Origin of the sequence: Tropicimonas sp. IMCC34043 (assembly GCF_003390845.1) — a bacterium.
GTDB lineage: Bacteria > Pseudomonadota > Alphaproteobacteria > Rhodobacterales > Rhodobacteraceae > Tropicimonas.
The window spans coordinates 115,344-170,665 of sequence record NZ_QMEK01000002.1; the positions used below are offsets into that span (position 1 = coordinate 115,344).

Annotated in this window: 58 protein-coding genes and 2 tRNA genes (2 of these 60 cut by a window edge); 26 read left to right on the forward strand and 34 right to left on the reverse strand. The window is 65.5% G+C overall.

Features of this window, described 5'->3' with window-relative positions; all coding sequences use genetic code 11:
- The 3 genes in view from DQG17_RS10250 to DQG17_RS10260 are tightly spaced (at most 60 nt apart) and all read right to left on the reverse strand, a layout consistent with a single transcriptional unit that may run on beyond the window.
- Positions 1-156 carry the beginning of an MmgE/PrpD family protein gene (locus tag DQG17_RS10250; RefSeq protein WP_116132754.1) on the reverse strand. Its footprint begins 1,200 nt before the window's first position, so 156 of the gene's 1,356 nt are visible here — the first part of the coding sequence; the start codon lies at positions 154-156; the stop codon falls past the left edge of the window.
- A gap of 14 nt (positions 157-170) precedes the next feature.
- Entirely contained in the window at positions 171-1,529 is a 1,359-nt protein-coding gene (locus tag DQG17_RS10255) for an MmgE/PrpD family protein (protein WP_116132755.1), read from the reverse strand.
- 60 nt (positions 1,530-1,589) lie between these two features.
- Positions 1,590-2,288, reverse strand: coding sequence for a dienelactone hydrolase family protein (locus tag DQG17_RS10260; protein ID WP_157973576.1), 699 nt, complete (start codon positions 2,286-2,288; stop codon positions 1,590-1,592).
- A gap of 167 nt (positions 2,289-2,455) precedes the next feature.
- Here DQG17_RS10260 and DQG17_RS10265 point away from each other — a divergent pair, with 167 nt between their 5' ends.
- The 4 genes from DQG17_RS10265 to DQG17_RS10280 all read left to right on the forward strand — a co-directional run bounded on the left by DQG17_RS10265 (position 2,456) and on the right by DQG17_RS10280 (position 6,240).
- Positions 2,456-2,995 (forward strand): TRAP transporter small permease, encoded by a 540-nt coding sequence (locus tag DQG17_RS10265; RefSeq protein ID WP_157973577.1) that lies wholly within the window; start codon positions 2,456-2,458, stop codon positions 2,993-2,995.
- Positions 2,992-4,317, forward strand: a complete 1,326-nt coding sequence (locus DQG17_RS10270; protein ID WP_116132758.1) for a TRAP transporter large permease — start codon at positions 2,992-2,994, stop codon at positions 4,315-4,317. Before DQG17_RS10265 ends, DQG17_RS10270 begins: the two co-directional genes overlap by 4 nt.
- Positions 4,318-4,363: 46 nt before the next feature.
- Positions 4,364-5,371: a TRAP transporter substrate-binding protein gene (locus tag DQG17_RS10275; protein ID WP_116132759.1), complete on the forward strand. Its 1,008-nt coding sequence runs from the start codon at positions 4,364-4,366 to the stop codon at positions 5,369-5,371.
- Positions 5,372-5,601: 230 nt separating this feature from the next.
- Entirely contained in the window at positions 5,602-6,240 is a 639-nt protein-coding gene (locus tag DQG17_RS10280; RefSeq protein ID WP_116132760.1) for a GntR family transcriptional regulator, read from the forward strand.
- Between the two features lie 530 nt (positions 6,241-6,770).
- On the opposite strand, the gene DQG17_RS10285 is transcribed toward DQG17_RS10280, so the two are convergent.
- Together DQG17_RS10285 and DQG17_RS10290 are read right to left on the reverse strand one after the other, a co-directional pair.
- Positions 6,771-6,846 (reverse strand) — tRNA-Lys (locus DQG17_RS10285).
- A gap of 68 nt (positions 6,847-6,914) precedes the next feature.
- A tRNA-Lys gene (locus tag DQG17_RS10290) sits at positions 6,915-6,990 on the reverse strand.
- Positions 6,991-7,090: 100 nt separating this feature from the next.
- On the opposite strand from DQG17_RS10290, the gene dapF reads away from it, so the two are divergent.
- The 6 genes from dapF (at position 7,091) to DQG17_RS10320 (ending at position 11,534) form a co-directional block, all read left to right on the forward strand.
- Positions 7,091-7,927, forward strand: a complete 837-nt coding sequence (dapF, locus tag DQG17_RS10295; RefSeq protein WP_116132761.1) for a diaminopimelate epimerase — start codon at positions 7,091-7,093, stop codon at positions 7,925-7,927.
- Entirely contained in the window at positions 7,927-9,201 is a 1,275-nt protein-coding gene (mtaB, locus tag DQG17_RS10300) for a tRNA (N(6)-L-threonylcarbamoyladenosine(37)-C(2))-methylthiotransferase MtaB (RefSeq protein ID WP_116132762.1), read from the forward strand. Before dapF ends, mtaB begins: the two co-directional genes overlap by 1 nt.
- A gap of 161 nt (positions 9,202-9,362) precedes the next feature.
- On the forward strand, positions 9,363-9,650 hold the full coding sequence (locus DQG17_RS10305; RefSeq protein ID WP_116132763.1) for a hypothetical protein: 288 nt from the start codon (positions 9,363-9,365) through the stop codon (positions 9,648-9,650).
- 166 nt (positions 9,651-9,816) lie between these two features.
- Positions 9,817-10,104 (forward strand): hypothetical protein, encoded by a 288-nt coding sequence (locus DQG17_RS10310; RefSeq protein WP_116132764.1) that lies wholly within the window; start codon positions 9,817-9,819, stop codon positions 10,102-10,104.
- A gap of 202 nt (positions 10,105-10,306) precedes the next feature.
- A complete protein-coding gene (locus tag DQG17_RS10315; RefSeq protein WP_157973578.1) occupies positions 10,307-10,849 on the forward strand; it encodes a hypothetical protein in 543 nt (180 codons plus the stop codon).
- Positions 10,850-10,931: 82 nt separating this feature from the next.
- Positions 10,932-11,534 carry a glutathione S-transferase gene (locus DQG17_RS10320; protein ID WP_116132766.1) on the forward strand — a complete coding sequence of 201 codons (603 nt, stop codon included), beginning with the start codon at positions 10,932-10,934 and terminating at the stop codon, positions 11,532-11,534.
- Positions 11,535-11,709: 175 nt separating this feature from the next.
- Here the strand turns inward: DQG17_RS10320 and DQG17_RS10325 are convergent, their stop codons facing one another.
- Both DQG17_RS10325 and DQG17_RS10330 read right to left on the reverse strand, forming a co-directional pair.
- Positions 11,710-11,922 carry a hypothetical protein gene (locus DQG17_RS10325; RefSeq protein WP_116132767.1) on the reverse strand — a complete coding sequence of 71 codons (213 nt, stop codon included), beginning with the start codon at positions 11,920-11,922 and terminating at the stop codon, positions 11,710-11,712.
- A 149-nt stretch (positions 11,923-12,071) separates the two neighbouring features.
- Positions 12,072-12,722: an outer membrane protein gene (locus DQG17_RS10330; protein WP_116132768.1), complete on the reverse strand. Its 651-nt coding sequence runs from the start codon at positions 12,720-12,722 to the stop codon at positions 12,072-12,074.
- Between the two features lie 307 nt (positions 12,723-13,029).
- On the opposite strand from DQG17_RS10330, the gene petA reads away from it, so the two are divergent.
- The 7 genes from petA to DQG17_RS10365 all read left to right on the forward strand — a co-directional run bounded on the left by petA (position 13,030) and on the right by DQG17_RS10365 (position 19,342).
- Entirely contained in the window at positions 13,030-13,605 is a 576-nt protein-coding gene (gene petA, locus DQG17_RS10335) for a ubiquinol-cytochrome c reductase iron-sulfur subunit (RefSeq protein ID WP_116132769.1), read from the forward strand.
- 12 nt (positions 13,606-13,617) lie between these two features.
- Positions 13,618-14,970: a cytochrome b N-terminal domain-containing protein gene (locus DQG17_RS10340; protein ID WP_116132770.1), complete on the forward strand. Its 1,353-nt coding sequence runs from the start codon at positions 13,618-13,620 to the stop codon at positions 14,968-14,970.
- 18 nt (positions 14,971-14,988) lie between these two features.
- On the forward strand, positions 14,989-15,780 hold the full coding sequence (locus tag DQG17_RS10345) for a cytochrome c1 (protein ID WP_116132771.1): 792 nt from the start codon (positions 14,989-14,991) through the stop codon (positions 15,778-15,780).
- A gap of 189 nt (positions 15,781-15,969) precedes the next feature.
- The gene (locus DQG17_RS10350; protein WP_116132772.1) at positions 15,970-16,716 is read left to right on the forward strand and encodes a hypothetical protein; all 747 of its coding nucleotides are present in this window, start codon (positions 15,970-15,972) and stop codon (positions 16,714-16,716) included.
- Between the two features lie 90 nt (positions 16,717-16,806).
- Positions 16,807-17,457, forward strand: coding sequence for a GDSL-type esterase/lipase family protein (locus DQG17_RS10355; protein WP_116132773.1), 651 nt, complete (start codon positions 16,807-16,809; stop codon positions 17,455-17,457).
- A gap of 77 nt (positions 17,458-17,534) precedes the next feature.
- Positions 17,535-18,638, forward strand: a complete 1,104-nt coding sequence (gene aroC / locus DQG17_RS10360) for a chorismate synthase (RefSeq protein WP_116132774.1) — start codon at positions 17,535-17,537, stop codon at positions 18,636-18,638.
- Positions 18,639-18,739: 101 nt separating this feature from the next.
- A complete protein-coding gene (locus DQG17_RS10365) occupies positions 18,740-19,342 on the forward strand; it encodes a glutathione S-transferase family protein (RefSeq protein ID WP_116133154.1) in 603 nt (200 codons plus the stop codon).
- 9 nt (positions 19,343-19,351) lie between these two features.
- Here DQG17_RS10365 and DQG17_RS10370 read toward each other — a convergent pair whose 3' ends face one another.
- The 6 genes from DQG17_RS10370 to DQG17_RS10395 form a co-directional block, all read right to left on the reverse strand.
- Positions 19,352-20,227 (reverse strand): DMT family transporter, encoded by an 876-nt coding sequence (locus tag DQG17_RS10370; protein WP_116132775.1) that lies wholly within the window; start codon positions 20,225-20,227, stop codon positions 19,352-19,354.
- A 68-nt stretch (positions 20,228-20,295) separates the two neighbouring features.
- On the reverse strand, positions 20,296-20,751 hold the full coding sequence (locus DQG17_RS10375; protein ID WP_116132776.1) for a GNAT family N-acetyltransferase: 456 nt from the start codon (positions 20,749-20,751) through the stop codon (positions 20,296-20,298).
- A gap of 72 nt (positions 20,752-20,823) precedes the next feature.
- Entirely contained in the window at positions 20,824-21,114 is a 291-nt protein-coding gene (locus tag DQG17_RS10380) for an HU family DNA-binding protein (RefSeq protein WP_116132777.1), read from the reverse strand.
- A gap of 131 nt (positions 21,115-21,245) precedes the next feature.
- On the reverse strand, positions 21,246-22,712 hold the full coding sequence (locus DQG17_RS10385; protein WP_198666100.1) for an AMP nucleosidase: 1,467 nt from the start codon (positions 22,710-22,712) through the stop codon (positions 21,246-21,248).
- 11 nt (positions 22,713-22,723) lie between these two features.
- On the reverse strand, positions 22,724-24,529 hold the full coding sequence (gene ade / locus DQG17_RS10390; protein WP_116132779.1) for an adenine deaminase: 1,806 nt from the start codon (positions 24,527-24,529) through the stop codon (positions 22,724-22,726).
- Positions 24,530-24,646: 117 nt separating this feature from the next.
- The gene (locus DQG17_RS10395) at positions 24,647-25,468 is read right to left on the reverse strand and encodes a shikimate 5-dehydrogenase (protein ID WP_116132780.1); all 822 of its coding nucleotides are present in this window, start codon (positions 25,466-25,468) and stop codon (positions 24,647-24,649) included.
- 148 nt (positions 25,469-25,616) lie between these two features.
- Here DQG17_RS10395 and DQG17_RS10400 point away from each other — a divergent pair, with 148 nt between their 5' ends.
- The 3 genes from DQG17_RS10400 to DQG17_RS10410 all read left to right on the forward strand — a co-directional run bounded on the left by DQG17_RS10400 (position 25,617) and on the right by DQG17_RS10410 (position 29,401).
- Positions 25,617-26,048, forward strand: a complete 432-nt coding sequence (locus DQG17_RS10400) for a DUF1810 domain-containing protein (RefSeq protein WP_116132781.1) — start codon at positions 25,617-25,619, stop codon at positions 26,046-26,048.
- Positions 26,049-26,151: 103 nt separating this feature from the next.
- On the forward strand, positions 26,152-27,009 hold the full coding sequence (locus DQG17_RS10405; RefSeq protein ID WP_116132782.1) for an SDR family oxidoreductase: 858 nt from the start codon (positions 26,152-26,154) through the stop codon (positions 27,007-27,009).
- A gap of 106 nt (positions 27,010-27,115) precedes the next feature.
- Complete coding sequence (locus DQG17_RS10410) at positions 27,116-29,401, forward strand: response regulator (RefSeq protein ID WP_116132783.1); 2,286 nt, start codon at positions 27,116-27,118, stop codon at positions 29,399-29,401.
- Positions 29,402-29,495: 94 nt separating this feature from the next.
- On the opposite strand, the gene yaaA is transcribed toward DQG17_RS10410, so the two are convergent.
- The 3 genes from yaaA to DQG17_RS10425 all read right to left on the reverse strand — a co-directional run bounded on the left by yaaA (position 29,496) and on the right by DQG17_RS10425 (position 32,896).
- The gene (gene yaaA / locus DQG17_RS10415; protein WP_116132784.1) at positions 29,496-30,284 is read right to left on the reverse strand and encodes a peroxide stress protein YaaA; all 789 of its coding nucleotides are present in this window, start codon (positions 30,282-30,284) and stop codon (positions 29,496-29,498) included.
- Between the two features lie 73 nt (positions 30,285-30,357).
- Entirely contained in the window at positions 30,358-32,412 is a 2,055-nt protein-coding gene (recQ, locus tag DQG17_RS10420) for a DNA helicase RecQ (RefSeq protein WP_116132785.1), read from the reverse strand.
- A 202-nt stretch (positions 32,413-32,614) separates the two neighbouring features.
- On the reverse strand, positions 32,615-32,896 hold the full coding sequence (locus tag DQG17_RS10425; RefSeq protein ID WP_116133155.1) for a YggT family protein: 282 nt from the start codon (positions 32,894-32,896) through the stop codon (positions 32,615-32,617).
- Between the two features lie 134 nt (positions 32,897-33,030).
- Here DQG17_RS10425 and DQG17_RS10430 point away from each other — a divergent pair, with 134 nt between their 5' ends.
- From DQG17_RS10430 to DQG17_RS10440, 3 genes are all read left to right on the forward strand, one after another.
- Positions 33,031-33,558, forward strand: a complete 528-nt coding sequence (locus DQG17_RS10430) for an acyl-CoA thioesterase (protein WP_116132786.1) — start codon at positions 33,031-33,033, stop codon at positions 33,556-33,558.
- A gap of 63 nt (positions 33,559-33,621) precedes the next feature.
- Positions 33,622-34,767, forward strand: a complete 1,146-nt coding sequence (gene dapE, locus DQG17_RS10435; protein WP_116133156.1) for a succinyl-diaminopimelate desuccinylase — start codon at positions 33,622-33,624, stop codon at positions 34,765-34,767.
- Entirely contained in the window at positions 34,764-35,336 is a 573-nt protein-coding gene (locus DQG17_RS10440; RefSeq protein ID WP_116132787.1) for a TIGR04282 family arsenosugar biosynthesis glycosyltransferase, read from the forward strand. The genes dapE and DQG17_RS10440 overlap by 4 nt, the downstream gene beginning before the upstream one ends.
- An 85-nt stretch (positions 35,337-35,421) precedes the next feature.
- On the opposite strand, the gene DQG17_RS10445 is transcribed toward DQG17_RS10440, so the two are convergent.
- The 7 genes from DQG17_RS10445 to DQG17_RS10475 all read right to left on the reverse strand — a co-directional run bounded on the left by DQG17_RS10445 (position 35,422) and on the right by DQG17_RS10475 (position 41,163).
- A complete protein-coding gene (locus DQG17_RS10445; protein ID WP_157973579.1) occupies positions 35,422-35,631 on the reverse strand; it encodes a DUF1127 domain-containing protein in 210 nt (69 codons plus the stop codon).
- A gap of 169 nt (positions 35,632-35,800) precedes the next feature.
- Positions 35,801-37,729 carry a 1-deoxy-D-xylulose-5-phosphate synthase gene (gene dxs, locus DQG17_RS10450; RefSeq protein ID WP_116132789.1) on the reverse strand — a complete coding sequence of 643 codons (1,929 nt, stop codon included), beginning with the start codon at positions 37,727-37,729 and terminating at the stop codon, positions 35,801-35,803.
- A 56-nt stretch (positions 37,730-37,785) separates the two neighbouring features.
- Positions 37,786-38,658, reverse strand: coding sequence for a polyprenyl synthetase family protein (locus DQG17_RS10455; protein WP_116132790.1), 873 nt, complete (start codon positions 38,656-38,658; stop codon positions 37,786-37,788).
- Positions 38,655-38,897 carry an exodeoxyribonuclease VII small subunit gene (locus tag DQG17_RS10460; RefSeq protein WP_116132791.1) on the reverse strand — a complete coding sequence of 81 codons (243 nt, stop codon included), beginning with the start codon at positions 38,895-38,897 and terminating at the stop codon, positions 38,655-38,657. Before DQG17_RS10460 ends, DQG17_RS10455 begins: the two co-directional genes overlap by 4 nt.
- Positions 38,894-39,829, reverse strand: a complete 936-nt coding sequence (locus tag DQG17_RS10465) for a histone deacetylase family protein (RefSeq protein WP_116132792.1) — start codon at positions 39,827-39,829, stop codon at positions 38,894-38,896. Before DQG17_RS10465 ends, DQG17_RS10460 begins: the two co-directional genes overlap by 4 nt.
- 105 nt (positions 39,830-39,934) lie before the next feature.
- Positions 39,935-40,654 (reverse strand): response regulator, encoded by a 720-nt coding sequence (locus DQG17_RS10470; RefSeq protein WP_116132793.1) that lies wholly within the window; start codon positions 40,652-40,654, stop codon positions 39,935-39,937.
- Complete coding sequence (locus tag DQG17_RS10475) at positions 40,651-41,163, reverse strand: MarR family winged helix-turn-helix transcriptional regulator (RefSeq protein WP_116132794.1); 513 nt, start codon at positions 41,161-41,163, stop codon at positions 40,651-40,653. Before DQG17_RS10475 ends, DQG17_RS10470 begins: the two co-directional genes overlap by 4 nt.
- Before the next feature lie 170 nt (positions 41,164-41,333).
- On the opposite strand from DQG17_RS10475, the gene DQG17_RS10480 reads away from it, so the two are divergent.
- Positions 41,334-42,203: a branched-chain amino acid aminotransferase gene (locus DQG17_RS10480; RefSeq protein WP_116132795.1), complete on the forward strand. Its 870-nt coding sequence runs from the start codon at positions 41,334-41,336 to the stop codon at positions 42,201-42,203.
- Positions 42,204-42,256: 53 nt separating this feature from the next.
- Complete coding sequence (locus DQG17_RS10485; protein WP_116132796.1) at positions 42,257-42,724, forward strand: hypothetical protein; 468 nt, start codon at positions 42,257-42,259, stop codon at positions 42,722-42,724.
- 52 nt (positions 42,725-42,776) lie between these two features.
- Here the strand turns inward: DQG17_RS10485 and DQG17_RS10490 are convergent, their stop codons facing one another.
- The 10 genes from DQG17_RS10490 to DQG17_RS21980 form a co-directional block, all read right to left on the reverse strand.
- The gene (locus DQG17_RS10490) at positions 42,777-42,980 is read right to left on the reverse strand and encodes a hypothetical protein (protein ID WP_116132797.1); all 204 of its coding nucleotides are present in this window, start codon (positions 42,978-42,980) and stop codon (positions 42,777-42,779) included.
- A gap of 33 nt (positions 42,981-43,013) precedes the next feature.
- A complete protein-coding gene (gene queG, locus DQG17_RS10495) occupies positions 43,014-44,075 on the reverse strand; it encodes a tRNA epoxyqueuosine(34) reductase QueG (protein ID WP_116132798.1) in 1,062 nt (353 codons plus the stop codon).
- 96 nt (positions 44,076-44,171) lie between these two features.
- Positions 44,172-44,837, reverse strand: a complete 666-nt coding sequence (locus DQG17_RS10500) for a glutathione S-transferase family protein (protein ID WP_116132799.1) — start codon at positions 44,835-44,837, stop codon at positions 44,172-44,174.
- Between the two features lie 54 nt (positions 44,838-44,891).
- The gene (gene mtgA / locus DQG17_RS10505) at positions 44,892-45,635 is read right to left on the reverse strand and encodes a monofunctional biosynthetic peptidoglycan transglycosylase (protein ID WP_369908013.1); all 744 of its coding nucleotides are present in this window, start codon (positions 45,633-45,635) and stop codon (positions 44,892-44,894) included.
- Between the two features lie 103 nt (positions 45,636-45,738).
- Positions 45,739-46,245 carry a DUF1269 domain-containing protein gene (locus DQG17_RS10510; RefSeq protein WP_116132801.1) on the reverse strand — a complete coding sequence of 169 codons (507 nt, stop codon included), beginning with the start codon at positions 46,243-46,245 and terminating at the stop codon, positions 45,739-45,741.
- 188 nt (positions 46,246-46,433) lie between these two features.
- Entirely contained in the window at positions 46,434-50,972 is a 4,539-nt protein-coding gene (gene gltB / locus DQG17_RS10515) for a glutamate synthase large subunit (protein ID WP_116132802.1), read from the reverse strand.
- A complete protein-coding gene (locus tag DQG17_RS10520; protein ID WP_232829402.1) occupies positions 50,969-51,418 on the reverse strand; it encodes a GFA family protein in 450 nt (149 codons plus the stop codon). The genes gltB and DQG17_RS10520 overlap by 4 nt, the downstream gene beginning before the upstream one ends.
- Positions 51,415-52,158: a hypothetical protein gene (locus DQG17_RS10525; RefSeq protein ID WP_157973580.1), complete on the reverse strand. Its 744-nt coding sequence runs from the start codon at positions 52,156-52,158 to the stop codon at positions 51,415-51,417. The genes DQG17_RS10520 and DQG17_RS10525 overlap by 4 nt, the downstream gene beginning before the upstream one ends.
- Before the next feature lie 197 nt (positions 52,159-52,355).
- Complete coding sequence (locus tag DQG17_RS10530) at positions 52,356-53,792, reverse strand: NAD(P)-dependent oxidoreductase (protein ID WP_116132804.1); 1,437 nt, start codon at positions 53,790-53,792, stop codon at positions 52,356-52,358.
- A 170-nt stretch (positions 53,793-53,962) separates the two neighbouring features.
- Complete coding sequence (locus tag DQG17_RS21980; RefSeq protein WP_232829430.1) at positions 53,963-54,151, reverse strand: hypothetical protein; 189 nt, start codon at positions 54,149-54,151, stop codon at positions 53,963-53,965.
- On the opposite strand from DQG17_RS21980, the gene DQG17_RS10535 reads away from it, so the two are divergent.
- The gene (locus DQG17_RS10535) at positions 54,068-54,811 is read left to right on the forward strand and encodes an undecaprenyl-diphosphate phosphatase (RefSeq protein WP_232829421.1); all 744 of its coding nucleotides are present in this window, start codon (positions 54,068-54,070) and stop codon (positions 54,809-54,811) included. The genes DQG17_RS21980 and DQG17_RS10535 overlap by 84 nt on opposite strands.
- A gap of 47 nt (positions 54,812-54,858) precedes the next feature.
- Here DQG17_RS10535 and DQG17_RS10540 read toward each other — a convergent pair whose 3' ends face one another.
- A protein-coding gene (locus DQG17_RS10540) for a complex I NDUFA9 subunit family protein (protein WP_116132806.1) crosses the window boundary here: on the reverse strand, positions 54,859-55,322 show its 3' portion. 517 nt of this gene lie beyond the right edge of the window; only the last 464 of its 981 coding nucleotides appear in the window; its start codon lies beyond the right edge, outside the window — the gene reads right to left on this strand; its stop codon occupies positions 54,859-54,861.

The following is a 55,322-nucleotide window of genomic DNA, read 5'->3' on the forward strand; positions in this document are numbered from 1 at the left end:
GGCCAGAACCGCAGCCGTGGTGTCTGTTCTTGCGCCGAGCAGCGCGCAGCCCACGGTATCGGCGATAGCCTCGCGCGCCCATTTCCTGGCGTCCGACGGGAAATCGCGATAGTCGAGGTCAGTGGCGCGTTGCGCCAGTTGGAGGGCGAGTGTCATCTGTTCTCCTGCTGTCAATGTCCACCACGGGCGGCCAGAAGGCAGGTCATCCCAGTGACGGCGGATTGGGTCTCTAGGGCCATGAGGCCGTCGTAGAGCATTGCGGCATCGGCGGGCGTCATCAGGGCCGTGCAGCAATCGTCGAACTTGCGGCGGAATTCGTCCTCGCTCAGCGGATTGTCGCGCCCGCGGCCCATGGCAATGCTGGCGGAGGCCTCGTGACGTGCCCCGCCGGGCAGGGTCACGGCGATCCGGCCCAAATTCAGATCGCCGCAGTCGTGCGTCGCCAGGTCGATCCGGCGCATCACCTCCTGCGTCTGACCGTCGCCCAGGGCATCGGGCTGAAAATCGTTCAGCCCGACGGTGCCATGCAGCAGCGCGCGCGCGACGAGGTACTGGGTGCTGAACCGCGCGTCGAGCTCGTCGCAGGGAGTGGGCCGGTCGATGTTGCGCAGACGGCGGGGATGCAGCCGCACCGTGATCGTTTCGGGAATTGCGCCTGACGGCATCTCGCCACGCAATGCGGTGGCCGCGTCGATGGCGCTATGGATGAAGGCGCAGCACGGGTATTGTTTGATCGCAATCCCCGGCGATAGGAACGCCTCTCCGGGCGCCGGCGGTTCCAAGGCCGCGCGGTCGATCTCACCCGCCGTTCTGCCGTTGAACGCTTGCAGATATCCCAGCTTGTGTTCGAACGCCGTAGTGTTGGCGGTCATCCCGGCCTCGGCAAGAAGGACAGCCTGAAGGCCGTTCCGATTCGCCATGCCGGCATGAAGCGGCTTGGTCATCGTACCGGAATTCGCCCGCACCCCGGCAGCGGCAGAGGCCGCGACGGCCAGCGCCCGGGCGGTGGTTTCCGGGTCGAGACGCAAAAGCCGGCAGCCGGCCGCGGCGCAACCGACGACACCGAAGGTTACGGTGGGGTGCCATCCCCGATTCACGTGTTCCGGATTGGACATCCGAGCAAGCCAGATTTCGGTGGTTACGCCGGCCATATAGGCCGCGAGCAGATCGGCGCCGGTCGCGCCGCGCGCCTCCGCCAGCGCAAAAAGAGCCGGAACCACCGAGACGGAGGGATGCCCGTCCATCAGCAGGTTGCAATCGTCGAAATCGAGCGCATGCGCCGCGACCCCATTGACCTGCGCGGCATCGAGCGCCGAGCGCCCCGTCGCTGTGCCCACGACGGTCGAGGGTCCGCCGGCCAGCGGCAGCGTGCCGAGCAGCAGGCGAACCACCGGTTCGGCATGGCCCGCGGCCATGCAGGCGATCACGTCGGCCACTGACCGGCGCGCCCATTTCACCGCTTCGGCGGGCTGGTCATCAAGCGAGAACCCGCTGGCAACACGGGCCATCTCCATCGTGACAGGGATCACGGCGCTATCCTTTCTTTCGGGTCATAACCGCCGGTGCCACGCGAGGCCGGGACCGCCCGCTCATCTCAGGCAGCGTGCGAACAAATCGAGCGTGCGTTGTTCCGCCAGCGCCGCATGCTCCTCTCGGTGCGGCGGATAGCCGAACCGTCCGAAGCCGTGCGGCGCATCGGCGTAGACATGGACGGTCACGTCGCTTCGGTCAGCGGTCAGCCTGTCGATCTCATGGCCGGCGGAGACCGGGATACCCTGATCCGCCTCACCGAAGTGCAGGATCGTCGGACATTTCAGCTCGGTCGCTTTTTCCGTCATCTCTTGCAGTCGCGTCCCGTAATACACCGAGCAGGCGTCGGGATCGGCCGTGGCCGAGTAGAGATAGGCAAGCTGCCCCCCCAAGCAGAACCCCATGATTCCGACCTTGCCGTTGCTGCCTGACAGCCCGCGCAGGTGGGCGGCGCAGACATCGAGGTCGTGCAAGGCCTGAGCGGTGTCCAGGTTGAGGGCGAGCTTGCGGCCCTTCTGCTGGTTTTCCGGCGTATAGGCCATGCGCAGCCCCGGTTCCTGGCGCCAGAACAGGTCGGGAGCCAACACATTGTAGCCGGCAGCGGCATATCGTTCCGCCACGTCCTGCACCCAGTGGTTCACATTGTAGATTTCCGCCAGAAGCAGGACCCCGCCGCCGCAGCCGCCCGCGGGCTGCGCCAGGTAGGCCTCGAACTCCCCATCATCGCATTGAACGGAAATGAATTCCCCAACAGCCATCCCGAAACGCCCCCCTATATCTGTGTACACCATTCGCTCGATGTATATTAATGTATACAGCAGTGTGCAAGCTTGTTATTTTGCCCGAGATCGAGCGCGCCGGCACACGAAAAGACCCCGCAAGGGCCTTTCGCCGGGCGTTTGAGCCAAAGGGATGGAGAGAGAGTTTGCGCAGATTTCTGAAGCGAATAGACAGGTTGCTCTACAACGCCGAGAGTGTGCTGATCGGTGTTTTTTCGGTCGCGGCCCTGATGGTGGGGACCGGGCAGGTCGTCCTGCGCTACGTCTTCAACACCGGCTTCGAATGGTCCGAAGCGGTGTTCATGCTGCTGACCATTTGCGGCGTGCTGGCGGGGGCGATCCGGGCTGTCCGCAACGATCTTCACGTGCGCATGGACCTTGTCGCCCAGTCGGTCGGCCCCGGTCTGCGCCGCCTGCTGAACGGGATCGGCTGCGTCATCTCGCTGGCGCTCTGTGCCTTTTACGCCTTCTCCGGAGTGATCTTCGTCGGCTTCCTGAAACAGATGGGCACGGTGAATGTCGAAACCGGCATTCCTGACTGGGCCATCTTTTCGATCATGCCGGTCGTCATGGCCTGCTTCGTGATCCGCTACGTCATCCGGATCGCGTCGATCATCGAGGGTGACGAGACCGGCGCCCCGCCCTTCTCCGACGCAAAGCATCCTTTGGCCAGGGGCGTGAAATGACCGCGATTGTCCTGGTTTTCATATTCTTCTGTCTCATCCTCATCGGTGTCCCGATCGCCGTAGCCCTTGGCGGGTCGGCTTTGGCGACCTCGCTGCTGCTGAGCCCGCTGCCCCCGGCAATCATCGGGCAGAAGATCTTCGGCAATCTGGAACACCTCACGCTGATGGCGGTGCCATTCTTCTTCTTCGCCTCGGCCCTGATGGAGTCGGGCGGGCTGGTCAAACGGCTCATCGCCCTGTCGAATTCGCTGGTCGGTCATTGGCGCGGCGGTCTCGGCATCACGACGGTTCTGACCTGCGTGTTCTTCGCCGCGCTCTCGGGGTCCAGCCCCGCCACCGTCGCCGCAGTCGGCCGCATCATGTATCCCGCGCTTCTAAACGCCGGCTACTCGACCCGCTACGCGCTCGGGGCACTGACGACGGCGGGCTCGATCGGCATCCTTATCCCGCCCAGCATTCCGATGCTGATCTACGCCTTCGTCACCGAAACCTCGGTCACACGGCTGTTCCTGGCCGGCGTCGTGCCCGGCATCATCTATGCCGCGGGCATGGTGGTCGCGGCACGTTTCCTGGCCCTGAAAGAAGACATCGCCCCGCAGGAGCGGATGAGCTGGCCCGGCCGCGGGCAGGCGTTACTCAACGCCGGTCCGGCACTCATGCTGCCGTTGATGATCATCGTCGGCATCTATGGCTTCCCGGATTTCTCCATAGGCGGGCTGGAGGTGTCGGGCGGCGCCCTGTTCACACCGACCGAAGCCGCCGTTCTCGCCACGTTTCTCGCCTTCCTGATCGGCTGGCTGGTCTATCGCGAGCTGACCGTCCGCACTGCCATACAGAGGGTGATCGATACGGCGCCGAGCGTGGGGATGATTTTCTTCATCACCACGAACGCGCTTTTCTTCGCCTTCTTCATCACCCAACTGGGCATCCCGCAATGGGTGACCGAGACGCTGGTCGCGCTGGATATGCCGCTCTGGATGTTCCTGCTGATGATAAACATCCTGCTGGTGATCGTCGGCTTCTTCCTCGAAGGCGTGCCGACGATCCTGATGTTCGTGCCGGTCCTTTTCCCCGCCGCACGGGAAATGGGTATCGACCCCGTGCACTTCGCGATCATCGTCATCGTGAACATTGAGCTGGGCCTGGTGACCCCCCCGGTCGGGCTGAACCTCTTCGTCGGATCCGCCATCTCCAACCAGCCCGCCACCGTCGTGCTGAGAGGCACCCTTCCCTGGATGGTCGTTACCGTAGCTGTCCTGATCCTCGTCACATACGTGCCTGGAATTTCGCTGTGGCTGCCGAACTACGTGTTCGGCGACTGAGCCTTCGCGACCCAATGACCAAACCTGAAAACAAACGGAGGAGACCATGCGTAGACAATTCATCAAACTTGCGATGGCGTTTGCCGCAGCCCTGGCAGCATCGGCGGCACCAGCGTTGGCGCAAACGAAAATCGTGCTGAACAACGACGGCAGTTCGCTCAGCATCAAGGGCCAGGCGATGCAGATCTGGAAAGACGAGATCGAGGCGCGGCTGGGCGACGATGTCACGGTGGAACTGCACCATGCCGGATCGCTCTTCGACCAGAAGTCTCAAATTCAGGGTGTGCAGCTTGGCATGGTCCAGATCATCGCCCCAGCCATCGGGATCTACACGTCGAATGCACCGAACATTTCCGTTCTCAGCCTGCCCTATCTGCTGGAAACGCCGACGCAGGTTCAGGCCGCCATCGAGGATCCGATCGTCGCGGCCGCATTCGAGGGCGATCTGGAATCCCGCAACATCAAGCTTCTGGACGTCTGGCCCAATGGCCCGAAGGATTTCTTCTACAAAGGTGACCGTCCGATTCTGGTTCCCGAGGACATGCGAGGCTTCAAGTTCCGCGTCCAGGCGGTGCCAGCCGATCTGGAGACTATGAGGGTTCTTGGCGCCAATGGCATCTCGATGACCTGGACAAAAGTCCCGACCGCCCTTCAGCAAGGCGTGATCGATGCGATCGAACCCTCGGCCAACGCGGTCGTAAGCGCCGGGATGGTCGAAACCATCGACCAGATGACGCGGGTGGGCTACCAGTACAGCTTCTTCGTCGTCGGCGTGAACAAGGGTTGGTGGGACACCATGCCCGAGGATCAGCGCGCAGCAATCTCCGAGGCGCTCGACGTAGCGACCGACTGGATCACGCAAAACGCGAAGGAAGCCAACGCCGAGGCCTATGCCCTCATGGCCGAAAAGGGTGTTGTGATCCACGACATCACGCCCGAGCAGCGCCAGCTCTGGATCGACGCGGTGGCCCCCGTCTGGGAAAGCTACGGCGTGAACCTGGCAGGCGAAAAGGTGATGAACCGCCTCAAGGAAATCGCTGCGACGGTCGAATAACACGCAAGTCATCCGGCGGCCGCGAACCGGCCGCCGGACCCTGGCACGGGAGCTGCCATTTGCGCCGCTCCGCTTCGGCGGCTATGATTTGGCTGCGACGCTCTGCCTACCAAGTGCCGGTCGGTCCGCAGCGAGCCCTGGGGCTGGCCTTTCCGATCGTGCACTGCCGTTCCGACAAGCCTTAGCAAACTAGACAAACGCACCGCCAACCAGCCTACGAGCGACGAACAATGCACCCAGCCGATATCAAGAACACCACGCCCTTTGATCGCCTGGTCGCGGCCATTGAAGTAGGCGAGCTGCCACCGGGCTCCCGTCTGCTTGAAACAGAGCTCGCCAAACGTCTTGGTATCAGCCGCACCCCCGTGCGCGAGGCGCTGCACCGGCTTCAGGCGCTCGGCCTCGCACAACAGGGCGCGCAGCGCGGCCTTGTCGTGGCGGAGCTTAACTATCAGAAACTCAGACAGCTTTTCGCGGTGCGCGAGGGCATCGAGGGTCTTTGCGCCCGCCTTGCGGCGCAGAACGCGACGGCGGAAGAGCATGAAATGCTCCAGGATCTGATCGATATGGACCGGAACGAGACCGACCCCGAGATCCTGAGTGCGCGCAATGCGGTGCTGCACCGCCACATTTCCTATGCGACCCATAACACATACATGATGGAAACGGTGGACAGCCTGAGACTACATCTCGTCCTGCTTCCGGGTTCGACCTATACTTTTCCAAAACGACTTAAAGAAGCCCAAGAAGAACACGAGAAGATTGTCCAGGCCATCGTCGACGGCGACGCGGATGCCGCCGAGAAGGCCGCGCGAGAACACATCGCGCATGGGTTCCGGGTCCGGATCATGATGATGTCCACGAGCTGACGAGCTGCCCGAAATCAGGCCAATGAGCGGTCAGTAGTCCTTCCCAAGACAGGCAGGACGAAAAACGCAGATCTTCAGATGAACAGATCATAGCAATGATCAGAGAACATGAGACGGGCGTGAAGGCCCAGGAGCTGAGCCCGAAGCACGGCATCGGCCACGACAGTTTCGAGAAGGTACAAACCCGGGTTTGACTGGCCCCCCTGGTTTCGTGGACGCCTTCTTCGCTCATCTTGAGGCAAGGCGGCCATGACGGGCACAGGCACTTTCACGGACGAGTGAAAGCGCGATGCGATGCGGCAGGCAAAATCCTGGCTTCATCAACGAGCGCGGGAGATGAACGACCGCGCCGCGCTACCCCATGAGGCCGCCGCGTACGCCGCTCCGTGCAATTGCGGGCGCCGCGCCATGGCCGCGCCATAGGAACTTGGCGGGGACAGCGCGCAGCCGAAGCAGCGCCTGGTGGTCGCCCGGCCGTTACAAGAAACGCCAAAGGGCCCAGGCGTTTCCGCCTGAGCCCTTGGAGATAATGGTGAGCCGTGTAGGGTTCGAACCTACGACCCGCTGATTAAGAGTCAGCTGCTCTACCAACTGAGCTAACGGCCCGCAATGCCGGTCGCTTGCCCGTGTAAACGGGAGCTCCGGTGTAATTTTCCCGGATGACCGGGCGTCAGTGGTGAGCCGTACAGGATTCGAACCTGTGACCCGCTGATTAAAAGTCAGCTGCTCTACCAACTGAGCTAACGGCCCATCCGAGTGCCGGTTCCTAGGAAACATGCCCAGCGGGGTCAAGCGTAAAAATCGAAGGCCCTTCAAATTGGCTACGGGCACGGGTATAGCGGCGCGCAGGATGGCAGACGAAAACCCCTCTTCCGCCCGGCGCTTTTTCAAGATGCACGGGCTCGGCAACGACTTTGTCGTGCTTGACCGGCGCGCTGGCGGCAGCCTGCCCGGGACCGATCTGGTGCGCGCCCTGGGCGATCGCCACCGCGGCGTCGGGTTCGACCAGCTTGCGGTGATCCTGCCCGATGCCGAAGCCGAGGCGCGGCTAATGTTCTACAATGCCGACGGCTCGCCGTCGGCGACCTGCGGCAACGCCACCCGCTGTATCGCCCGCTATCTGATGGACGAAACCGGCGCAGACCGGCTGAGCCTGCGCACCGAGCGCGGGCGGCTCGACTGTGCCGATGCCGGCGGCGGGTTGACCGGTGTCAACATGGGACAACCCCTGACCGGCTGGGCCGAGATCCCGCTTGCCCGCGCCATGGATACGCTGGAGCTGCCGATTGCGGGCGCGCCGACGGCGACCGGCATGGGCAACCCGCATTGCACCTTCTTCGTTCCGGATGTGGCGGCGGTCGATCTGGCGGTCTTCGGCCCCGAACACGAACACCATCCGCTGTTCCCCGAGCGCACCAATGTCCAGATCGCCCAGGTGATCGGCCCCGACCACCTGCGCATGCGGGTGTGGGAGCGCGGGACAGGCATAACGCTCGCCTCCGGGTCATCGTCCTGCGCCACGGCCGTCGCCGCTGCGCGGCGCGGGCTGACGGGGCGGCAGGTCACGATCGAGCTCGACGGCGGCACGATCGGAATCGACTGGCGCGAGGACGGTGTCCACATGACCGGACCGACCGCCTTTGTCTTTGCCGGCGAGTTGACCGACGCTTTCCTGGGCAGCCTGTGATGGACGGGACCAATGCGCCACGCCCGCCGGTCTTTGCCACGCTCGGTTGCCGGCTGAATACCTACGAGACCGAAGCGATGAAGGTGCTGGCCGCCGGCGCCGGGATCGACAACGCGGTCGTCGTGAACACCTGTGCCGTGACCGCCGAGGCGGTGCGCAAGGCGCGTCAGGAAATCCGCAGGCTGCGTCGCGAGAATCCGTCCGCCACCATCATCGTCACCGGCTGCGCCGCCCAGACCGAGCCCGAGACCTTTGCCGCCATGGCCGAGGTCGACCGGGTGATCGGCAACGCCGAAAAGATGCAGGCCGACACCTGGACTGCCATGGCCGGCCCCGATTTCATCGGAACGACCGAAAAGGTGCAGGTCGACGATATCATGTCGGTGCGCGAGACCGCGGGCCATCTGATCGACGGCTTTGGCACCCGTGCGCGGGCCTATGTTCAGATCCAGAACGGTTGCGATCACCGCTGCACCTTCTGCATCATCCCCTTCGGCCGCGGCAACTCGCGGTCGGTTCCGGCGGGTGTTGTCGTCGACCAGATCCGGCGGCTGGTGGCGCGTGGCTATAACGAAGTGGTTCTGACCGGGGTCGACCTGACCTCGTGGGGGGCCGACCTGCCGGCCGAACCGCGGCTTGGCGATCTGGTGATGCGGATCCTGAAACTGGTGCCCGAGCTGCCGCGGCTTCGGATCAGCTCGATCGATTCGATCGAGGCCGACGAGGCGCTGATGCGCGCCATCGCCGAGGAAGACCGGCTGATGCCGCATCTGCACCTGTCGCTGCAGGCTGGCGACAACATGATCCTGAAACGGATGAAGCGGCGCCACAGCCGCGAAGATGCCATCGCCTTTTGTCAGCAGGCACGGCGGCTGCGCCCCGACATGACGTTCGGCGCCGACATCATCGCGGGCTTCCCGACCGAGACCGAGGCGATGTTTCTCAATTCGCTGCGGCTCGTCGAGGAGTGCGATCTGACCTGGCTGCACGTGTTTCCCTATTCGCCGCGCCATGGCACGCCGGCCGCCCGGATGCCACAGGTCCACGGCACAGCGGTTCGCGACCGCGCCGCCCGGCTGCGCGCCGCGGGCGAGGCCGGGATTGCGCGCCATCTGGGCGCCCAGATCGGACGCAGCCACCGGATTTTGATGGAAAGCCCGCGCATGGGCCGGACCGAGCAATTCGCCGAAGTCGTCTTCGCCACCGATCAGGCCGAGGGACAGATCGTCTGCAAAGAGATCAAAGGGCAGGACGGCCACCAGCTGACCGCCTGATCCGCCCACGGCAAACGCGGCCCCGCCGAGAGGCTGCAAAAGAACCCCGCCACGACCCGGAACATTCGATCACGAAGGGCGTTATCGACCTGTCGAAGCACATGCGACCATGCATTCCGTCGGCGCTTTCTGCCGGCGGCGCTTTTGATCTGGAGGACGACATGACGATACGCATAACCGCAACCCTCGTACCGCTTGCTCTGGTTGCTCTGGCCGGCTGCGCCGTTTCCAGAACCGAGACACAGGTGCAATGTGGCGCCACCAAGGTCCTCATGACCGAGGATCAGAGGGCACAGATCACCGCCGTCACCGGCACCGAACGTTTCGGCAGCACAGTCTGTACCGCCGTTGCCGGGATGGAACCGACAAACTACGGCGAGCCGAAGAATGTCACCATCACCCTGTCGGACGGCATCCAGCGCAGCGTGAAACTTCAAGCCATGGAATAGCGATTTCCGCAAACGGCGTCCCCTTCCGCCGGATCCGGCGGCAAGGGAGGCCGGGAATATCAACATTCCATTTATCTTTTCTGACTGCCGTCTCATGTGAGACAATAGGCGCGCGGCGGTCGACTCGCCGTCGCGCCGGTCTGTATTTTCACGTGGGAGGAACGACATGAAACTGCGTCACGGCCTTGCGCTATCATCCTTTGCACTTCTGCTGGTCTCGGGCCCGTCGCTGGCCGCGGACATGGCAGCTGTGGTGTGCGGAGACATCCAGGTTTCGCTGAAGGAAGCCGACAGCATGGCTGTGAAGGCGGTCACCGGCGAGGAGAACTTTCAGAAGGACATCTGCGACGCTCTCGCCAAGATGGACCCAGCGCCCCTCTCCGGCCCGAACGAGGTCAAGGTCATGCTGACAGACGGCACGGAATTCACGGCCATGATTTCGCCAGCGCAATAGCGAATGACGTCCGCGGACCCGATGCGGTTTCCGCGGCCCGCGGATCGGGCGCCCTGCGTCGCCGGGGCGCCTTTTCAGGAGACGCCAGCGATCCTGCCGGATTGGCTCTCGGCCATCCTCTTGTGCCAGTATTTTCGCTCGTGCCGCCGCAGAATTTCAGCTAATGCATTCTCATTTGAATAGATCTGAGGGAAAGACCATAATGACTTCTGTCCCACGCGCCGCCGCATTGGCCGTTTTATCTGTCCTTGCGCTCGCACCGCTGCCGGCCGCAGCGATCATAGACGACATGTGGGCCAGGCTTCCGGGGCCGCCACCCTACGGCACCGAGTTTCCGTTCGATTCCTCGACCGACTATACTTGGAGCGTGCCGCTCGAGGATGTCGCAGACGGAACCGAGATTGCGAACTTCACCCTGAACGTGATCCCGGCGGGCGCCAACCTGCCAAAGTTCGAGGTGTTTTCCTTCGGCGGTGAATTCGATCTTTTCATAGACGACACGCCGACGGCGTGGACGGAGCTTCTGCCTGCGGGCTATTTTTATCATATCTTCGAAGGCGACCTGCCCGGCGGTCTGGTCAACTTCCGCGTCGAGGTCGCCGGGAACCAGAACCTGACCGGCGATGTCGCTGAATTTCAGCTCGGATACCTGGCTACGGCGATCCCGCTGCCAGGCGCGCTTCCCAGTGCCCTCGGCGGTCTGCTTGTTGTGGCCGGTGTCGCCATGCGCCGGCGCCCTGCCTGAGCAACCATCGTGCGGCAGGGCTTTCCTTTGCCCTCCGGCCGCGCGAAGTTGGCGGTGATCGAACCAGATCTCCGGAGACGCAATGCAACTTTTCCATTCCCCGACCTCGCCCTTCGTGCGCAAGGTCATGGTCGTCCTGCACGAGACCGGCCAGCTTGACCACGTGACGCTGGTCCCGGCCTCGGGCACGCCACTTGCCCCAAATACCCTGACGGTCAGCCAGAACCCGCTTGGCAAGATCCCGACCCTGATACGCGACGACGGCCCGGCGCTGTTCGACAGCCGGGTGATCTGCCGCTATCTCGATGACCGGGCCGGCGCAGGGCTCTATCCCGCCGCGCGGGTGTGGGAGGTGCTGACGCTCGAGGCGCTGGCCGACGGGATCATGGAGGCCGCGGTGCTGATGGTCTACGAATCACGCCTGCGGCCCGCGGACCTCGTCTATGACACCTGGGTCGAGAGCCAGTGGGCCAAGATTACCCGGGCGCTCGATGCTCTCGAAGGCCGCTGGATCAGCCATCTCGCGGGGCCGCTCGACATGAGCCAGATCGCGGTCGGCTGCGCATTGGGCTATCTCGACTTCCGGGTCGACGATCGCAACTGGCGTGAGGGACGCAAAGACCTCGCCGCCTGGGACGCCGGATTTGCCGCTCGCCCGTCCATGCAGGCGACCCGCCCCGAGTGACATCGGAACGTCACGAAGCTCCGCGGCGGTCAGCGCCGCCGCGGATGGTCTGTGGCCGAAAACGCAGGTTGTTGCGGCCCGACAGCCCAGCCAGCGGGCCAGGCAAAGGCGGGGCTCATCGCGTTAGGCACCAAGGCGCATCGCCCCGGTGCCTTCGCAGCCGTTGCGCGCGCTGCTAGAGGCTGTGTTCGGTTATTTCCGAGGGCTGGTGACGTCCCAGCACCTCGCGCACCTCGCGTTCGCCGTCCATCGAGGTAATCACCTTCACTTCCGCCTTGTCGCGATCGAGATAGACCTTCTCGCTTGGAAAGCCGATGTCGATCAGATCCTCGTGCGCGTTGCGCGCAGCCTCAGACGACCCGTACTTGCCTGTCAATGTTTTGGCCATTTCCGCCTCCCTGGTAAAAACTCCGGGGCCACATTATCACGGTTCAGCGCACAAGACGATGCGCGCTGACGACCGGGGACTGCCTCTGGAAGGGAAAACAACGCAAGGGAAAGCGAGCGGCGCCCGCTTCCCGTGATCCGTTGCCGCGATCAGAAGGTATAGCTCAGACCGACGTTGAAGGCGTTTGTGACAATATCGGTCTTCAACTCGCCACCGTTGTCCAGATCGGCGGTGTTGGACGAGTAGCTGCCCTTGTATTCACCGAACACCGCCCATTTCTCGGCGAACGCCCAGGACAGGCCCGCCACCGCAATCACGGCAGGACCGGTGATCTGGTATTCCGATGTGGTGCTGTCGCCGCGGGTAACCTCGACATGGGGCATGGCAAAGCCCGCGCCGCCGCCGACATAGGGTGTCAGCTTGCCACCACCCCACAATCCGTTCCAGCGATAGAAGACGTTGAAGGTGATCAGGTTCAGCCCGTCGGTCATTTCGAGCGTGTCGAAGTCGTTGTCCGACTTCGTGGAATCGGTGGCATAGACCTTTGCGTGGTTGAATTCGACGCCGTAGCCGACCCGGTCTTGCCACCACATCGCCCGAAGGCCGTAGTAGGGCGGCATCGCCCAGGACTTGCCGTCCCAGTCGGCCGTGAAGTTGAAGTCCTGATCGCCGTCATTACCCTTAACACGGCTGTCGGCTGCGCCCTGATAGCCGGTGTAGAAGCTCAGCTCCAGGTCGGCTGCGGCGGCGGGCAGGGCGAGCGCGGTGCAGGCAATCAGAGCGGGGAAAAAACGAGGCATGGTTGCACTCCTTCGTTCTGCTGTCCCGGGACTATCAGGTTTCTGCCAGAGCGCCAGCAAAGCGCACGGTGGTGCACTCGAATGGCGCCAAGTGTTGCGGCGGGAACGCTTCACATTCACGAATATATATTTTTCCTCCGAAATCCGGTCCCTTTTCAGGGTTTTTGCGACGACCCGCCGCAGATGGGCCGGATTGGGCGCTGGACGGACCGTTGCCTGCCCTCTAATTAGCATTGAGGTCCTGCGGCGCTGCGGCGTCGCCCGGATTCTGTGTGACCGACGCCTTGCCAGGAAAGGGAGAATCCTCGTGTCCCAAGCAGAAGACCACGGCGGTACCCGTCGCGACTTCCTCTACTATGCGACCGGCGGCGTAGCTGCCGTGGCGACCGGTGCCGCCGTGTGGCCCTTGATCAACCAGATGAACCCTTCGGCTGACGTCCAGGCGCTCAGCTCGATCCAGGTCGACGTCAGCGCGATCGAGGTCGGCCAGCAGCTGACCGTCAAATGGCGGGGCAAGCCTGTCTTCCTGCGCCGCCGCACCGAAGCCGAGATCCAGCTGGGCCGCGAGACGGATCTTGCGGTCCTGGTCGACCAAGTCGCGCGAAACGCGAACATTGACGCCGCCGCACCGGCCACCGACCAGAACCGCACCCTCGACGAGGCGGGCGAGTGGCTGATCCAGATGGGTGTCTGCACCCACCTCGGCTGCGTGCCGCTCGGCAATGCCGGCGACTTCACGGCCGGCGGTGAGGGTGGCTGGTTCTGCCCGTGCCATGGCTCGCACTACGACGTCGCCGGACGGATCCGCAAGGGTCCCGCACCCGAGAACCTGCCGATCCCGATCGCAGCGTTCCTCGACGACACCACCGTCAAGCTCGGATAACGGAGAAAGCGAATGGCTGGGATTCCCCACGACCACTACGAGCCAACAACCGGGGCCGAGAAATGGGTCGAGCGACGGCTCCCCATCATCAACCTCCTTTACAACACGATGGTGATTCCCACACCCAAGAACCTGAACTGGATGTGGATCTGGGGCATCATCCTGGCCTTCTGCCTTGTCTTGCAGATCGTCACCGGCATTATCCTGGCGATGCACTACACGCCGCATGTCGACCTGGCCTTCGCCTCGATCGAACACATCATGCGCAACGTGAACGGCGGGTTCTTCCTGCGCTATCTGCACATGAACGGCGCCTCGCTGTTCTTCCTCGCCGTCTATCTGCACATCTTCCGCGGCCTCTACTATGGCTCCTACAAGACCCCGCGCGAGATCACCTGGATCATCGGCATCCTGATCTATCTGTGCATGATGGGCACTGCGTTCATGGGCTACGTTCTGCCCTGGGGGCAGATGTCGTTCTGGGGCGCCACGGTGATCACCGGGCTGTTCGGCGCGATCCCCTTCATCGGCGATTCGCTGCAGACCTGGCTGCTGGGCGGACCGGCGGTCGGCAACCCGACGCTGAACCGCTTCTTCTCGCTGCACTATCTGCTGCCCTTCGTGATCGCGGGCCTGACGATCGTGCACATCTGGGCCTTCCACACCACCGGCAACAACAACCCCACCGGGGTCGAGGTGCGCCGCGGATCGAAGGAAGAAGCCAAGAAGGACACACTGCCGTTCTGGCCCTATTTCGTCATCAAGGACTTCTATGCGCTTGCGCTGATCCTGGTGGTGTTCTTCGCCGTCGTGGGCTTCATGCCGAACTTCCTCGGCCACCCCGACAACTATATCGAGGCAAACCCGCTCTCGACGCCGGCGCACATCGTGCCGGAATGGTACTTCCTGCCGTTCTACGCGATCCTGCGCGCGTTCACGAGCGACGTCTGGGTCGTGCAACTGGTCCACTGGATCAGCTTCGGCCTGATCGACGCCAAGTTCTTCGGCGTGATCGCGATGTTCGGCGCGATCATCGTCTGGGCGCTGGTGCCGTGGCTTGACACCTCGCGCATCCGGTCCGGCCGCTATCGTCCGGCCTTCCGCTGGTGGTTTGCGATCTACTGCGTCGACTTCGTGGTGCTGACCTGGGTGGGCGCGATGCCGGCCGAGGGGATCTATCCCTACATCTCGCTGTTCGGCGCGGCCTACTGGTTCGCCTTCTTCCTGGTCATCCTGCCGCTTCTGGGCGTGCTCGAGAAGCCCGAGGCGCAACCCGAGACCATCGAGGCCGACTTCAAGGCCCACTACGGCAAGCCGAAATCCGACGCTGCCGGCGGCGGGTCCGTCGCCACGCCGGCCGAATAACGAAAGGAACGGTTCGACATGATGAAGAAGATCCTTCTTTCCGCCGTTGCCGCCCTTTCGCTCGGCGGCACGGCGGCCCTTGCCGCCGAGGGCGGGCACGTCCACGACGTGTCCTTCTCCTTCGAGGGGCCCTTCGGGACCTACGACCAGATGCAGCTGCAACGCGGCCTGCAGGTCTATACGCAGGTCTGCGCTGCCTGCCACGGCCTGCAATACGTGCCTCTGCGCTCGCTGTCCGATCCCGGCGGGGTCGGCCTTCCCGAAGATCAGGTCCGCGCCTATGCGGCCGACAACTTCGAGACCTTCGACCCCGAGCTGGACGACTATCGCCCGGCGATCCCGACCGACCACTTCCCGGCCAATACCTCGGCCGGCGCGCCGGACCTCAGCCTGATGGCCAAGGCCCGTGCCGGGTTCCATGGACCCTATGGAACCGGCCTGAACCAGTTGTTCCGCGGTATGGGCGGCCCGGAATACATCGTCTCGCTGCTCACCGGCTTTACCGGCGAGGACAAGGAAGAGGCCGGCAGCATCTTCTACGAGAACCCGGTCTTCTCGACCGGCTGGATCAAGATGGCGCCGCCGCTTTACGGCGAGGACGTCGAGTTCGCCGACGGCCATTCGAACACGGTCGAAAGCGAGGCCGAGGACGTCGCAGCCTTCCTGATGTGGGCGGCCGAACCGCACATGATGGCGCGCAAGCAGGCAGGCCTCGTCGCGGTCTTCTTCCTGACCATCCTGACCGTGCTGCTGTATGCCACCAACAAGCGTCTGTGGATGCCGGTCAAGAAGGCCGTCAAGGACGCCTGAGGCACCCGCGGCGAACGGCCAAAGGATCGAAAGGCGCCCTTCGGGGCGCCTTTCTTGTTGCCGCCATGGATTTGGTGGATCGGGCCCGCCGTCCCCCGCAGTTGCCGACGTCAGGCAAGATATAGTATAATGACAGGAAATTGCCCCTTCCCGCTGTGGAACGGCGCCCAACACGACCGGACCCTCACCATGCCAAGACTGCTCGTCGCCACCGGCCTCGCCCTTCTGTCCGCTCTGCCCGCCACAGCTCAGGACCTCGTCAACCGCGAGGTCGGCGGCGAACTTGGCTATATCGACTTCGACGGTCAGCCCCAGACCAGTTTCAGCGTCTTCGGCACCACCGATCTGCATTATACCGACCATTTCGGATTTCAGGGCAGTATCGGCGCGCAACACCTCGGCACATCGCAGGAGCGCGAGAACAGCGTCTGGCTCGACGTGAACCCCTATGTCTATTTCGACTTCGGCCTTGCCGCCGGGCTCTATGCCCAGGGCTGGGCCTCCGACCACGACCCTGCCTCGGCCTTCGGCGGCGAGCTTGCCTGGAAGGGCGACGCGGGCCTTGAGGCCCAGATCTATTACGGCAACACTTGGGGCGACGGGGTCGATGACGGATACATCACATCGAAGGGCCTGCAGCTCGGTTATACCTTCGCCGGCGACATCTATGGCACGCTTTACGGCTACAAGGACACGATCAACCAGTCGGGCCAGACCGATCGCGACTATTACGATTATGGCATCGGCGTCGAATATCCTCTGGGATACGACGGCATGACCCGGCTGACCGGTAGCTTCGGCCAGATCCGGCTCGATGCCGAGGGCGAGACCGACCTGCAGGTCTCGGTCGGGCTGACCCGACAGTTCGGCGGCCTTGCCGATCGTCCGACTTTCTCGCTGCAGCGTTCGGTGGTGACGGGGCTGGTCAATTACTGACCGTCACCGCCAGATCGGCGGCCAAACCGTTCACGCGCACAGGCCGCGGAAGGGCTTCCGTCGCGGCGGGCAGCATCCTAGGATCGACCCATGAAACGCATCATGTGCTATGGCGACTCGCTGACCTGGGGCTATCGGGCGCATTCCGACGGTGCCCCGCCGACCCGGTTTGCACCCGGCGCCCGCTGGACCGGCGTACTGGCCGACCGGGTCAGGGATTTTGCCGTCGTGGTCGAGGAGGGGCTTTCAGGCCGCACGACCGACCTCGAGGACCCCGAAGCGCCCTATCGCAACGGCGCGGCCTTCCTGCCGGTCGCGCTTCGCACCCATACGCCCATCGACCTTGTCGTTCTGATGCTCGGCACCAACGACACCAAGGCAGTGTTCCGCCGCTCTGGCCTCGATATCGCGGTGTCCCTGGCCGGAATGGTGCGCACCATCCAGTCCTTTACCGGGCCCGACGCCGCAGGTGCCGCGCCGCCGCAGGTCCTGCTGGTCTGCCCGCCGCCGATCTGCCCCGACGCCGATGGCTGGATCGACCGGATCTTTGCCGGGGCGAACGACAGGATCGGCGCGCTGTCCGCCGCGCTCGCGGCCTTTGCCGAGGGACGCGGCATCGACCTTGTCGACGCGGGCCAGTTGCTTGTCACCGGCGGCGTCGATGGCGTGCACTTTGACGAGGCCAACAACCGCGTGCTTGGCGAGGCGGTAGCAGAGGAGGCGACCCGCCTGCTGACCTGAACGACCGCGCCGGCAATGCGGGTCTTGAGCCGCCGCCCCCCCGCCACTAAACCGGGCGAGCAAAGGAGCCCGCGCCCATGAGCCTCAACACCTTCGGTCATCTGTTCCGCGTCACCACCTGGGGCGAAAGCCATGGGCCTGCACTTGGCGCCACGATCGACGGCTGTCCGCCGGGCGTGCCGATCGAGGCGGCAGAGATCCAGCACTGGCTCGACCGGCGCAAACCCGGCACCAGCCGCTTTACCACCCAGCGCCGCGAGGCCGACGAGGTCGAGATCCTTTCGGGCGTGTTCGCGGGTGTTTCGACCGGCACTCCGATCCAGCTGATGATCCGCAACACCGACCAGCGGTCGAAGGACTACGGCGACATCGCCGAGAAATTCCGCCCCGGCCACGCCGACATCACCTATTGGCAGAAATACGGCATTCGCGACTACCGCGGCGGCGGCCGGTCCTCGGCGCGCGAAACCGCGGCGCGGGTGGCGGCGGGCGGTGTGGCGCGCGCCGCCCTGTCGGCCCTGCTGCCCGATCTGCGGATCACGGGCTATATGGTGCAGATGGGGGAACGGGTGATCGACCGCAGCCGGTTCGACCTGACCGAGGTCGAAAACAACCCGTTCTGGGTGCCCGATGCCACTGCGGCCGAGGACTGGGCCACCTATCTCGATGCGATCCGCAAGGACGGCAGCTCGGTCGGCGGCATGATCGAGCTGAGCGCCACCGGCCTGCCCGCCGGCCTTGGCGCACCGATCTATGGCAAGCTCGACACCGATCTGGCGGCGGCGATGATGTCGATCAACGCCGTGAAGGGGGTCGAGATCGGCGAGGGCATGGCCGCAGCCCGCCTGACCGGCGAGGCCAATGCCGACGAGATCACCATGGGGCCCGATGGCCCGGTGTTCTCGTCGAACCACGCAGGCGGCATCCTTGGCGGGATCTCGACCGGCCAGGAAGTTGTCGTCCGGTTCAGCGTCAAACCGACGTCCTCGATCCTGACCCCGCGGAAAACCATCACCCGCTCGGGCGAGGATACCACCATCGTCACCAAGGGCCGCCACGACCCCTGCGTCGGCATCCGCGCCGTGCCGGTCGGCGAGGCGATGATGGCCTGCGTGCTTCTGGACCACTACCTGCTGCATCGGGGCCAGATCGGCGACGGCCCGCGCGGCAGAATCGGCTGAAACCGAAGGTCTCCTGACAGAACGCTGTCAGCAGCCCCGTGCGGCGACCCATTGGGCACGGCGCGGGATCAACTATGCTGGCGGCGACACAGGAGGTCGCCATGCTCACACTCTATCACTCGCCACGGTCCCGCGCGACGCGGGCCTATCAGCTTCTCGACGAACTCGGCGTGCTCGACCGGGTCACGGTCGAAACCGTCGCGATTGCCCGGCAGGATGGATCGGGCGAGCCCGACCCGCGCAATCCCCACCCCGAGGGCAAGGTGCCGACCCTTGTCCACGACGGCGAGATGGTCTGGGAGAGCGCCGCGATCTTTCTCTATCTCACGGACATGTTCCCGGAGGCCGGGCTTGGCCCGCTGCCCGGACAAAAGGGGCGCGGCGGCTATCTTTCCTGGCTTGCCTGGTACGGCGACGTGCTGGAGCCGGTGGTGCATTTCCGCTTCCTCGGGATCGACCATCCGGGGCTTTTCCGCACCTTCCGCGGCTATGACGAGATGGCCGCGCGGCTGGTCTCGACGCTCGAGACCCGGCCCTATCTGCTGGGCGACACCTTCTCGGCGGCCGACCTTCTGATCGGCTCGACCTTTGGCTGGTTGCCGCAGATGACGCCCGACAACGACGCTGTGCGCGATTGGGTCGCCCGCGTTACGGATCGGCCGGCAGCGCGACGGACGGCCGAGCGTGAGGCGGCGATGGCCTAGGCCCGGGGCCTAACGGGCGGCGGGCATGCGCGACAGCTGCACGGCGAGGATGCCCGCCATGATCACACCAACGCCGACCAGATCCCAGGGTCCGATGTGCTCGCCCAGCAGAACGGCGGCAACGCCGACGCCAAAGAACGGGTTGAGGAAGTGGAACGTGGCGGCGCGCACCGCCCCGATCCGCCGCACCAGCAGGAACCAGACCAGTGTCGCGACCAGTCCCGGAACGAGCACGGCGTAGGCAAAGGCGGCGACAAAGGGCCAGCTCCAGCTGATCGCCCAGGTCTCGGTCAGTACCGAGACCGGCGCCAGCGTCGCGGCGCCGACCAGCATCTGCAGGCCCACGACCATCAGCACATTGCCGCCCGAAGATGCCCCGCGCAGCGTCAGCGTGGCGAAGGTCAGGGCCAGCACTCCGATGGCGCACTGGACAAGTGCGACCGGATCGATCGCGCCGCCCGAAAGCCGCGAGCCCATGATCAGCCCGGCCCCGGCAAAGCCCGCCACCAGCCCCGCGATGCCGAGTGGCGGCAGGCGGTCGCCCAGAAACAGCCACCCGGCCAGCGCCACCATCAACGGCATGGTCGAGGCGATGATCGCGGCAAGCGAGGCGTCGATCGTCTGCATCGCCACAAAGAACAGCCCGAGATAGAGCGCGTTCTGGCAGACCCCGAAGATCAGGATCATCCGTGCCTGACCGGTGGTGACACGCCAGCTTTGCCCCAGAGCGCGGGCAAGCCCGATGGCGATCAGCCCGGCGGTCAGGAACCGGACCGCCGAGATCCCCAGCGGCGGGGCGTGGGCGACGATAATGCGCGCCGAACTGAAGGCAGAGGACCACATCAGGGCAAAGGCCAGCCCCATACCGATTGCCCGCAGATCCATCTGACGCTCCCTACCGCTTTGACCCCGCCTAGCGCGGCAGCACCGCCTTGTGAAGGCGGACGGATACGTCAGGCAAGTCGCTTCTCCAGATAGACCCGGCGAAAGCCGCTCTCGGTCGAGCGATGGGTTTCGACAAAGCCAACCCGGCGATAGAGCGCGAGCGGCTCGACCATCGCCTCGTTGGTCAGAAGCCGCAGAATGTCATGGCCGCGATGGCGGGCCTGCCGTTCGGCCTCGGCGATCAGGCGCCGGCCGATCCCCTGCCCCTGCGCCTCGGGCGCCACGGCCAGAACGTCGAGCAATAGGTGGTCGTCCTGGTCGATCAGCACCAGGATCCCCTCGACCGCCGGGCCGCGGACAAGCACCTGAACGAGGCCCGCCGCGGTCAGCGCCGCGTAGTCCTCGACCATCGGTGCGGGCTTGCGTCCGATGCGCGGCACATAGGGGGCAAAGGCCGCCGCAATCAGCGCATTTATCGCGTCAAGATCTCCGGCGCCCGCCGGTCGCAATCTGGTCTCGGCCATCGCCCGCCTGCCACCGCCAATGAAAAAGGAGCCGCCCGACGGCGACCCCTGGAATGTTAGGAACTCGGAAGTTCAGGCGTTGACCGAATCCTTGAGGGCCTTGGCAAAGGTCATCTTGACGACCTTGTCCGCGTCCTTCTGCAGCATCTCGCCGGTTGCCGGATTGCGGACTTCGCGTGCGGGACGTTCGCGGCAATAGATCTTGCCAACGCCCGGCAGGGTAACGGCACCGCCGCCGGCGACTTCCTTGGTGATGATGTCGGTGACGGCATCAAGCGCTGCTGTGGCAACCTTCTTGTCGGCTTCCATTGCCTCGGCAATTGCGGCAACGAGTTGCGTCTTGGTCATCGGTTTTGCGGCCATGTATGGTCTCCTCGTTCTTGCCCCTTTCTGTTGGGGCTTATTTTGTTGATTCTACGTTATATGGGATCAACTCACAACTTTTTGTGGGCTGGCGGGCAGTAAAACAAGGGGAATCACGTGCTTTTTTGGCCTCAGAGGAAGGCTGTTTCCTCAAAACTGCGAAGTTTCCGGGAATGCAGGCGCTCCAGCGGCATGCCGCGCAGCAGTTCCATCGCCCTGACCCCGATCAGAAGATGCCGCGCAACCTGGGTCGTATAGAACTCGCTGGCCATGCCCGGCAGCTTCAGCTCGCCATGAAGCGGCTTGTCCGAGACGCACAGAAGCGTGCCATAGGGCACCCGGAACCGAAAACCGTTGGCTGCAATCGTGGCGCTTTCCATGTCGAGCGCGATCGCCCGCGACTGGCTCAGCCGCTGTACCGGACCGGACTGGTCGCGCAGCTCCCAGTTGCGGTTGTCGACCGTCGCCACCGTGCCGGTGCGCATGATCCGCTTCAGCTCATAGCCGCGCAGCTCGGTCACCTCGGCCACGGCCTGTTCCAGCGCGATCTGGATTTCGGCCAGCGCCGGGATCGGCACCCAGACCGGCAGATCGTCATCGAGCACCTTGTCTTCGCGCAGATAGGCGTGGGCCAACACGAAGTCGCCCAGGGCCTGACTGTTACGCAGCCCGGCGCAATGCCCGACCATCAGCCAGGCATGGGGGCGCAGCACCGCAATATGGTCGGTCGCGGTCTTGGCGTTCGAAGGGCCGATGCCGATGTTGACCAGGGTGATGCCCGCGCCGCCCGCACGTTTCAGGTGATAGGTCGGCATCTGCGGCATCTTCGGCGACGGATCGAGCGGATCGCTGCCAGAGGTGATCTCGTTGTTTCCCGGCCCGACGAAGGCAGTATAGCCGCTTGACGGATCGTCCAGCACCTGCCGGGCATAGGCCTCGAATTCCGAGACGTAGAACTGATAATTGGTGAACAGGACGTGGTTCTGGAAATGCACCGGGTCGGTCGCCGTATAGTGGCTGAGCCGCGCCAGCGAATAATCCACCCGCTGGGCGGTGAAGGGTGCAAGCGGGCTTGATCCATCGTCATGCTTGAAGCCAAAGCCGTTGACGATGTCGTCATGGGTGGTCGACAGGTCCGGCACGTCGAAGATGTCGCGAAGCTGGAACCGCAGTGCGCCTTCGCGCGGCACGGACAGGCCAGCGTCGTTGCCGACCGCGAAATGCACTGGGATCGGGGTTTCCGACGGGCCGATCAGGATCGGCTGGCCGTGGGTCTCGATCAACAGGCCGATTTGCTGGATCAGGTAGTTCCGGAACAGCGTCGGCCGGGTAATGGTGGTGGAATAGACCCCCGGTTCGACGACATGGCCGAAGGCAAGGCGTGAATCGACCGGGGCGAAGGTGGTTGTGACCAGCCGGACCTCGGGGTAATAGGCGCGGCAGCGATGCGGCGGCTGGCCTTCGGCGATCGCTTCCGAAAATCGGGCGGCAAGGAAGGTCGTCGCCTGGGAATAGAGCGAGATCAGGCGTTCGACCGCCGCCTCGGCATTGCGGAACTCCTCGTGCGGCGGCACGTCCGGGGACAGGATCGGGGTCATCCCGGGGACGTTCATTCCAGCACCTCTTCAATCAGATCGACGACTTCAAAGGTCCTTACGTCCACCAGCCCCTTGTCCGAGATCCGAAGCTCGGGGATCACCACCAACGCCAGCAGCGAATGCTGCATATAGGCGTTGTTGAGGCTGCAACCGCAATCCTGCATCGCAACCCCCAGCGCCTGGGCCTTGGCGGCGACGGTCTGGGCCAGATCGTCCGACATCAGCCCGGCAATCGGCAGCTCGACCAGCGCCAACTCCTGCCCGTCGCGCCACAGCGTCACGCCGCCGCCGACCTCGGCCAGCCGGTTGGCGGCCAGCGCCATGTCCGCGCGCGAAGTGCCGACGACAATCATGTGGTGGCTGTCATGCGCCACGGTCGAGGCCATGGCCATGTTGCCGGTATAGCCAAAGCCCTGGACAAAGGCGTTCGTGACCGCGCCGGTGCCGCGGTGGCGTTCGACCAGCGCGATCTGGCAGATCTCGCCCGTTGCCTCAACGAGCCCCTCGGACACCGGCAGGTCGGCCGACAGCGCCTTGGTCGGCGCTTGGTTTTCAACGACGCCGATCACCTTGGCACGGACGTGGTTGGCACCCTGCGGCGCCGGGATCTCGAAATCCCGTGCCGCCAGCGTCCTGCCCAGATGGACCGATTGCCGTGCCGCCTCGGGCCAGTCGAGGTGCGGGCAGTCGACCAGAATCTGCCCGTCCCTTGCCGCAACCTTGCCGCGGGCGATCACCACCTCGATCGGCAGGTCGCGCAGATCGGACGTCAGGATCACGTCGGCCCGCCGGCCCGGTGCGATCGAGCCCAGTTCGCGTTCCAGCCCGAAATGGGTGGCGGTGTTGATCGTCGCCATCTGCAATGCCACCAGCGGATCGCAACCGCAGGCGATGGCGTGGCGCACCACCCGGTTCATGTGCCCGTCGTTGATCAGCGTGCCGGAATGGCAGTCGTCTGTGCACAGGATGAAGTTGCGGGGATCGAGCCCCTTTTCGGTGATCGCGGTAATCTGGCGTTCGACGTCGTACCAGGCCGAGCCGAGCCGCAGCATCGACCGCATCCCCTGCCGCACCCGGGCAATCGCGTCGGCCTCGCAGGTGCCTTCGTGATCGTCGGCGGGGCCGCCGGCGGCATAGGCATGGAACGGTGCGCCAAGATCGGGCGAGGCATAATGCCCGCCGATCACCTTGCCGGCGGCCTGCGTCGCCGCCATCTCGGCCAGCAGCTTGGCGTCGCCCGCGATCACGCCGGGAAAGTTCATCATCTCGCCCAGTCCGATGATCCCGGGCCAGGTCATCGCCTCGGCGACGTCCTCGGGGCCGATCTCGAACCCGGTCGTTTCCAGCCCCGGCGCCGAGGGCGCACAGGACGGCATCTGGGTGAAGATGTTGACGGGCTGCATCTGCGCCTCGTCATGCATCAGCCGCACGCCCGCCAGCCCCAGCACATTCGCGATCTCGTGCGGGTCGGTGAACATGGTGGTGGTGCCGTGCGGGATCACCGCGCGGGCAAATTCGGCCGGGATCAGCATCCCGGATTCGATGTGCATGTGTCCGTCGCACAGCCCGGGCACCATGTATTTGCCCTCGGCCTCGATGATCTCGGTTTCGGGGCCGATGCAGTGGCTGGCATCGGGGCCGACATAGGCAATGCGCCCCGCGGCAATCGCGATGTCGTGGCCTTCCAGCAACTCGCGGCTGTGGACATTGACCCAGATGCCGCCGCGGATCACCATATCTGCGGGCGCGCGCCCGGCGGCAACGGCGATCAGGCGGGGGGCGGCCTTGGACCAGCTTTCAATCGTCTGTGTTTTCATGGCCCATGTTTTCCCTATTTCCCGGCCGATGCAAGCGGCTGCGCCAAGGCCGGTCTGGACAGCGATATGCGCCGCGACCTGTGACAGCCGCGCGACAGTCGCGCCCGCCCCCCGGGGTCAGGCAGGCTGCGCGGCAAATTCCCGGGCGCGCCGGAACTGGTCGTCGGTCGGGCGTACGCCGGTATAAAGCTCGAACTGCGCGACGGCCTGCAACGCGATCACCTCGTCGCCCGCGATCACCACCTTGCCCTTTGCCCGAGCCATCCGAACCAGCGGCGTCTCGGGCGGCAGCGCCACCACATCGAAGACCGCCTCGGCCCGGTCCACCGCTGCCTCGGTGAAAGCAAGCGCATCGGCGTCCTCCCCGCCCGCCATGCCGATCGGGGTGACATTGACCAGAAGATCCGCGTCGAGCCCCCCAGCCTCGGCGCGCCAGTCAAAGCCGCTGATCCGTGCCAGTTCGGGGCCGGCCACGGCGTTGCGGGCGACAATCGTGCCATTCCTGAACCCGGCATCGCGAAACGCGCTGGCAACCGCCTTCGCCATGCCGCCACTGCCCCGCAGGACAAGCCGCATGTCGGGGTTCAGCCGGTATTGGGCGATCAGCGTCTCGACTGCGGTGTAGTCGGTGTTATAGGCCCGCAGCACGCCGTCATCGTTGACGATGGTGTTGACCGACTGGATTGCGGCGGCGGACGGCATCAGTTCGTCCACCAGCGGAATGCAGGCCTCCTTGAACGGCATCGAGATCGCGCAGCCGCGGATCCCCAGCGCCCGGATGCCGCCGATGGCCGCCGGCAGGTCGGTGGTCGAAAACGCCTTGTAGACATAGTTCAGGCCGAGTTCCTCGTAGAGGAAATTGTGGAACCGCGTGCCGTGATTGCCCGGCCGCGCCGAAAGCGACATGCAAAGCCGGGTGTCTTTGGTGATCCGGGTCATCGTGGGGCCTCCGTCTGTCGGTGTGCAGGGGTGCTAGCGCGAACGCCGGGGCCTGTGGAGGCGACAAGACGGCGCCCGTCGGGTGGCGGTTTCACCCGCCGTGCAGAATGCGCTATCACCTTGTGACGGCACTGCGCCGGAGGGAACCATGTTCGACGAGACAGACCTGGAACGCTTCGTCGAGGCACAGCAGGAGATCTGGGCCGAGGCGATGGAGGAGATCGACGCCGGGCTGAAGCACGGCCACTGGATGTGGTTTGTCTATCCGCAGCTGCGCGGGCTGGGATATTCACACCGCGCGCAGTATTTCGGTCTGGCCGATGCCGACGAGGCGCGGCGCTATCTGCGCCACCCGCAGCTCGGGCCACGGCTAGTCGATGCGATGGAGCGGCTGATGACACACCGTGCGATCCCGCCCGAGCGGATCCTTGGCGACGTCGATGCCGCCAAGCTGCAGTCCTGCGCGACGCTGTTCGAAGCGGTGGCGACCGATCCCCGCCCCTTCGCCGCGGTGCTGGAGGCCTTCTTTGACGGCGACCGCTGCGCCCGGACACTGGCGATGCTGGAGAACCGGGTGTGATGCGCGGGCAATCGAGACGCGACACCGCGCACTACCCGGCCCGAGGGGCGGGCGAGGCACAGCCAGGCAACCCCGGCCCGATCCCGGCTGGAAAGGTCGAGACATGACCCGTACCCTTCTGACCCTTGGCCACGGCTACAGCGCCCGCGCCCTTGCCCGCCTGCTGCTCGATCAGGGCGGTTGGCGCATCATTGGCACGACCCGGACGGCCGGCGGGGCTGACCGCCTGCGCGAACAGGGGATCGAGGCACTGGTCTGGCCCGGCACCGACCTTACAGGCGTGATCGCCGAAGCAACCCATATTCTCGCCTCTGCCGCGCCCGATTCGGGGGGCGACCCGTTCCTGCCCGACATTGCCGACGCGCTGCGTCTCGCCCGGCCCGAATGGATCGGCTATCTCTCGACCACCGGGGTCTATGGCGACCATCAGGGTGCCTGGGTCGACGAGACGACGCCGCTGACCCCCACCACCCGCCGCGGCCAACAGCGGGTTCTGGCCGAGGGCCAGTGGCAGGCGTTGGCAGCCGAGACCGGCCTGCCGCTGCACATCTTCCGCCTTGCAGGGATCTATGGCCCGGGTCGCGGACCCTTTGCCAAGGTGCGGGACGGCACGGCCCGACGGATCGTCAAACCCGGTCAGGTGTTCTCGCGCATCCATGTCGAGGATATTGCCCGCGTGCTGGCCGCCTCGATCGTACGGCCCGATCCGGGCGCTATCTATAACGTTTGCGACGACGACCCGGCCCCGCCGGAGGACGTGATCGCCCATGCCGCGCGCCTGCTCGGCCTGCCGGTTCCGCCCGCCGTCGCCTTCGGTGACGCCGAGATGACGCCAATGGCGCGCAGTTTCTATGCCGAAAGCAAACGGGTGCGAAACGACCGCATCAAGGGCGAGCTCGGGGTGACGCTCGCCTATCCCGGCTATCGCGAGGGGCTGGCCGCGTTGCTGGCAGAAGACTGATACGGCACGGAAACGTCACGGCGCTTAAGACTCGGTTCATTGCAGTTGGTCCATGATGCTGCCGACGGCCGCCCCCTGCGGGCCGACTGCGTGGAGTTGCCTCTTCATGAGCCTGACGGATAAACTGGCCTCCGAACGTCGCGCCCGCCTGGCGGCCGAACGCCTGCTGGACCTGAAAAGCCGCGAGTTGTTCGAGGCCAACCGAAAGCTGTCGCAGCACGCGATCAAGCTGTCGGACCAGATCGTCGAACAGCGCGAGGTCGTGCGGGTCGTGCGCAGCGAGGCCGAGGCGCTGAAGGACCGCAACGAGAAGACCGAGGCGGAACTCGCCCGGGCCGAAAAAAAGGTCGAGATCGTCGAACGCCGGTTGTGGGATTCGGTCGAGGCGGTGACCGACGGCTTCGCCGTATTCGATCAGCAGGACAGGCTGCTTGCCGCCAACTCCGCCTGGCTGTCGCTGTTTGACTACTCCGAGGTGATCCAGCCCGGCATTTCCTATCTCGACGTGCTGCGTTTCGGCGCCGAGGAGGGGATAATCGATATCGGCGACACCCCGCTCGGCACCTGGATCGCCGAAATGCTCGACCGCTGGGACCAGCCCGAAATCGCGCCCGGCACGATCACACTGTGGAATCGGCGCCACTTCCGCCTGCTCGACCGGCGCTCGCGCGACGGCGACATGGTGTGCCTTGCGCAGGACATAACCGCGCTCAAGGCGCGCGAGGAGGAACTCTACGAGGCGCGTTCGCGCGCCGAGGCCGCCAACCGGGCGAAATCGACCTTCCTGGCCAATATGAGCCACGAGCTGCGCACACCGATGAACGGCGTGGTTGCGATGGCCGATCTGCTGCTCGAAGGCGACCTCGACGAGGAACAGCGGCTCTACCTTCAGACCATCCGGAATTCGGGCGAAACCCTCCTCGGGATCATCAACGACGTGCTCGACTTCTCGAAGCTCGAGGCCGAGAAACTGACGCTCCGCCCCGATCCTTTCGATCTGGAGCTGATGTTGCACGAGGTGCTGACGCTGGTCGCGCCGATGGCCCGCGAAAAGTCGCTCGACCTGCATGTGGATTATGATGTCTTCCTGCCGACCAAGCTTGTCGGCGATCCGGGCCGGATCCGCCAGGTGTTGACCAATCTGGTCGGCAACGCGGTGAAGTTCACGCTTGAGGGCCATGTGCTGGTCCGCGTCGTCGGGATCGAGGACACGCCGGGGATCTGGCAGATGCATGTCACGGTCGAGGATACCGGCATCGGCATCGACCCGGACATGCAGGCCCACATATTCGATTCCTTTGCCCAGGTCGAACAGGAGCGGAACCGCACCTTCGAGGGCACCGGGCTTGGGCTCGCCATCACGCGCGAGCTTGTCGACCTGATGGACGGCCAGATCTGGCTTGAATCCGAACCCGGCAACGGCGCCTGCTTCGGCTTTCTCGTGTCGCTGCCTGCGGCCGAAGGCCACCCGCCGATCCCGGCCAGCCTCGCTGGCGGCGGTCTCCGGGCCATGATGGTGGGGGGCGGCGATCTCGACCAGGACATCCTGTCCAAGCAGCTGCGTCAGCTCGGCCTCGCCGTGCGCTGCGTTGCTTCGGGCATGCAGGCGCTCGATGCCGTCCACGACGGACCCATGCCGCAGATCGTGCTGATCAACGAACACCTGCCCGACACCGAAGGCGCCGATCTGGCCATTGCGCTGCGCAAGGCCGGTCTCGACACCGCGACCGTCCTGCTTTGCACCGACGCCCATATCGCCGCCTCGTCCGAGGTGCGCCAGGCGGTCGACGCCACACTGACCCGCCCGATCCGGCGCAGCGAGCTGTTTCGCACGCTTGATGCCCTGTCCCCGGTCCGGGCACCCGGCCCCGACATCGACGCGCCGGCCGCAGACGACGGGCCGATCCGTTTCGCCTCCCGCCGCAAACAGGTTCCGGCCGCCCGGGTCGCGTCCGGGCAGCCCCCCCGAACCGCGCCGCGCCCGATGCGCGTATTGGCGGCCGAGGACAACCGGACCAACCAGTTCGTGCTGCGCAAGATGGTGAAATCGCTCGACATCGACCTTGCCTTTGCCAGCAACGGGCGCGAGGCGGTCGAGCTTTTCCGCAATTTCCACCCCGACATGATCTTCATGGACATCTCGATGCCGGAAATGGATGGCAAGGAGGCGACCAATGCGATCCGGGCGCTGGAAAGCCCGGGGCAGCGGGTGCCGATTGTCGCGCTGACCGCCCACGCGCTCAGCGGCGACCGCGAGGACATCCTCGCCGCCGGGCTCGACCATTATCTGACCAAACCGCTGAAGAAGGGGCCACTGCAGCAGCTGATCATCGACCACCGCCCCGAAGATTGTCGCCCGCCGCTGCCCGGGACGGCGATCTCTGCCGAGTAAGTGGCGCGCCGGAACCGGGTGGCATCGCTCGCCCGATCGCCGCAGGGCGGTCGACGCGGCGCCCGGTCGCCTGCGATCCTCGCGCGGGCCGCTTTCAGGCCGCGTCCTGCGCCACCGCCCGGCGCAGGAACACCGGGCGATCCTCGACCTCGGTCAGATCGGCGCAAAAGCCATAGCCGCCGGTTGCGAAATCTCGCAGCGCGGCGGGATCGGTCAGCCGGTTCTGCACCACGAAGCGGGCCATCGCACCCCGCGCCTTCTTGGCAAAGAAGCTCACGATCTTCGGCCCGCCGGGGCGATCCTCCAGAAACACCGGTGTGACGACGCGGATCCCCAGCGTGGCCACCGGAACGGCCGCGAAATATTCCTGGCTGGCACAATTGACCAGAACCTCGCATCCCAGGTCCGCCGCGGTGGCAGTCAGCGCGCGCGCCAGAAGATCGCCCCACCAGGCATAAAGCGTCGCGCCACGCGGGTTGGCCAGCCGGGTGCCCATCTCAAGCCGATAGGGCTGGATCGCATCGCATGGCCGCAGCAACCCGTAAAGCCCCGAAAGGATCCGCAAATGGCTCTGCGCCCATTCGATCTCGTCGGGATCGAGCGATCGCGCTTCGAACCCGGCATAGGTATCGCCGGCAAAGCCAAACGCCGCTGGGCGCGTCGCCTCGGGGGCCGGGTCATCGGAGAACGCCGCAAACCGGTCGCGGTTCAGCATCGCCAATTGCGGGCTCAGCCCCATCAATGCCGCCAGATCGGCCGCCGACAGCCGCCGCGCCACATCGGCCAGTCGATTGGCCTCGGCCAGAAACGCCGGCCGGGTCGTCGTCAGGTCCGGAACCTCGGACCAGTCGAGCCGCTTTGCCGGAGAGATCACGACGAGCATGGTGGGCCTCCTGTCCTGCCTTCGCGGCCGACCATAGGCGGCCGGGCCGCGGGGTCCAGACCCGAACTTGCCATCACGACGCCTCGGCCAGCACCTGCAGGAAGGCCGCGCCGAAACGTTCGATCTTCTGCGCCTCCATGCCGGGGATCCGCGCCAGCGCATCGAGCGAACCGGGCCTGCGTTCGGCGATGTGGCGCAGGGTCGAGGGGGCGCAGCTCAGATACCGCCCGGCCCCGTCCGCACCGCGGATCAACCCGCTTTGCACCGCCTGCAGCCGGTCGAAAACCTCGCCGCCGCCGTTCGCCGCAAGCCGCCGCCGCGCCGGGTGCAACATCTGCACCTCGCCGGTGATGACCTCCAGGAACGTCGCGCCAAAACGTTCGAGCTTGGTCGCCCCGACCCCGTTGACGCCCGCCATCTCGTCGAGCGTTCCGGGCCGCCGCTCGGCCATCTCGATCAGCGTCCGGTCGGCGAAGATCACATAGGCCGGCACACCCGCCGCCTCGGCCAGCGCCCGCCGCTTCGCCTTCAGCGCCGACAGCAACGGCGCGTCCTCCTCGGCCACCTGCATCCGCACCGCAGGCCGCGCCGCGACCCGGGCCAGACTGTCCCGGCGCAGAACGATCCCCGCCTCGTCGCGCAGGATCGGCCGGGCCGCGTCGGTCATGCGCAGCCCGCCATGGCGCTCGGGGTCCGGCCGCACCAGATCGTGGCCCATCATCTGACGGAAGATCGCCTGCCATTGCGTGCGGTCGTATTCGCGCCCGACACCATAGGTCGGCAGCTTGTCGTGGCCGCGGGCGCGGATCTTGTCGGTATCCGCACCAAGCAGGATATCGATCAGATGCCCGGTGCCAAAGCTCTCGCCAGTGCGCAGGATTGCCGAAAGCGCCTTTCGCACCGCCATCGTGCCGTCAAACGTCTCGGGCGGCCGTTCGCAAAGATCACAATAGCCGCAAGGCTCGGGGCGCTGCTCGCCGAAATACCCCAGCAACGCCTGCCGCCGGCATGTCAGCGCCTCGGCCAGTCCCAGCAGCGCGTTCAACCGCACGTGGTCGGCCGCTTTGCGCTCGGTCGGGGCGGCGCCCTCGTCGATCTGGGACCGGCGCAGACGGATGTCGTCTGGCCCGTAAAGGGTCAGCGTCTCGGCCGGCGCCCCGTCGCGGCCGGCGCGCCCGATCTCCTGATAATAGGACTCGATCGATTTCGGCAGATCGGCATGGGCGACCCAGCGGATATCGGGCTTGTCGACCCCCATGCCGAAGGCGACGGTGGCCACGACGATCAGACCGTCCTCGGTCTGGAACCGTTCCTCGACCGCCCGGCGCGCCCCGGCCTCCATGCCGCCATGATAGTGACAGGCCGAATGCCCGGCCTCCCTCAGGGCCTGCGACAAGGTCTCGGTCTTGGCCCGGGTGCCGCAATAGACGATGCCCGACAGCCCGCGCCGGGCGGCCGCGAAATCGAGGATCTGGCGCCGCGGCTGGGCCTTGGCGGCAAAGGCAAGGTGCAGGTTCGGCCGGTCGAAGCCATGCAGGAACACCCGCGGCGCCAGACCGTCGAACAGCCGCGTGACGATTTCCTCGCGCGTCTCTTCATCGGCGGTGGCGGTAAACGCCGCCAGCGGAACATCGAGTTCGCGGCGCAGTTGGCCGATCCGCAGATAATCGGGGCGGAAATCGTGCCCCCACTGGCTGACGCAATGCGCCTCGTCGACCGCAATCATCGACACGCCGGCGCGCCGCAACCACCCGGTGATGCCGGCGGCCGCCAGCCGCTCCGGCGCCATGTAGAGCAGCTTCAACTGCCCTGCGGCCAGTGCCTGATGCACCGCCTCGGTCTCCTCGCCGGTGTTGCCCGAGGTCAACGCGCCCGCGGCGACCCCCGCCGCGCCGAGGCTGCGCACCTGATCCCGCATCAGCGCGATCAAGGGCGAGATCACCACAGTCACGCCGTCCCGGCACAGCGCCGGCAGCTGGAAACACAGCGACTTGCCGCCGCCCGTGGGCATGATCGCCAGAACGTTCTCGCCCGCCTCGACCGCCGAAACGATCTCGGCCTGCCCCGGGCGGAACGATTCGAATCCGAATACAGAGCGCAGAAGCGCGTCGGGAGAGGCTGCGGCCATGCCGGTCCTGCGGTTCTTTTCAGCTGCTCGTTATCCGGCGCATCCTCCCACAGCGGCTCCGGCGGGACAAGGCCCCGCCACCCTGCGGCAAAGGCCCTTCCCGGGTTTCTTCTTGGCCGAAATACCTCGGGGGAGTCGCGGCCCGCCGCGACGGGGGCAGCGCCCCCGACAGGCCCGGACCGCATCGTCCGGACCGACGGGCTCAGCGCAGGCCGAACAAGGTCGGAAGAACGATGTCGCGCAGCGCGATCAGGATCACGAAGGCGACCAGCGGGGCAAGATCGAGCGGCCGGGTGTCGGGCAGGATCGACCGGATCGGTCGATAGACCGGCTCGAGCAGCCGGTTCAGCCCGTCCCACAAGCCACGCACAAAAGGCTGACCATAGTTCAGCACGTTGAAGTTCAACAACCAGCTCATGATGATCTGGATGATCATGACGTAGAAGGCCAGGTTGAGGACAAGCCTCAGAATGTCATAGATCATGAATGCCATTGCGGCCTCCGTTCTGCACCGGGGTCGATGTAGGGCCCGGAGCGCCGGGGCGCAAGCGCCGCGACGCCAAGTCGTGCTTGACGCCGCACCCCGGCTGCGATTTCGCACCTGCGAAAGGACGTGCCATGTACCCGGTCATTCGCCTCGTCGCCCATGTCGCCCGGCATGGCCGCAACCCGCTTCCGCTCGACGGAACCCACATCGGCCACCACATCTGCTGGCCCTGGGACATCGACCCGTGGATGGAGCTGAACAATGGCCGCACGCTGACGCTCTACGACCTCGGCCGGGTGGCGATGTTCCACCGGATCGGGGCGGTGGCGGCGATGCGCCGCAACGGCTGGGCGCCTGCGGTCGCCGGCCTGTCTGTTCGCTTCCGCCGGCGGGTCAAGGTCTTTGCCCGGTTCGAGATGCGCTCCCGGATCGTCGGATGGGACGACAGGTTCTTCTATTCCGAACAGGGCATGGTGCGGGGCGGCGAATTCAGTTCGCACGCGCTGGTGCGGCTGGCGATAACCGATGGCAATGGCGCGGTGCCGACCGCACGGGTGCTGGCAGAACTTGGCGCGGATCCTGAAAGCCCGCCCCTGCCCGAATGGATCGCTGCCTGGATCGCCGCCGAGGCGCAGCGGCCCTGGCCGCCCGGGCTGTGAATCGCGGCCCGATTGCGCGAGGGCGGCAAAGCCGCTAACCCTCCCGCACCAGCCCGGAGCCACATCATGACCGACCCCGTCGCGCTTGCCGCCGATCTGATCCGCTGCCCTACGGTCACGCCCGAAGAGGGCGGCGCGCTGGTGCTGCTGGAGCGGCGGCTGTCGGAGGCGGGCTTCGCCTGCACGCGGGTCGACAGGGCCGGCACCCCGAACCTCTTCGCCCGCTGGGGCGCAAAGGGCGATCCCCGCAGCTTTGGCTTCAACGGCCATACCGACGTCGTGCCGGTGGGCGACAGGGCAGCCTGGAGTACCGATCCCTTCGGCGCCGAGGAACGCGCGGGATACCTCTGGGGCCGCGGAGCGAGCGACATGAAATCGGGCGTCGCGGCCTTCGTGGCCGCCGCCATCGACCTTGTCGGCAACACGCCCCCTGATGGCGCAATCCTGATCGCGATCACCGGCGACGAGGAGGGCGACGCGACCGATGGCACCGTGGCCTTGCTAGACTGGATGGCCGCCAATGGCGAGGCGATGACCGCCTGTCTGGTGGGAGAGCCGACCTGCCCGAACGTGATGGGCGAGATGATGAAGATCGGCCGCCGCGGTTCGATGACCGCTCGGTTCACCGCCCGCGGCGTGCAGGGCCATTCAGCCTATCCGCACCGGGCGAAGAACCCGGTCGCAGCCATCGCGCAGCTTGCGACCCGGCTCTGCGATCGCCGGCTCGACGAAGGTACCGCGCATTTCGACGCCTCGACCCTGGCGCTGACCACCATCGACACCGGCAACACGGCGACCAACGTGATCCCCGCGACCTGCCGCGCCACCGTCAACATCCGCTTCAACGACACCCACACCGGGGAGAGCCTTGCCGACTGGCTGCGGGCCGAGGCCGCGGCCGTCGCCGCCGAAACCGGCGTTGCAATCGAGACCGCCGTGACCGTCTCGGGCGAGGCGTTCCTGACCCCGCCGGGCGCGCTGTCGCAGCTTGTCGCCGACGCGGTCGAGGCCGAAACCGGCCGCCGGCCCGAACTGTCGACCTCGGGCGGCACCTCGGACGCGCGATTCATCAAGGATCACTGCCCGGTCGTCGAATTCGGTCTGGTGGGCGCCACCATGCATCAGGTCGACGAACGGGTCAGCACCGACCAGATCCGCCAGTTGAAGGCGATCTATGCCCGGATCCTGCAAACCTATTTCGCCCCGTGAACCGCCATCTGGTGGTCATGGTGAAGGAACCGCGCCCGGGCCGGGTCAAGACCCGGCTGGGGGCCGATATCGGCATGGTTCCGGCCGCCTGGTGGTCCCGCCACCAATGTGCAGCGCTGCTGCGCCGGTTGCAGGACCCGCGCTGGCAGCTCCGCCTCGCCGTCACCCCCGATGCCGAGGGCCTCGCCTCGCGGGTCTGGCCCGGTCAGTTGCCGCGCCTGCCGCAGGGCGCGGGCGATCTGGGCGACCGCATGGCGCGGATCTTTCGCAGCCTGCCCCCGGGACCAGCCGTCATCGTCGGCGCTGACATTCCAGAGATGGCGCCCCGCCACATCGCCCGCGCCTTCACCGCACTTGGTCCGGCCGAGGCGGTCCTCGGCCCCGCGCCCGACGGTGGCTACTGGCTGATCGGGCTCAAACGCAGTGCCCCGCCGCCACCCGCGCTGTTCGCGGGCGTCCGCTGGTCGACGCGCCACGCAATGGCCGACACGATGGCCAGCCTTGCGCCGCTGCGAGTCGCGCTGGCCGATACGCTCGCTGACGTCGACACCGCTTCCGACATGCGCTGAACGCATAAGGCCACCGCAGGGGTGGCCTTGTGCTGGCGCTGAGTCAGGTCAGCGTCCTTGCCGTCGTTCCGGCAGTCGTGCCGGTTCAGGCGACCTTGTTCGATTCCGTCAGGGCGAGGTGGTGAAAGTCGGCCCGGCTCAGGTTCAGGTCGGCCAGCTCGCGATCGCCCATCGAAGAAAGTTCATTGTAGGTCTGAACATAGGCCGCGTGGCGGCGGCGCCATGCCGCAAAGCCAGCCAGCAGGCGGTCAAGGCCCAGGACGGAAGAAATGGGGGCGGAGGCGACGTCGTACATGCTCATCTTCAAGATCCTCGATGTGCTTCTTGGGTTCTGGACGTTAACGCTAACATCCGTTGACCCCTAGATGCTCCCGAAGAGGCCCTGGGACAATCATCAGGTTTGTATTTCCCCTATGCGCTCAGCGCATGTCTAGCGGGAAGGGATCGGCACCTGGAACAGGCGCTCAGGCGCGCGCTGCCCCCAAGGTTGCGATCCCGAGCACATCGAGGACCTTTGCCTCGATGTCGGCGGCGTTCATGCCGGCCACCGCATACATGTCACGCGGGCTCGACTGGTCGATGAAGATGTCGGGCAGAACCATCGAGCGGAACTTGAGCCCGCGGTCGAACACGCCCTCTTCGGCCAGCAGTTGCGCCACATGGCTGCCGAATCCGCCGACAGCCCCTTCCTCGATGGTGATCAGCGCGTCATGGTCACGGGCCAGTTGCAGGATCAGATCGCGGTCGAGCGGCTTGGCAAACCGCGCATCGGCAATGGTCGGCACGATCCCGCGCCGCCCCAATGCCTCGGCCGCTTCCTCGACTTCCTTCAACCGCGTGCCGAAGGACAGGATCGCAACGCCCGAACCCTCGCGGATCATGCGGCCCTTGCCGATCTCAAGCGGCACGCCGCGTTCGGGCAGATCGACGCCCACCCCCTCGCCACGCGGAAAGCGGAAGGCGATGGGCCCGGCATCATGGGCAACCGCGGTCGCCACCATGTGCTTCAGTTCGGCCTCGTCGGCCGCCGCCATCACCACGAAACCGGGCAGGTTGGACAGGAAGGCCACGTCGAAGGCGCCGGCATGGGTCGCCCCGTCGGCGCCGACCAGGCCTGCCCGGTCGATGGCGAACCGCACCGGCAGCCGCTGGATCGCCACGTCATGGACGACCTGATCATATCCGCGCTGCAGGAAGGTCGAATAGAGCGCGCAGAACGGCTTCAGCCCGCCGGCCGCCTGGCCGGCGGCAAAGGTCACGGCGTGCTGTTCGGCGATGCCGACATCGAAACAGCGCGAGGGGTAGCGTTCGGCAAACAGGTTCAACCCGGTTCCGTCCGGCATCGCCGCGGTGATCGCGGTAATCCGGTCGTCGGTCGCGGCCTCTTGCAGCAGGCTCTGGGCGAAGACGCTGGTATAGCTCGGCGCATTCGACGGCGCCTTTGCCTGCGCGCCCGTCACCACGTCGAACTTGGAGACGCCATGGCCCTTGTCCTCGGCGGTCTCTGCCGGGGCATAGCCCTTGCCCTTCTTGGTGATCGCGTGGATCAGGATCGGCCCGTCAGCCCGCGCCTTGACCGTACGCAGAACCGACAGAAGCATGTCCATGTCATGGCCATCGATCGGGCCGATATAGTCAAAGCCCAGTTCCTCGAACAGCGTGCCGCCAATCGTGATGTGCTTGACCATGTCGCGCGCCCGCCGGGCGCCTTCATAGAAAGGGTGCGGCAACAGGCTGAGCGCGCCCTTGGCAGCCGCCTTCAGATCCTGGAACGGAGCGGCAGCGTAAAGCCGCGACAGATAGGACGACATCGCCCCCACGGGCGGCGCAATCGACATCTCGTTGTCGTTCAGAATCACGATCAGCCGCTTGTTCAGGTGGCCGGCGTTGTTCATCGCCTCAAAGGCCATGCCGGCGCTCATCGCCCCGTCGCCGATCACCGCGATGGCGTCGCCGATCCCGTCGGCCGGCTTGGCCCCCAGATCGCGCGCCGTGGCAAACCCCAGCGCGGCCGAGATCGAGGTCGAAGAATGGGCGGCGCCAAACGGGTCATAGGGCGATTCCGAGCGTTTGGTGAACCCGCTCAGCCCGTCCTTCTGGCGCAGGGTGCGGATCCGGTCGCGACGCCCGGTCAGGATCTTGTGGGGATAGCACTGGTGCGAGACATCCCAGATCAGCTTGTCGCGCGGCGTGTCGAAGACCGCGTGGATCGCCACGGTCAGCTCGACCACCCCGAGCCCCGCGCCAAGGTGGCCTCCGGTCTCGCTGACGGCGCTGATTGTCTCGATGCGCAACTCGTCCGCCAGGTCCGACAGTTCCTGATCGGTGAACCGTTTCAGATCGGCCGGAATATCGACCCTGTCGAGCAGGGGCGTGACTGGTCGTGTCACCATGGCTTCGGCCCTCCAACGACCGTCGCTGGCCCGCCATTCGCGCAGGAAGGCGGGGCCTAACTCTTGCGGGCGATGACGAAACGGGCGGCGGCCCGAAGATTGTCGGCATCGCTTCCGAATGCGGATAACGCTTTTTCCGCCTCTTCCACAAGGGCAGCGGCCCGGTCGCGCGCCGGTTCAAGCCCCAGAAGCGACACGAATGTGGCCTTTCCGGCGACGTCATCCTTGCGCAGGCGCTTGCCCGCGGCCGCCGCATCGCCCTCGATATCCAGAATGTCGTCGACGATCTGGAAGGCCAGCCCGAGCGCCGAGGCATAGCGGGTCATCGGCGCGGGATCGGCATAGGCCAGCCGCGCCCCTGCCTCGGCCGACCAGCGGATCAACGCCCCGGTCTTGTTGGCCTGCAGATCGGTGATCGCGGACAGGGTCAAGGGGGACGCGGCGGTTTCGGCCGCGATGTCCTGCGCCTGGCCCAGAACCATGCCCTGCGCCCCGGCCGCGCGCGCAAGCGAGGCAATCAGCGCCACCCTGACTGCGGGATCGGGCGCGCAGGCTTCGCGCGACAGCAGATCGAAGGCCAGCGTCTGCAACGCGTCGCCCGCGAGGATCGCCGTCGCCTCGTCCCATTTGACGTGGACGGTCGGATGGCCCCGGCGCAGGTCGTCATCGTCCATGGCCGGCAGGTCGTCATGCACCAGCGAATAGGCGTGCACGGCCTCGACCGCCGCCGCAGCCCAGACCGCCTGCGCCTCGGTCACGCCATGCAGCCTGGCGCTTTCGATCACCAGAAATCCGCGCAGCCCCTTGCCGCCGCGGCAGGCATAGCGCATCGCGGCAATGACGGGCTGGTCGGCATAGCCCGAAAGCTCTGCCTCGAGACAGGCCTCGACCCGTCCGGCCGCGGCATCCAGATTTTCACGGAAGTTCATTTCGCGTCGAACGGCACGGTGCCGGTGGGATTTCCCTCGGCATCCTGGGTGATGGCAGCGACCTTTTCCTCGGCGGCGCGCAGCTGCGCGTCACAGCGTTTCTTCAACGCATCGCCGCGTTCATAGAGCGCAATCGACTGTTCGAGCGGGGCATTGCCGCCTTCAAGCTCGCGCACCACCCGTTCAAGCTCTGCCATGGCTTCTTCGAAGCTCATCTGCTCCACCGGCTTGTCCGTCATCCGCTCCGCTCCATCAGTACCCGCACATGGGCCGCGACCCCGGCAGCCAGCGCTTGCAAATCATAGCCGCCTTCGAGAGTCGAGACCACGCGACCGCCGCAATGCCGCGCCGCGAGGTCGCAAAGCTCGTGTGTGATCCAGGCAAAATCCTCGGTCTCGAGTTCGAGTTGCGCCAGCGGATCGTCCTTGTGGGCATCGAACCCGGCCGAGATCAACAGCAGCTCCGGCGCGAAATCCTCCAACGCCGGCAGGATCTGCTGCTGCATCGCGCGACGGAACTCGACGCTGCCCGTGTGGGGCGCTAGCGGCACGTTCATGATGTTGCCACAACTTCCGGTCTCGTGCGCCGCCCCGGTGCCGGGAAACAGCGGCATCTCGTGGGTCGAGGCGAACAGCACCCGTTTCTCGTTCCACAGCAGGTCCTGGGTGCCGTTGCCATGGTGGACGTCGAAATCGACAATGGCGACGCGGCTCAGCCCGTGGTGGTCGAGCGCCCGCATGGCGCCAATGGCGATGTTTCCAAACAGACAGAACCCCATGGCGCGGCTCTTCTCGGCATGGTGCCCGGGCGGCCGTGTGGCGCAAAAGGCATTGCCGACCTCGCCCGCCATCACCGCATCGACCGCCGCCACCACGCCCCCGGCCGAACGCAGCGCCGCATCGAGGCTGCCGGTGGTCACGAAGGTGTCGGCGTCGAGGGATGTCCAGCCATGTTCGGGGATCGCCGCCTCGATCGAGGCCACGTAGGCCGCGGGATGCACCCTCAGCAGCTCGGATCGTGCCGCCTGCGGCGCCTCGCGCCACTCCAGCGCGTCGAACTCCGGCCGGGTCATGGCCAGCAGGATCGCCTGCAGCCGGTCAACCCGTTCGGGGTGCCCCTCCGGCGTCACATGCCGCAGACATTCGGCATGGGTAAACAATGCTGTTGTCATCGGGGCCCTCCCTTCCCGTCCGATCCGCCCGCGCGACCCGGCTTCACTCCCTTGGCGCAGATCGCGAGCCTAATCCGGATCGCGTCCCCCCGACAATGTCCCGATCTAGTCCGGGGCGAGCATATAGCCCGCGCCCCGCACCGTCTGCAGATAGCGCGGCTGCTTCGGGTCGGTCTCGATCTTGCGGCGCAGCCGGGTGATCTGCACGTCGACCGCGCGTTCCTGCGCCTGATCGCCATCGCGCCCCAGATCCTCGACCAGACGGCTGCGGCTGATCGGCTCGGCCGGATGGGCCGAGAAGATCCGCATCAACAACGCCTCGGTCGCGGTCAGCCGCACCTGGGTATCGCCGCGCCACAGCTCGCCCTTTTCGATGTCATAACGCACCTGCCCCAGATGCAGCACCTTGGGACCGGGATCGACCCGCTCCTCGGCCGGCATTCGCCGCAGGATCGCATTGATCCGCAGCAGCAGTTCGCGCGGTTCGAAAGGCTTCGGCAGATAATCGTCGGCCCCGGCCTCGAGCCCGGCAATCCGGTCGGCGGTGTCGCCCCGCGCCGTCAACAGAAGGATCGGCGTCGCAATCTTCCCGCGCAGGCTGGAGGTCAGGCTGATCCCGTCCTCGCCCGGCATCATCACGTCGAGCACGATCAGATCGAATTCGAGCCCCGCCAGCAGCCGCCGCGCATGACCCGCGTCGCGCGCCGCGCTGACGAGGAAGCCGCTGCGAATCAGGAACTTCTGCAACAGCGTCCGAATCCGCTCATCGTCATCGACGATCAGCAGATGCGGCGCGACCTCCCCTGTCGCAGCGATGTCGCTCATTGTCCGCTCTCCACAAGACCCTGATAGCGTCGTCGCATCTCGGGGTCCATCATCGCCTCGAGGACGGTGCGAAAGCCCGCCACCGCCTCGGGCCCGGCATGGCGGAAGGCATCGCGCATCCGCGCCCGCTGCGCCGTGCCAAGCTCGCGCTCCAGCGCCTCGCCGGCATCGGTCAGAAACAGGTGCCGCTCGCGCTTGTCGCGGGTGCCGATCCGGCTTTCGACCAGACCGTCCTCGATCAGCGACCGCAGCACCCGGTTCAGCGACTGCTTGGTGACGCCAAGGATCGCCAGCAGGTTGTTGACGGTGGTGCCGGGCGAGCGGTGGATGAAATGCACGGCCCGGTGATGCGCCCTTCCATAGCCGCGCGCCTCGAGGATCCGGTCCGGATCGGCCGTGAATCCCTTGTAGGCGAAGAACATCGCCTCGATTGCCTTGCGCAATTGTTCGTCTGTCAGAAACAGCAGCGTCTCGCCCCGCTGCCCTCCGCCACCCGGACCATCTGCCATCTGTCGCCTCGCGCGGTTCCCCGACTGGTTCATGGTCTTCAACTTTTATGTCAGCCTTGTTGACATTGCTAGGGGCAACTGCTAGCTCCCGTCCAGAAATTGCGCAAGAAACCGTCCGGTTCGGACATAATTTGCGCAACTTTCGAAAACATGGCCAAGGAGTGACGGAAATGGCTGGCGCATATGACGATCGTGACGGAGTCATCTGGATGGACGGGCAACTCGTGCCCTGGCGCTCGGCGAACGTCCACGTACTGACCCATGCGCTGCACTATGCCTCTTCGGTCTTCGAGGGCGAGCGTTGCTACAACGGCAAGATCTTCAAGGGCGTCGAGCATTCCGCCCGGCTTCTGCGCTCGGGCCAGCTGCTGGATATGGAAATCCCCTATTCGGTCGAGCAGATCGAGAAGGCCAAATACGACATGCTCGCCGCCAACGGCTGGACCGACGCCTATGTCCGCGCCGTCGCCTTCCGGGGTGCGGGCAGCGACATGGGGGTCAGTTCCTCGCACAACCCGGTCAGGATGGCCGTCGCGGGCTGGGAATGGGGCGCCTATTATGGCGACGCCAAGATGAAGGGCGCCAAGCTCGACATCGCAAAATGGAAACGGCCCTCGCCAGAAACCATCCCGACCGCCGCCAAGGCCGCAGGGCTTTACATGATCTGCACCATGTCCAAGCACGCGGCCGAGGCCAAGGGCTGCTCGGACGCGATGTTCTTCGACTTCCGCGGCTATGTCGCCGAGGCCACCGGCGCGAACATCTTCTTCGTCCGCGATGGCGAGGTGCATACCCCCGATCCCGACTGCATCCTGAACGGCATCACCCGTCAGACCGTGATCGGCATGTTGCGCGACAAGGGCATCACCGTGCACGAGCGCTATATCGAACCGGGCGAGCTTGAAAGCTTCCAGCAATGCTGGCTGACCGGGACCGCAGCCGAGGTGACGCCGGTGGGCCAGATCGGCGACTACAATTTCGAGGTCGGCGCGCTGACCCGCGACATTGCGGCCGACTACGAAAAGCTGGTGCGCAGCTGATCCTGCCCGGCGGTTAACCTGAAATTGGCGACTCGGGGTCCAGTGTCCGCACCATGGACCCCGATCCTCTCCCCTTCGGCCCCAGACGCCAGATTTCCACCCTCGCAGCGCTCGTCGTCGCGGCGGCGACGCCGGCAACGCTGGCGCTCAGCTACTACCATCTGACCGGCGATCCGGCCTTCCGGCCGCTGGCGCTGACGGTCGACCGTCTCGCCGATTTCGGCCAGGTGACCGACGGCGTGGTCATCCGCGCCGTGATCCGCTTCGACGCCACCGAAAATTCAAAAGCCGCCGCGCTGACCTTCGCCCAGCTTGTGCACGGGTCATTCTATGCCAAGGGGATCGAAGCGCGGGTCTCGATCCTGCCGGTTCCGGGATCCGGGCCGCCGACCGTCACCTTTCAGGTGGCGAATGGCCGCTATGGCCCGTTTCCGGCCAGCACGGCCGCAACCGGGATTGAAAGTGCCCTGCAGGCATTTCACCTCGCCGAAGGCTGGTATGCCGAACGGACTGCTGAATAGCCATCGCTGGTTCAGACCGCACGTCAGTCGCAGTGCGGCCTGCAGGTCTAGGTCACGACGACGCCAGGGCGTCGCGCTCGATCCTCAGGAATGCCTTGTTGCGAAGTGCCGCGTTCATCGGCCCCTTGGACCGCCGCAGCAAGACTTGCGCGGCCCGGCTCGACCCTTCGGGGCCGTTCCGGCGCAGGACCGCGGCATAGGGCGCAACGCGACTTGTCATGCTCTGACGCGGTCGATCCAGAATATGCTTTGCCATGTGTTCCTCCGTCGTGGCTGAGGATACAGTCTATCAGATGCGCGGGTCATGCGGAACCGTCTTGGCGGGGTCCAGCCGGTCGCAGGCCCAGCGCGCCGCGTCGGCAACCGCAGGGTCCGGGTCATCGCAATGCCGCGCCGCGACGGCGTGCAGCTCCGGCACACCGGAATTGCCGATTGCATAGAGCACATTGCGCAGCATCCGGTCGCGGCCGATCCGCTTGATCGGACTGCCCGAAAACCGCGCCCGAAACCCGGCGTCGTCCAGCGCGGCCAGCTCGGCCAACGGCGGCGCCTGCAGGTCTTGGCGCTGCGAGTGCCGGATTTCGCCCGCCTCGACCGCGAACTTGTTCCAGGGGCAGGCCGCAAGGCAATCGTCGCAGCCATAGATCCGGTTTCCCATCAGCGGGCGAAGATCCTCGGCCACCGGCCCCCTGTGCTCGATCGTCAGGTACGAGATGCAGCGCCGCGCATCCATCCGGTAGGGCGCGACAAAGGCCTGCGTCGGACAGGCGTCCAGACAGGCCCGGCAGGATCCGCAATGATCCGCCTCGGCCGCATCCTCGGTCAGATCCAGCGTCGTGAAGATCGTGCCGATGAAGAACCAGTTGCCGAGCTCGCGGCTGACCAGATTGGTGTGCTTGCCCTGCCACCCCAATCCGGCCGCCTGCGCCAGCGGCTTCTCGGCCACGGGCGCGGTATCGACAAAGACCTTCACCTCGCCGCCCGCCTCGGCGATCAGCCAGCGCGCCAGCCGCTTCAGCCGCTTCTTGACCAGATCGTGATAATCCTTGCCCCGCGCATAGACCGACACGACCCCGGTTTCGGGCTGCTCCAACCCGGCCCGGGGATCGCTCTCGGGGGTATAGCTCTCGGCCAGCACCACGATCGAGCGCACCGCGGGCCACAGCGCCGTGGGATCGCCCCGCCACGCCATCCGCTCGGCCAGCCACTGCATCTGGCCGTGAAAACCGCGATCGACGAATTCGGCCAGATCGGCGGGAACCTGCCCGATGGACCCCGGCTTGCAGACCCGCATCAGGGCGAACCCCTCGGCCCGCGCCTGCGCCTCAAGCCGCAGCTTCAGCGCGCTCACGACCCCGCGCCTTCTTCTGTTCGGAAATATCCTCGGGGGGGGGACCGGTGGCACACCGGGCCGGGGGGCAGACAGCCCCCCTGCGCGACCCGGATCTCAGAAATCCAGATCGGCGTACTGGACCGACGGCGGAAACCCCGGCACCTGATCGGCCAGCAGCCCGCGAAAGGCCGGGCGCGACTTGATCTTGGCATACCAGTCCCTGACATTTGCGCTGCGGTTCCAGTCGACGTCGCTGATATAGTCGAGCGCCGACAGATGCGCCGCCGCGGCAAAATCGGCAATCGACATCTGGTCGCCCGCCAGCCAGCGCCGCTGATCCAGCAACCAGGTCATGTAATCGAGATGATACTTGATCGCCTTGGAGCCAGCCTTGACGTTCCGGCTCTCGGGATAGCCCTGTTTGGTCAGCTTCTTGTTGACCCGCTCATAGAGCAGGTTTGCCGTCACTTCGTGGTGAAACTTGTCGTCGAACCAGGCGCAGATCCGCCGCACCTCGTAACGTGCGTCCGGCGCCTCGGGCATCAGCCGGGGATCGGGATAGACCTCTTCAAGGTATTCGCAGATCGCCTGGCTTTCCGACATGACCCGCCCGTCCATCCGCAGCACGGGCACCTTGCCCGCGGGATTGCGGCGCAGGAACTCCGCATCGCGCTCCCAGTATCGTTCCTCGACCAGTTCCACCTCGATCTTCTTCTCGGCCAGGACCAGCCGGACCTTGCGACAGAACGGCGAGAGGGGAACGTGATACAGTCGGTTCATGGGTGGTTTCCAAAGGATAGCAACATCTTTTCTTGCCGCGACGGCAAAGGATTTTCAATCCTTGAAACAGGCGTTCCGCCCATCGGCGGCAATCGTGCGGGCACCATCGGCAATGGCGGCGGTGCGTTTTCGCAACCAGGCGGTCGGACGGGCGGCATCCCGCCCCTTGGGGTCGGGCAGCACTGCCGCGATCCGCGCCGCCTCGACCAGGGTCAGCTCTGCCGGCGGGACACCGAAATAGGTCTGCGCCGCGGCCTCGATGCCGAATACGGCGCGGTCCATCTCGGCGACGTTGAGATAGATCTCGAGGATCCGCCGCTTCGGCCAGACCAGTTCCACCACCGGCGTGATGACGGTCTCGAGCGCCTTGCGGATCCAGCTTCGCCCCTGCCAGAGGAACACGTTCTTGACCGTCTGCTGGGTGATGGTCGAGGCGCCGCGCCTGGCACCGTCATCGAGCGCGGTGCGGATCGCCCCCATGTCGAACCCCCAGTGAAGGCAGAAATTGGCATCCTCGGCCGCCACGAATGCCAGCGGCACGTCGCGACCCATCTGCTCGAAGGGCACCCATTGCTGTTCGACCCCGCCAAGCCGGCGGCCATCGGCCCAGATCGTGTGGGTGATCGGCGGGTTCACCCAGCGATAGGCCACAATCAGCAAAAGCAGCAGAACGACCGGCGCCAGCGCCAGTCGCAGCGCCCATTTGCGCCCGCGCCGCCACAGCGATCGCGCGCGCACCGCGACCACCGGGGTCGCGGCCTTAGCCTGCTTTTTCTGTGTCTTTGTTGCCCGTGCCACGGCCACCTCTTGCCGTGTGCGGCGCGGCCCCGTCAAGCCGGTTCCTCACCGGGAGAACGGACCGGGCCTGCCGCCCGGACCGTCCCAGATCAGATTTGTCCGTTCACGACGCGTCGGCGTTGCCGGCTTCCAGCACCGCACGCAGCGCATCTTCGCTTTCCGCACTGAGCGAGGTCTGCAGGACCTTGCCCTTGCCGTGGAATTCGCTCAGCTGTTCCAGAACCTTGTCGCCGGTCACCTTGCGGACCAGCACGAACAGCGCCGAGCCGCCGTTTTTAAGGTTGTTGCCGAGGTCCTTCATGAACTTGTCGTTGATCCCGACATCGGACAGCGCGCCCGCAAGCGCGCCCGAGCCTGCACCGACGGCAAGGCCGAGCAGCGGGTTGAGGAACAGCACGCCGATCAGCAGGCCCCAGAACGAGCCGCCCATCGCGCCGGCGGCGGTCAGGTTGGTTGCCTGATGCAGCTTGACCTTGCCACTGTCGTCGCGGGTGACGACGACGGCGTCCTCCATCTCGATCAGGTATTCCTTCTGCAGCTTTACCAGCTCGGCGCGCATCGCAAACGCGGTCGCTTCGTCGTCGAATGTCACAACTACCAGATCGGACATGGCTTTCTCCCTCTATGACCAACGGTGTGTTCCGTGAGGCGGCCCAGCACAGGAACCGCGTGGCGAAGCGATGACACAGCCCGGGCGGCGTTGCCAGTGACCTCGCGACGGAGTGAAGCAAAAGGCCGGCCCCGAGGGACCGGCCTGATCGCAATGTGATGTGCCGGGGCCTTGCGGCCCCGCGCCCCTTATTCGGCCGGGATCGCGCCTTCGGCGACCGACAGCGGATAGGGGATGTGCACCAGCATCTCCTTCGGGCAGACCTGCACGAAGTTCTGCAGTTCCAGATCCCAGTGCTGCAGGATGTTCGCGGCCTTCACCGATCCGGTCTCGGTCACATGGCGTTCGATCAGGCCGCGCAGTTCGGCCTCCCAATGGGGATGGGAAATCATGCCGGTCACGAGAGTTTCGGGGTTCAGCAACTCGGGCACGAGGCCGTCGGGGTCATAGATATAGGCCATGCCGCCGGTCATGCCGGCGCCAAAGTTGGTGCCGATACTGCCAAGGATCACCGCCACGCCGCCGGTCATGTACTCGCACCCGTTCGAGCCGCAGCCCTCGATCACCACCTTGGCGCCCGAGTTCCGCACGGCAAAGCGCTCGCCGGCGCGTCCGGCCGCAAACAGATAGCCATCGGTTGCGCCATACAGCACCGTGTTGCCGATGATCGTGTTCTCGTCGGCCTTCAGCGGGCTGTTCATCGGCGGACGCACCACGATGATGGCCCCCGAAAGCCCCTTGCCGACATAGTCGTTGGCATCGCCCGAAACCTCGATCTTGAGGCCCGGAGCGGCGAAGGCACCCAGCGACTGGCCCGCCGAACCGGTCAGCTTGACCGTCAGGTGGTCGGGCTGCAGCGCGTTGCGCATCCCGAACCGCTGCACGATGTGGCTCGACGTGCGGGTGCCGATCGACCGCAAGGTGTTCTGCACCGCATAGGACAGCTGCATCTTCTCGCCATCCTTCAGGAACCGCGCGGCATCCTTGACGATCTGCGCGTCGAGCGTGTCGGGCACCTCGTTGCGCGGCTTGTTGACGTCATAGACGATCTCGCCCGCGCCATCGACGGCGATCAACAGCGGGTTGAGGTCGAGATCGTCGAGATACTCGTTGCCGCGGCTGACCTGGGCCAGCAGATCGGTGCGCCCGATCACCTCGCCAAGACTGCGGGCGCCGATCCCGGCCAGGATCTCGCGCACCTCCTGGGCGTAGAAGGTGATGAGGTTCACCACCTTGTCGGCCGAACCGGTGAACTTGGCGCGCAGCTTCGGATCCTGGGTGCAGACGCCGACCGGGCAGGTGTTCGACTGGCACTGACGGACCATGATGCAGCCCATGGCGATCAGCGCCGCAGTGCCGATGCCGTATTCCTCGGCGCCCAGCATGGCGGCGATGACGATATCGCGGCCAGTCCGCAGCCCGCCGTCGGTGCGCAGCGTCACCCGCTCGCGCAGCTTGTTCATCGCCAGCACCTGATGCGCCTCGGTCAGGCCCATCTCCCACGGCAGACCCGCGTATTTGATCGAGGTAGCCGGGCTTGCCCCGGTGCCGCCATTGTGGCCCGAGATCAGGATATTGTCGGCCTTGGCCTTGGCCACACCCGCCGCAATCGTGCCGACGCCAGACGAGGCCACCAGCTTCACCGTCACCTTGCAGCGCGGGTTGATCTGTTTGAGGTCATAGATCAGCTGCGCCAGATCCTCGATCGAATAGATGTCGTGGTGTGGCGGCGGGCTGATCAGCGTCACACCCTTGGTCGAATGGCGCAGCCGGGCGATCAGGTCGGTGACCTTCATGCCGGGCAACTGGCCACCCTCGCCAGGCTTTGCGCCCTGCGCGACCTTGATCTCAAGCTCTTCGCAGTGGTTGAGATATTCGGCGGTCACGCCGAAGCGGCCCGATGCCACCTGCTTGATCTTTGCAGACGGGTTGTCGCCGTTCGGCTCGGGGATGAAATGCGCCGGATCCTCGCCGCCCTCGCCCGAGTCGGATTTCGCGCCGATCCGGTTCATGGCGACGTTGAGGGTCTTGTGCGCCTCGGGGCCGAGCGCGCCAAGCGACATGCCGGGCGTCACGAACCGCTTGCGGATCGAGGTGATCGATTCGACATCTTCCAGAGGCACCGGACCGCCAAGCGGCTTGATGTCGAGCAGATCGCGAATGTGGATCGGCGGATTGGCCCGCATCGTGGCCGAATATTGCTTCCACAGCTCGAAACTGCCGTTGGTGCAGGCGGCCTGAAGCATGTGCATGGTCTGGGCGCCCCAGGCGTGGCTTTCGCCCGACTTGCGCGCCTTGTAGAACCCGCCGATCGGCAGGATATCGGTGCCGCGCAGCCAGCCCTGGGCATGGACCTTTTCGACCTTGCGCTGGATGCCGGCGACGCCGATGCCCGAGATCCGGCTGACCATGCCCGGGAAGAACTCGGCCACCATGGCGCGCGAAAGCCCCACGGCCTCGAAGTTGAGCCCGCCGCGATAGGACGAGATCACCGAGATCCCCATCTTCGACATGATCTTCAGAAGTCCCGCGTCGATCGAGGCCCGGTATTTCACCATCGCCTCGGTCAGCGAGCCGTCGAGAAGGCCGCGCTCGATCCGGTCGGCCAGGCTGTCTTCGGCCAGATAGGCGTTGACCACCGTCGCGCCGCAGCCGATCAGCACCGCGAAATAATGCGGGTCGATACATTCGGCAGACCGCACGTTGAGCGAACTGAAGGTGCGCAGACCCTTCTGGGTCAGCCAGGAATGCACCGCCGAGGTCGCAAGGATCATCGGCACCGGCACCTTGTCGGCCGATTGGTGCTGGTCGGTCAGAACCAGATGGCCCGCGCCCGAGCGCACCGCATCCTCGGCCTCGCCGCGGATCCGTTCCAGCGCATCGTGCAGCGCGTTCGGGTGGCCACCGGCCGGGAAGGTGCAGTCGATCTCGACCATGGGGGCGTTGAACGCCTTGACCAGGGTATCGAACTGGGCGTTGGCGACAAAGGGGCTGTCCAGCACGATGATCTCGGTCTGGCTGCTGTCCTCGTCGAGAACGTTCTTGAGGTTGCCGAACCGGGTCTTGAGGCTCATCACCCGGTATTCCCGCAAGCTGTCGATCGGCGGGTTGGTCACCTGGCTGAAGTTCTGGCGGAAGTAGTGGCTGAGCGGGCGATATTTCTCGGACAGCACCGCAGGCGGCGTGTCGTCGCCCATCGAGGCCACGGCCTCTTTGCCATCCTCGGCCATCGGCGTCAGGATCTGTTCCAGTTCCTCGATCGTGTAACCGGCCGCGATCTGGCGCTTGCGCAGCTCGCCACCGGTATAGGTCGCCGTTTCCTTCGCGCCGGCCAGCGCCTCGTCGAGTTCGACGATCTTGCCGACCCAGTCGCCAAAGGGCTGGCTTGCCGCCAGTTTGTTCTTCAACTCGGTGTCGTGGAAGAGCTTGCCTTCCTTCATGTCGACCGCGATCATCTGGCCGGGGCCAAGCGCGCCCTTCTCGACCACCGTCGCCTCGTCGGTCGGCACCATGCCGACCTCGGACCCGGCGATCAGCAGGCCCTCGCCCGACACCACATAGCGCATCGGCCGCAGCCCGTTGCGGTCAAGCCCGCCACAGACCCAGCGGCCGTCGGTCATGGCAAGCGCCGCCGGACCGTCCCAGGGCTCCATCACCGAGTTCACATAGGAATACATGTCGCGCCAGGCCTCGGGCAGTTCGACGGCCTGCTTCGACCAGGTTTCCGGGACCAGCATGGTCTTGGCCATCGGCGCCGAACGTCCGGCGCGCACCAGCACCTCGAACACCGAATCGAGCGCGGCCGAGTCCGAGGACCCGAGCGCGATGATCGGCTTGATGTCCTCGGCGAGGTCGCCGAAGGTGCCGCTGGCCATCCGGATCTCGTGGCTTTTCATCCAGTTGGTGTTGCCCTTCAGCGTGTTGATCTCGCCGTTGTGCGCCAGCATCCGGAACGGCTGCGCCAGCCACCATTGCGGGAAGGTGTTGGTCGAATAGCGCTGGTGATAGATCGCAAACGCGCTCTCGAACCGCTCGTCCTTCAGGTCGGGATAGAATTCGGCGACCTGTTCGGCCAGCATCATGCCCTTGTAGATGATCGACCGGCAGGACAGCGAGCAGACATAGAACGACGGCACCCGCGCAGCGGCGGCGGCCTTCTCGATCCGGCGGCGGATCACGTAAAGCTCGCGCTCGAAGGTTTCCTCATCGGCGCCCTTCGAGTTCGAGATCAGGATCTGTTCGATCTCGGGTCGGGTCGAATTGGCCTTTTCGCCCAGCACGCCGATGTTCACCGGGACGTGGCGCCAGCCATAGATGTAGTAACCCATCCGCAGGACTTCGCTTTCCACGATGGTCCGGCAGGTTTCCTGCGCGCCGAAATCGGTCCGCGGCAGGAAGATCATGCCAACCGCGACAAGCTTTTCCAGGTGCGGTTCGTGGCCGGTGCGGCGGATCTGGTCATAGAAGAACGGCACCGGGATCTGCACGTGGATGCCCGCACCGTCGCCGGTCTTGCCGTCGGCATCGACCGCGCCGCGGTGCCAGATCGCCTTCAGCGCCTTGATCCCGTATTCCACCACCTTGCGGCTTTTCTGGCCGTCGATGGCAACCACGAGGCCCACGCCGCAGGACGAATGCTCGTCCTCCTCGCGCCACAGGCCCTGCTCTGCCATGCGAGCCCGCTTCGCTTCTTCGGCGGCCACCCAGGCGTCATCATATCTGGTCATGGGGTCTCTCCCTGGTTTGCAGCAGCGATGGCCGCCAAGAATTCCTGTTCCGTCTGCCGCGGGTGATCCCCGGCAAACGCATATCCCTCGGGCTTGCGGTCGATAAAGATCTCCCGGGTCAGGGGAAAACCGCCGGCATTGTCGAACAGGCCTGCGGCAACCGCATAGGATTCGTGCCCAGATGTGGTCAGCCGATACCACAAGGTGCTGCCGCAACGATCACAGAAGGCCCGCTCCGCCCAATTCGACGACGCAAAACGCCTGACCGGACCCGCGACCACCAGATCCTCGGCATGCACGTCGAATTCGACAAAGGCCGAGCCGGTCCACTTGCGGCACATCGAACAATGGCAGGCGTGCAGTTCGGACGCGCCTGCCCGCGCCGACAGCGTGACCGCACCGCAAAGGCAGGCGCCGGAAAGCGGCGCAGGTTGCGCGGCCGTCATTGCAGCGCCTCCGCAAGGTTTCCGGGCCGGAATGCGATCGGTTCGGACGCCTCGCAGCCGAACCGCGGCGTGGTCGCGGCAAATCCGGCCTCGCCTGGCCGGATGAATCGTATCGGGCTGAAGTCGTTCGAAAAATCTGCGCCCTCGCTGCTCGTTCTGTCAGGCCCGAGGAAGAACAGGCGGTCGGCTTCCAGCACGTATTGCCGGCCGGTCACCGAATAGACCTCTTCGCCCGACACCGCATCGACCACGGTCGTCGCGAATTCGGTTTCGAGCAACTCGGTGCCGTCAATCACCACCTTGCGGCCGGTCAGCTCGTCATAGCCTTGATGCACGATGTCGCGTGCGGCGCCATCGGGGCCTGTCTCGCGCACGACGAAGGCATAGTCGTCGCGCCCGCCGCGCAGCAGGTCGGTCAGCGATGCCGGATCCGGGCCCGGGTCGAGCAGGGATTCACGCGTCCCGTCGGCGAAATACTGGCTGTCGAGCCACTGGAATTCCTTGTCATAGACCGAAAGCGAATAGGCGCCGTCAGAGTCGAACCGCGCCTCCCAGACCGTGCCGGGGGGCGTCGCCTCGCACCGCCAATAGCTCGATACACTGCACCCGAGGGATTGCACGGTCAGGAACGCCTTGCAGCCCTTGGGCAGCGAAACCGTTTCGGCAGCGGCCGCCGGCAACGCGGTCGACAGCATGGCGGCCAGCGCCAGCATCGCGATCCTTGTTCCTTGGTCCGTCACATCCCTGTCCTTTCCCGATCCAGAGACTCGATGTCCTTGCCGCCTGTCTGCCCGCCGCGTCGCCACAGCCCGACGTGAACAGCCGTGGACGGGTGGAACTTCGCCAGGCCCGGCACAAGGCACGGCCCGATGCCGCGCGATCACGCCGCACGGCGGGGGCGGTGCCCGGTCTGACCCGAGGCCATCCGACCTGCGGCCTATTCGGCCGCCAGGCCGGCGGCGCCGGCGCCAAAGCTCTCCAGCATCGCCTCGGCCGCCTCGCGCCCGTCGCGGATCGCCCAGACCACAAGGCTGGCACCGCGGACGATGTCGCCCACCGCATAGACCCCGGGCAGCGCCGTCGCGTGGGTGCGGAAATCGGCCTTGACCGTGCCCCAGCGGGTCACTTCCAGCGCCGGTTCGTTCCACAGCGAGGGCAGCGGCTCGGGCTCGAAACCGAGCGCCTTGATGACCAGATCGGCCTCCTCGACGTAATCGGCGCCCTCGATCACCTCGGGGCTTTGCCGGCCGGTGGCATCGGGCGCGCCCAGACGCATCCGCTGCACCATCACGCCCCGGACCGGATCGCCGCTGAAGCCCTTGGGCGCCGTCAGCCATTCGAATCCGACGCCTTCCTCTTCGGCGTTCTGCACCTCGCGCTGTGAACCGGGCATATTCGCCCGGTCGCGGCGATAGAGGCATTTGACCGACGTCGCGCCCTGACGGATCGCGGTGCGAACGCAGTCCATCGCGGTGTCGCCGCCACCGATCACCACCACCTTGCGGCCCTCGGCGTTCAATTCGCCCGAGTCGTATTCGGGCACTGCGTCGCCAAAGTTCTTGCGGTTCGAGGCGGTCAGGAAATCGATTGCCCGCACGATCCCCGCGGCACCGGCACCAGGCCCCTGCAGATCGCGGCTTTTGTAGACGCCCGTGGCGATCAGCACCGCGTCGTGCTTTTCGCGCAGCTCGGCAAAGGTGATGTCCTCGCCCACATTGCAGTTCAGAACGAAGCTGACGCCGCCGTCCTCGAGCTGCTTCACGCGCCGCATCACGATGTCCTTCTCGAGCTTGAAGCCCGGAATGCCATAGGTCATGAGCCCGCCCGCGCGGTCATAGCGGTCATAGACAGTGACCTTCAGCCCGGCGCGCCGCAGCGTGTCTGCCGCAGCCAGCCCGCCAGGGCCGCCGCCGATGATGCCAACGCTTTCCGCGCGCTCGACCGCAGGCGCGATCGGCTGGACCCAGCCGTTGTCCCAGGCGCTGTCGGTGATGTATTTCTCGACCGCCCCGATCGTCACTGTGCCATGCCCGGACTGCTCGATCACGCAGTTGCCTTCGCACAGCCGGTCCTGCGGGCAGATACGGCCGCAGATCTCGGGGAATGTGTTGGTCAGCTGGCTGAGCTCATAGGCCTCCTGCAGCCGGCCTTCGGCGGTCAGCCGCAGCCAGTCGGGGATGTTGTTGTGCAACGGGCAATGCGACTGGCAGTAGGGCACGCCACACTGGCTGCACCGGCTGGACTGCTCGGCAGCCTTCTGGTCGGCGAACTCGCCATAAATCTCGTGGAAGTCATGCGCGCGTTGATCGGCGACCCGTTTCGCGGGCGTTTCCCTCTCAACCGACACGAACTGGAGCATTCGCTGCTTTGCCACTGGCTTCCTCCATCACGCTTTCCGGCTGCTTACAGCCCCTTGGATCGGAAATAAAGTCATTAATGGTGACCTAAAAACGCGCAAAGTATCCCGAACTGGCCGAGTCCTACGCAGTCTCGGTCACAAATAAGTCAGTGGGTGCGACCCTTTTGCGTGCTTTCCATTGATAATCATCCGGTTAGAGTGCCGGCAAATTCAACCGGGACACCACCAAAATGCCACTCTTCCAGATCCTCCTCGTCGCCATAATTCAAGGCATCACAGAATTTCTTCCGATTTCGTCCTCTGGCCACCTGATTCTCCTGCCGAATCTTACCGGACTCGCAGATCAAGGCCAGACCATCGATGTCGCCGTCCATGTCGGCACCCTGGTCGCCGTGGTCATCTATTTCTGGTCCGACGTGCGCGAAGGCCTGATCGGCCTTGGCCATCTTGTCCGTGGACGGCGCGACACGCCCGGCGCAAAACTGGCGATCAACCTGATCATCGCCACGATCCCGGTCATCCTGGTCGGTCTGCTGATCGAGGTCGCGGGGGTCTCCGAGGCGCTTCGCAGCACCGCGATCATCGGCTGGACCATGCTGATCTTCGGCATCGTGCTGTACTGGGCCGACCAGAAAGGCGCCGAGGTCAAGGTCGCCGAGGAATGGTCGCTGAAGCAGGCGGTAATCCTCGGGCTGTGGCAGGCGGTGGCGCTGATCCCCGGCACGTCGCGGTCGGGCATCACCATCACCGGCGCCCGGCTGTTGGGCTACAAGCGGACCGATGCGGCCAAGATCTCGATGCTGATGTCGATCCCGACGATCATGGCTTCGGGTGTGCTGCTGGGGATCGAGGTTGCGGCCGACGCAGACTGGGCCGTTGCCCGGGACGGCGCCATCGCCGCCGTATTCTCGTTCATCTCGGCGCTGCTGGCACTGACCCTGATGATGCGGCTGCTGCGGTCGGTCAGCTTCACGCCCTACGTGATCTATAGGGTGATCCTCGGCGTGGTGCTGCTGGCAATCGCCTACAGCTGAGCAGCGCCGGTCGGAGCCCGCGTCCGCGCGGGCCCGACGACTCCGGCTCAAACTTTCAGTTTCGCCGCCGATTCGGTCATGATCTCGAACTGCCCGTGCGGACGGAACCGCCACAGATATTCCGGCAGCACCGATGCCATCGAGGTCGGCACGATCCCGATGTCGGCAAACCCCTTGGCGCCCTCGGCCACCACGTTGTCATGGGCAAGATTGCGAAGCTGGTCGGCGGTCAGTGGCGCATCGAAAGCTCCGAAAGACACCTTCTCGACGATCCCGAAGACGCCGGCCATCACGCGGGCGATGACGAACGGCATATTGGCGATCATCTTTTTCGAGCGGATGATCTCGAGCATCTGCTCCATCAGCGCGCGGAAGGTCGCGACATCCGGCCCGCCCAGTTCATAGACCCCGGCCGCCACTTTGCCCTCGGCCGCCAGCACCGCAGCGCGTGCGACGTCATCGACATAGACCGGTTGGAATTTCGTGTCGGCCCCGACGATCGTCAGCGCCG

Excerpts from the sequence above, each read along its gene's own strand:
- DQG17_RS10510 (WP_116132801.1), bottom strand. The coding sequence starts at position 46,245 with ATGTCCGATCTGGTAGTTGTGACATTCGACGACGAAGCGACCGCGTTT.
- DQG17_RS10355 (WP_116132773.1), top strand. The coding sequence starts at position 16,807 with ATGAAACGCATCATGTGCTATGGCGACTCGCTGACCTGGGGCTATCGG.
- DQG17_RS10400 (WP_116132781.1), top strand. The coding sequence starts at position 25,617 with ATGTTCGACGAGACAGACCTGGAACGCTTCGTCGAGGCACAGCAGGAG.
- DQG17_RS10455 (WP_116132790.1), bottom strand. The coding sequence starts at position 38,658 with ATGAACTTCCGTGAAAATCTGGATGCCGCGGCCGGACGGGTCGAGGCC.
- DQG17_RS10410 (WP_116132783.1), top strand. The coding sequence starts at position 27,116 with ATGAGCCTGACGGATAAACTGGCCTCCGAACGTCGCGCCCGCCTGGCG.
- DQG17_RS10500 (WP_116132799.1), bottom strand. The coding sequence starts at position 44,837 with ATGAACCGACTGTATCACGTTCCCCTCTCGCCGTTCTGTCGCAAGGTC.
- DQG17_RS10345 (WP_116132771.1), top strand. The coding sequence starts at position 14,989 with ATGATGAAGAAGATCCTTCTTTCCGCCGTTGCCGCCCTTTCGCTCGGC.
- DQG17_RS10340 (WP_116132770.1), top strand. The coding sequence starts at position 13,618 with ATGGCTGGGATTCCCCACGACCACTACGAGCCAACAACCGGGGCCGAG.
- gltB (WP_116132802.1), bottom strand. The coding sequence starts at position 50,972 with ATGACCAGATATGATGACGCCTGGGTGGCCGCCGAAGAAGCGAAGCGG.
- DQG17_RS21980 (WP_232829430.1), bottom strand. The coding sequence starts at position 54,151 with ATGGACGGCGACATCGATGGTCTGGCCTTGATCTGCGAGTCCGGTAAG.
- DQG17_RS10270 (WP_116132758.1), top strand. The coding sequence starts at position 2,992 with ATGACCGCGATTGTCCTGGTTTTCATATTCTTCTGTCTCATCCTCATC.
- DQG17_RS10395 (WP_116132780.1), bottom strand. The coding sequence starts at position 25,468 with ATGACCCGGATCACCAAAGACACCCGGCTTTGCATGTCGCTTTCGGCG.
- dxs (WP_116132789.1), bottom strand. The coding sequence starts at position 37,729 with ATGGTGACACGACCAGTCACGCCCCTGCTCGACAGGGTCGATATTCCG.
- DQG17_RS10320 (WP_116132766.1), top strand. The coding sequence starts at position 10,932 with ATGCAACTTTTCCATTCCCCGACCTCGCCCTTCGTGCGCAAGGTCATG.
- DQG17_RS10460 (WP_116132791.1), bottom strand. The coding sequence starts at position 38,897 with ATGACGGACAAGCCGGTGGAGCAGATGAGCTTCGAAGAAGCCATGGCA.
- recQ (WP_116132785.1), bottom strand. The coding sequence starts at position 32,412 with ATGGCCGCAGCCTCTCCCGACGCGCTTCTGCGCTCTGTATTCGGATTC.
- DQG17_RS10315 (WP_157973578.1), top strand. The coding sequence starts at position 10,307 with ATGACTTCTGTCCCACGCGCCGCCGCATTGGCCGTTTTATCTGTCCTT.
- DQG17_RS10280 (WP_116132760.1), top strand. The coding sequence starts at position 5,602 with ATGCACCCAGCCGATATCAAGAACACCACGCCCTTTGATCGCCTGGTC.
- DQG17_RS10350 (WP_116132772.1), top strand. The coding sequence starts at position 15,970 with ATGCCAAGACTGCTCGTCGCCACCGGCCTCGCCCTTCTGTCCGCTCTG.
- DQG17_RS10325 (WP_116132767.1), bottom strand. The coding sequence starts at position 11,922 with ATGGCCAAAACATTGACAGGCAAGTACGGGTCGTCTGAGGCTGCGCGC.
- DQG17_RS10380 (WP_116132777.1), bottom strand. The coding sequence starts at position 21,114 with ATGGCCGCAAAACCGATGACCAAGACGCAACTCGTTGCCGCAATTGCC.
- DQG17_RS10425 (WP_116133155.1), bottom strand. The coding sequence starts at position 32,896 with ATGATCTATGACATTCTGAGGCTTGTCCTCAACCTGGCCTTCTACGTC.
- DQG17_RS10370 (WP_116132775.1), bottom strand. The coding sequence starts at position 20,227 with ATGGATCTGCGGGCAATCGGTATGGGGCTGGCCTTTGCCCTGATGTGG.
- DQG17_RS10305 (WP_116132763.1), top strand. The coding sequence starts at position 9,363 with ATGACGATACGCATAACCGCAACCCTCGTACCGCTTGCTCTGGTTGCT.
- yaaA (WP_116132784.1), bottom strand. The coding sequence starts at position 30,284 with ATGCTCGTCGTGATCTCTCCGGCAAAGCGGCTCGACTGGTCCGAGGTT.
- DQG17_RS10520 (WP_232829402.1), bottom strand. The coding sequence starts at position 51,418 with ATGACGGCCGCGCAACCTGCGCCGCTTTCCGGCGCCTGCCTTTGCGGT.
- mtaB (WP_116132762.1), top strand. The coding sequence starts at position 7,927 with ATGGACGGGACCAATGCGCCACGCCCGCCGGTCTTTGCCACGCTCGGT.
- DQG17_RS10470 (WP_116132793.1), bottom strand. The coding sequence starts at position 40,654 with ATGAGCGACATCGCTGCGACAGGGGAGGTCGCGCCGCATCTGCTGATC.
- DQG17_RS10260 (WP_157973576.1), bottom strand. The coding sequence starts at position 2,288 with ATGGCTGTTGGGGAATTCATTTCCGTTCAATGCGATGATGGGGAGTTC.
- aroC (WP_116132774.1), top strand. The coding sequence starts at position 17,535 with ATGAGCCTCAACACCTTCGGTCATCTGTTCCGCGTCACCACCTGGGGC.
- DQG17_RS10430 (WP_116132786.1), top strand. The coding sequence starts at position 33,031 with ATGTACCCGGTCATTCGCCTCGTCGCCCATGTCGCCCGGCATGGCCGC.
- DQG17_RS10490 (WP_116132797.1), bottom strand. The coding sequence starts at position 42,980 with ATGGCAAAGCATATTCTGGATCGACCGCGTCAGAGCATGACAAGTCGC.
- DQG17_RS10485 (WP_116132796.1), top strand. The coding sequence starts at position 42,257 with ATGGACCCCGATCCTCTCCCCTTCGGCCCCAGACGCCAGATTTCCACC.
- DQG17_RS10405 (WP_116132782.1), top strand. The coding sequence starts at position 26,152 with ATGACCCGTACCCTTCTGACCCTTGGCCACGGCTACAGCGCCCGCGCC.
- DQG17_RS10310 (WP_116132764.1), top strand. The coding sequence starts at position 9,817 with ATGAAACTGCGTCACGGCCTTGCGCTATCATCCTTTGCACTTCTGCTG.
- DQG17_RS10330 (WP_116132768.1), bottom strand. The coding sequence starts at position 12,722 with ATGCCTCGTTTTTTCCCCGCTCTGATTGCCTGCACCGCGCTCGCCCTG.
- DQG17_RS10480 (WP_116132795.1), top strand. The coding sequence starts at position 41,334 with ATGGCTGGCGCATATGACGATCGTGACGGAGTCATCTGGATGGACGGG.
- dapF (WP_116132761.1), top strand. The coding sequence starts at position 7,091 with ATGGCAGACGAAAACCCCTCTTCCGCCCGGCGCTTTTTCAAGATGCAC.
- DQG17_RS10445 (WP_157973579.1), bottom strand. The coding sequence starts at position 35,631 with ATGTACGACGTCGCCTCCGCCCCCATTTCTTCCGTCCTGGGCCTTGAC.
- DQG17_RS10275 (WP_116132759.1), top strand. The coding sequence starts at position 4,364 with ATGCGTAGACAATTCATCAAACTTGCGATGGCGTTTGCCGCAGCCCTG.
- DQG17_RS10465 (WP_116132792.1), bottom strand. The coding sequence starts at position 39,829 with ATGACAACAGCATTGTTTACCCATGCCGAATGTCTGCGGCATGTGACG.
- DQG17_RS10385 (WP_198666100.1), bottom strand. The coding sequence starts at position 22,712 with ATGACCCCGATCCTGTCCCCGGACGTGCCGCCGCACGAGGAGTTCCGC.
- DQG17_RS10365 (WP_116133154.1), top strand. The coding sequence starts at position 18,740 with ATGCTCACACTCTATCACTCGCCACGGTCCCGCGCGACGCGGGCCTAT.
- DQG17_RS10375 (WP_116132776.1), bottom strand. The coding sequence starts at position 20,751 with ATGGCCGAGACCAGATTGCGACCGGCGGGCGCCGGAGATCTTGACGCG.
- DQG17_RS10475 (WP_116132794.1), bottom strand. The coding sequence starts at position 41,163 with ATGGCAGATGGTCCGGGTGGCGGAGGGCAGCGGGGCGAGACGCTGCTG.
- ade (WP_116132779.1), bottom strand. The coding sequence starts at position 24,529 with ATGAAAACACAGACGATTGAAAGCTGGTCCAAGGCCGCCCCCCGCCTG.